The organism is Bacillus cereus group sp. MG1 (genome assembly GCF_040460035.1).
Lineage (GTDB): Bacteria > Bacillota > Bacilli > Bacillales > Bacillaceae_G > Bacillus_A > Bacillus_A cereus.
In genome coordinates this window covers 3,285,001-3,342,671 of sequence record NZ_JARVGY010000001.1, presented here as the reverse complement: position 1 = coordinate 3,342,671, position 57,671 = coordinate 3,285,001, and the positions used below count along the sequence as shown (strand labels likewise).

The following is a 57,671-nucleotide window of genomic DNA, read 5'->3' as shown; positions in this document are numbered from 1 at the left end:
TCTCCAAATATAACACTCCATGTGTACATTTATATTTATTTTCGTTTACATACTATTGTTATTCATAATCCATTTTAGCTAATAAGCAAACGAAAGAGAACTAGGTGGATTAATGTTTACTTAAAAATATTAAATTACATTTCGAACAAAAAGGAGCTGAATTTCCTCTTCTAATTTTTGTATCACATTTTGGACAATATACATATCATTCCTCTACCTTTTGTCGTTCTATCATGTGTAAAGATACTATTTTCATACTGCACATAATTCCAATTAAGATAAGGCTAAAAATGAGTAGCACAACGCTCTTCCTCCCTTAACTACTTACCTATATTTTACCATTAAATAAAGATAATTTTATACTTATAATCCTATCTTTTCCTTCATACTGGAAGAAACTTTCTTTACTTCTATTTACTCATCAGTGTGATTCTTTTTTGTCTATATAAATAAAGAATACCTGTAACAATAAAAACAATCACGCCAAAATACAAGCCATATTCTATCGCAATCGCTACAATACTTTCAATGTGTTGTCCAAATAAAGCACCGAGCACAAAGTAAACGAGTGTCCAAACAAATCCTGTCGTATAAGAATACAAAGCATACGTCTTAAATGGCATGTTATTCATTCCAACTAAATACGGTACGATATGTCTTACAACTGGTATGAAGTAACTTGTGACTAACGCATAATGACCATACTTCTCTACCATTTGTTGAGATTTCAAAAGATATTTCGCCTTTTTCTTTTTCATTAGCTTATCAAGTACTTTCGTACCAAATATTTTCCCTAATATATAACCTAAAGAAAGCCCAGATACAACACCTAAATATGTTAATAAAAATGCAGGAATGACACTTAATATCCCTAGTGAAGATACAAAGCCACCACTCATTACGATCATTTCGTCTGGAATTGGCATACCAATAATACCTAACCATAAACAGAAAAATAATGCCCAATAACCGTATTGTTCAATATAAGATAATAATTCATGTAATTCCATTATGCATATGCTCTCCTTAGCTCTTTTTTACAGCTAAAGACATACGCTGGTGGGAAATTGAGCCACACTTTCTCTAGCGTAATTTCAGGAAAGAAGTGCTGTATAAATCCTTTTTTCACAAGTGAATATTGAAATGTAATAAATTCACCATTCTCATGTATCCCTTCCATTACATTGTTTAAAATACGCTTTGAAACTTCTTCTGGTAAAGAGGTAAAAGGTAATCCCGATAAAACGTAATCCACGCATTCTATATTGAGATCTTCTATATACTTTTTTATATTTTCGGCTGAACCGTGTACAACAATGACGTTCTGCTCATCTTTAAATTTTCTCTTTAGTTCCTTGCAAAACACTTCATTAATTTCAATAAGAAGAAATATTGTTTCCTTCTTCTTTCTCTTCATAATTTCTTTCGTAAAGACTCCCGTACCAGGACCTAACTCTACAATGCATTTCGCTTTATTAAAATCAATTACATCTACCATTTTCTTTGCTAATATTTTTGAACTTGGCGCAATTGCACCAGTATGTTTCGGATGTTTAATAAATTCATGTAAGAATGTTATGAGTTGCATATAAACCTCTCCTCATTCGTTCAATAGTTTTTAACTTGTTTCTAAGTATAACTATTATTTCTTAACAAAAATTGAGGAGATTTCTTAAGATTTTATGAAGAATAAAAAAACAGCTATCGCCTCTAGCGATAGCTGTCCCTTATTACTTCGCACTCACGATCTTATAATAAGAACGAACTGTTAAGAAGTAATATCCAATATAAATCGCGCCGTATACTCCGATACTAATTAGAAGCGGAATCATAATTTCAAATGGTAATATATTTGATAAACCTTTTAGTGCAAATAGGCTGTGTAAAATACCAATTACTAACGGAATAGCAAAGATAAAGCTCACTTGTTTTGCGATAGCTCTCTTCATCTCTTGCTTCGTTACACCAATTTTATGAAGAACAACGTAGCGATCACGGTCAGCACTTGCTTCTGTTAATTGTTTAAAGTAAATGATTGAGCCTGTTGCTAATAGGAATACTAATCCTAAGAATAACCCAATAAACATCATTAAGCCTGTTGTTTCAAGCCCCATTTGGAATCCTGTATAGAAATCGTTAAATGGTTTTAAAACTTCTGATTCTCCAGCTGGCATAATGCTTGCTAATTTTGCTGTTAACTCTTTACTATTTCGCTCACCTTTTACATCAATATTTTTTACAGTACGCGTTTCATTTACTTGTTTCACTTGCTCATATGTTTTATCAGGAACGATTACAAATAGTTCATTTAAATTTGTAAGGCTTCTATTATTTACACCTTTAATTTTTAATTCTTTTGACTCGTTTCCAACAGGGAATACAGCTGTATTTCCTGTATAAAGAGGACCAAAATCAAGTTTCTCAATATATAAGCTATCATATACGAAAGCTTCATTCGCACTTAAATTTACAGGTTCTACATCTAAATGTTTCACAAGTGTATTAAAGCTTGATTGAGAAATAAGCTGGTACTGATTCGTAACATTATAGTGTGTGTTCAGAACTTGATCAGCTCTTTCACCTTTAAATGTTCCCTTCACAGGAATCATTTCAACTTCTGATTCATATGTGACTGGGTGATTATTCTTCTCTCCAGCAAGTATTTCATTTACTTTTTTATCTAATGCTGCATCTTTTTTCTCATAGGAATAACTATACGGCGCAGCAACTTTTGATTGCGTAAATGTGTTGTAATACATCGTAACTGACGTACCAACCGCTGTTAATGTTACCGCACTTAAAATAGCGATTGTCGCCAGTGATTTCGCATTTCCTTTAATACGATATAGTAACTGTGATGTCGTTACCATATTCATACCATTATAAAATGCTGACTTATTATTTCTTGCACGTTTCAATACAAATACTGTGAAGAACATGAACAGTAAATAAGTCCCTGCTACTGTCGCTAATAAAATATATAATGCAACGACCATAAAGTCTGCATACATAACTGCTTTCATGTACATTAATGCTAAAAAATAACCTGAACCGATTAAGAAAACTGAAATTAATGCCATAATGACAGATCCTTTTGGCATTGCTTCTCCTTCACGTTCTGCACGGAAAAGTTCAATTAACTTAAAGCGATAAATTAAACGATATCCTTGAAGTGATGTATATAAAATAATCACAAAGAAAATAATTGCTGTATCAATAATGGCAGCCATCGGTACTTCAAAATGAACGTTTAAATTTAATCCCATCATATTTACTAATAACTCAAGGAATAATTTTGAAAGGACACTACCGATCGCAATCCCAATTACTAATGACATTAATCCCATTAACATATTTTCATAAAAGAGCATTTTACCAATTTGTCTTTTACGGATACCTAATAACGAATATAAGCCAACTTCTTTTTTACGTTTACGTGTAAAGAATCCGTTCGAATATATAATGAACACTGCTACGAAAATGATAAGCATCACACTTGAAACTTGGAACGCTCCGCTAATTTTTTTTGAAGCTTCTGCTGCTTTTTCCATTTGTGAATTATATTGCAGTGCTTTAAATGTAAAATAAATAACGATACTAAAAATCATAGATGCAAAATATACAAAGTAGTCTTTAAAGTTCCGCTGTATGTTGCGGAGGGCAATGCTAGATAAGGTCATCAGCCATACCTCCAGAAATAGAAGACATTACGTCAACAATTTTTTGGAAGAACTGTTTACGCGTCGATTCACCGCGATGTAATTCTTTATATAGTTCACCATCTTTAATGAAAATAACTCGTTTACAATAACTTGCTGCAAACGCATCGTGCGTTACCATTAAAATTGTTGAGTTATCATATTCATTTAACGACTTCATACTTTCAAGTAAATCTGTTGCAGATTTAGAATCAAGTGCTCCAGTTGGCTCGTCTCCGAAAATCATACTTGGATTCGTAACAATTGCACGCGATGCTGCACAGCGCTGCTTCTGTCCACCAGATACTTGATATGGGAACTGACTTAAAATATGATCAATACCGAATTTCTTTGAGATTTCAAGAACGCGGCGATCAATCTCACTCGCTTTCACCTTTGATAACGCAAGTGGTAAAGCGATATTCTCTTTCACCGTTAACGTATCTAATAAGTTATAATCTTGGAAAATGAAACCTAAATGATCACGGCGGAATAACGCTAACTTATCATCATTCATCTTTACAATATCTTTTCCATCAATTAAAATTTCACCGTTCGTCGCATTATCAATTGTAGAAAGAACATTTAGTAAAGTCGTCTTACCAGAACCAGAAGGTCCCATAATTCCAACGAACTCACCTTCTTTTACTTGTAAGTTAATACCTTTTAACGCTGCAAATTTATTCCCACCCGTGTCGTACACTTTTTCAATATTTTTTGCTTCTAACACTGTTTTCATCTCGACATCCCTCATTTCTTCTATTCTCTATTTTCAACTATATACACTCTCTACTCTTGCCACTATCGATGTTTCTTACACAAACATGACAGTTATGTAAGACGCATAAGTAAAGATATAAAAATTTAACCTACTGAACAAAAGTACTTTGTTACTATAACATTGGGATATCATACCATCCATTCATTCTCCTTACAGGAACATTACAATTTTGTAAGGTTAAAAATGTCCCCTACAAAGTTGTGCACGAAATGTCGGATGGAGCTATTTCGTTCCTGCTATTCTATGTACAGAGGAGGTCATAATATGGATTCACTTAAAAATATGAATACTGCAATGCGCTATATTGAAGATAACCTTACGAATGAAATTGATTTTAAAGAAGTTGCGAGGCTAGCTCTCTGTTCTGAGTATCACTTTAAAAGAATGTTTTCGTTTTTAGCAGGTATATCACTGTCTGATTATATTCGCTGTAGACGTCTTACTCTCGCTGCCTTTGAACTAAAAAATAGCGATGCAAAAGTCATTGATGTCGCTATAAAATATGGGTACAACTCACCAGATTCATTCGCTCGTGCATTTCAAAACTTGCACGGTATAACACCTTCTGAAGCCCGAAATAGTAGCCATTCTTTGAAGGCTTATTCACCAATGACCTTCCAATTATCCATTCAAGGAGGAAATGAAATGAACTATCGAATTGAAGAAAAAGAGCCATTTCGAATTATAGGTATTACAAAACGAGTACCAATCGTTTTTAACGGTGTAAATGAAGAAATTGCTTCTATGTGGAAAAGTTTAAACCCAGATTCTATTCAAACATTAAAGTCCCTTTCAAACATTGAACCTACTGGAATCATTAGTGCTTCTACTAACTTTTCTGAAGGAAGAATGGAGGAAAAGGGAGAACTCGATCACTACATTGGAGTAGCCACAACAAAGGATTGTCCAGAGCAGTTTAAACAGCTTGAAGTTACTGCTTCAACATGGGCTATATTCGAAGCTGTCGGTCCATTTCCTGATGCATTACAAAATGTATGGGGACGTATTTACTCTGAATGGTTCCCTTCTTCGAACTATGAACTAGCGGAAGGACCGGAGATATTGTGGAATAAACAGAAAGATATATCTTCTCCAAACTTTAAAAGTGAAATTTGGATACCGGTTTTGAAGAAGTGATAAAAAACAAAGCTGCTCTTCCCTAAAAGGAAAAGCAGCTTTATTTACATTTTCAACTCTTCTTTATAAATACTATATGACTTTATTGTTGATACGATAATGCATATTAATATGATTCCAATCCCTATAAAAATATTAAATGGATCTGGAAGCAAAGCCCCGGCATATATACAAAGTGAACCTATTACAAATACCCTCGAAGCAAATCTATGTGTTTTCCTCCAAACTACAGGATTTTCTAATGTCCAGTCCATTCGAATGCCTACTAACCCGTTTGGCTTCGTTTGTTGCATGTAATTACCTAGTACAAGAAACAATGTTCCAAGTCCAAAATTAAATGCAATTGAGCCCGATGCAATATAATTAGACGCTGCTAATAGCGCAAATAAGTTACAGCCGAATCCTATCAAAAGAATAGCATAACGGATTGCGGAAAGGACTTTAGCATGCTGTTTATACTTATCTTTCGTTACGTCAATATACCCAAGAGCTAGCCATATCAAATACAGCAACATCATGCTTCCTATTGAAACAGAACTTGCTTCTACTTTAGAAAAATATCCATCTACTACTCCTGCTGCATTATAATGGCGTGGAATTTGTTCTGGTAAATGTGGCCATACAATATACCATCCAATTACAATGCCAATAATTAAACTCCATGGTAATACGTGTCTTTTCATCCTCTCTCCCCCATAATTTTTTATTAAGCCCCTATTTCTTTTTTATAAGCAATATATGAATATCCCATTGTTAATCCTACTGCACCGGTAATAATGCCAATGATTAGGAAACCTTTCCACGCTGCCGGAGCAAAAATACTTAAAATCATAATAACTCCTAATACAACAAACACCTTCCCACTAAAACGGTGTGTCTTTCTCCATACTTCCTCGTTACTTAATGTCCACGGTGTTTTTATACCTACAAAGTAATTTGGTTTACATTGTGGTAAATAGTTTCCGATGATTATAAATAAAAGACCAACAAGAATATATGGTGTACTCTTCATTGGAATGTCATAACCTAATCCAGCTCCAATTCCAATGATACTTACTAAAAATAATAGGAATAATACGCTATAATTTATTACATTATACCCTTTAGAAAATTTCTCATAATTCTCATGCTTAGGATCTATCTTAGGCAATAAAGTCAATAAAGCATATATAAAAACCATAACTGCAACATCCAAAATCATCATGCCCATTTTTGACATACGCCCATCTACCTCACCAGACACATTCCAATGACTCGGAACCTCTCCCGGTAAATGCGGCCACGCGATGCACCATGCAATAATCGTTAAAGCTATTAATAGTAACGGAAATATATGCTTTCTCATTTCCCCTCTTCCCCCTTATTCGTAAATGTAAACACCCAAGTCAACAAATCTTGAAAGACCGTTGTGTTTAAAGAGTACACAACGAATTGCCCTTTCTTTTCATCTTGAATAAGTTCAGCATTTTTAAGTGCGTTTAAGTGGTGTGAAATACTTGGTTTTGTCATATTGAAATGTTCAGCGATCTCACCAGCGGTTAGATCACCTTCTTTTAATAAGTCTAAAATTTTTCGCCTTGTTGGATCTGCTAATGCTTTGAATGCTTGATTCAATGTCTTTCTTCCTTTCGATAATTAGACATTTAGATACTTATCTAAATGTTAAAATGATTTCAGTTGATTGTCAATTATATACGAGGCCCTTTTTACTTTTCTCACTTTTAACCTATACTGTTTACTAGCTTATCTTTCAACATAATGAAAAGACTTGAAACACATGATACACTATAGCTACAATTGTTTTTCTGAGGAGGAATATACATATGTATAAAATTTTAATCGTTGAAGACGATCCAAATATTTCATCATTACTGCAATCTCACATTCAGAAGTACGGTTATGAAGCTGTTGTTGCAGAGAATTTCGATGATATTATGGAATCGTTTAACGCTGTGAAACCACATCTTGTTTTACTTGATGTAAACTTACCGAAATTCGATGGTTTCTACTGGTGCCGTCAAATTCGTCATGAATCTACTTGTCCAATTATTTTCATTTCAGCGCGTGCTGGTGAGATGGAACAAATTATGGCAATTGAAAGCGGTGCGGATGATTACATTACAAAACCATTCCACTACGACGTTGTAATGGCAAAAATTAAAGGACAATTACGCCGTATTTACGGTGATTATGCACCAAATATTTCTGAACGTATCGTTGAAGTAGAAGGTTTAAAACTATTCCCAGAACGTCCTGAAATTCACTTCGGATCTGAACAAGTTCTTTTAACGAAAAAAGAAGCTATTTTAGCTGAAATGTTATTATCTAAATTCCCTCGTACAGCAAGCCGTGAAGATTTATTAGCTGCGCTTTGGGATGACGAAAGCTTCGTTGAAGAAAATACATTAAACGTAAACATTACGCGTCTTCGTAAAAAGTTTAATGAGCTTGGTATTGAGAACTCTATTGAAACAGTACGTGGACTTGGATATCGCTTTAACGCAACTTGGAGTGAATAAGCATGAAGCTATTTTTACGTGATCATTTTGCATTTTTCCTACTGTACGTTTTAAACTTCGGTATCATTTTCGTTCTTTATGATGCAGTAGATGGATTTCAAAACAATAAATTTTATTTCGTCGTTTTAAGTTTATATTTATTTATTTGTTTCCTCGCTTACCGTTACGTTCGCAATCGTAGAATGTACCATAGATTAAGCGAGCAACCAGAAAAAATGGAAGATGCGTTTATTGAAAGAGCAACTGCTCCGATGCCTCACGGTGTCAATGAACTCGTGCGTACGCAGTACCGCCTCTTCCAAAAAGAACTACAATCGTATGAAGTAAAACAACAAGAACATCAATTATTCATTAACCACTGGGTACATCAAATGAAGACACCTGTTTCTGTTATGCAGCTTATGGTGCTAGAAATGGAAGACGAGCATTTAATTCCAAAGTTTAAAAAAGAATTAGAGCGTCTAAACCAAGGGCTTGATATGGCTTTATACATGGCTAGGTTAAATAACTTCCATGAAGATTTCCATGTTGAGACGATTTCATTAAAAGATACGGTAACAAAAAATATTAACGGATTAAAAGAACTATTCATTCGTAATGGTGTCTTCCCTGTTTTAGAAGTCCATTCTGATTTAAAAGTTGCTTCTGATGCGAAATGGCTAAAATTTATCATCTATCAGTTAATGACAAATGCTGTTCGTTACTCTGGTGAGCGCGGAAAGAAAGTTTTCTTATCTGCTTACCGAAACGGAAAGGATATTATTTTAGAAGTTCGTGATGAAGGTGTTGGTATTCCGCAAGAAGATATTCGAAGAGTATTTGAACCATTTTACACTGGGAAAAACGGTCGCGCATTCGGAGAATCTACTGGTATGGGGCTTTATATTGTAAGTAAAATTTGTGATTATTTAGGTCACTCTGTCAAACTAGATTCTGAAGTTGGTAAAGGAACGACGATTAAAATCATCTTCCACAACGCTGCAAATAATCAAGCAGAACATACGGAGAAGGTGACCGAAGCATGATCGTAACATATGCAAGCAAAATGTATGAGAACACACTCTCATACATTTTTTGCAATACAACTACTTCTATATCTTCTAGCCGGAGGTATAATCTATGACATTTTGGCAATTTGCATTTAAAAACGTCACGCGCAACTCGAGAGCTTATTTTGCTTACTTTGTAAGTAGTTCCTTTTCCATTGCTGTGTTCTTTTCGTTTGCTGTTTACTTATTCCATCCGAAATTACAAAACTTTGACATGACCTCTGAAATTTCAGGATTAATGATATTTTCAGAAGTAGTAATTGTATTTTTCTCTTTCTTCTTTTTACTATATTCCATTGGTACTTTTTTTAAAGTTAGAAAAAAACAATTTGGTGTTTTGACCATTTTAGGAATATCAAGAAAACAATTACATCGTCTTGTTTTTATGGAGAATATGTTAATCGGGATTTTATCTATCTTTTTCGGCATGCAGTTTGGAGTTGTTTTTTCTCAATTTTTTTTATTAGTAACAGCCAAACTTACGCATGTTCCAGGAATATATTTATACGGTCCTACTAACGCGTTTATTTTAACAACCATTGTTTTCCTTAGTCTTTTTATCATTGTATCTGCATTCACACCAATGCTTATTCGTACAAAAAAAGCGGTACACCTTTTAAAAACAAATGGTGGAAAACAAAAAGAAAGAAAACCATCCATACTTGTTTCATTATTTGGTGCGATTTGTTTATTTGGTGGTTATGCGTTAGCTGGAAATCCTAAATATTTCGTATCAGTAAGCCCGCAAATCGGTGTTATATATATGGTTTCGAGTATTTTCGTTATCCCAATGCTTGTTACAATAGGAACATATTTTTTCTTTTCTCAAATTAGTTTCTTACTGATTTATATTTTAAAGAAAAGAAGAAGATTTTATATGAAACGGATTAATATGCTTCGGATTTCAGATTTAGCAAACCGTATTCGGACGAATATTAATATGCTTTTTATTGTAGCGATGCTCTCTACAATTGCTTTCACAATGATCACGTTCCTATATGGATTCGGGAAATTTATTAAGCTAGAGGTGAATAGAACTTCCCCTTTCCCAATTTCTTATTTCTCGTATGATGCGAACCCTTTTGTTACAGAGCATTTAAATTGGCTTGAGCAACAATTACAAAAAGAGCATTTCCCTTATCAAAAAATAAAAGCTGATATATATGAAACACCACTAAAAGAAGATAAAGATATAGCTATTTATAATGACGTATACGCAATTAAGCAAAGTGACTATAACAAACTTGCGAATTCTTTACGAATGAAACAACTATTTATGGATGATAACGAAGCATATGTGTTAACAGGGACATCTTATATCACCATATTCAACGAATTTGAGCAAAGCTACAATAGAGATTACATTACACTCTCTAGTACAAATACGAAATTAAGAGTTAAAGGCTATGAGCATGTAAACGCAATCCCATCTGACTTTTCATATCAAACGATAGTGTTGCCTGATGTTATCGTAAATAACTTACCTAACACCGTAAAACATATATCAGCATACAATTACAAAATTCAAAACTGGGAACAGACATATGAAATTGCTGATAATTTTATAGAAAAGGTACAAAAAGATCGAAATAAATACCAGTATGAAGGGCCTCTTATTCGTTCCTTTGAATCAGCAGGATCGTTATACAAAATAACATCAGGTAGTGCCGCGTACTTCCTAATCGGGACATTTTTAGGAGTTATTTTCTTCATTGGAGCTGGTAGCGTTCTTTACTTTAGAATGTATACGGATTTGACGAACGAACAAGAGAAATATATAACGATTTCTAAAATCGGTGTAACAGATACAGAGATGAAACGATCTGCAACCATTCAACTTAGTATTTTATTTTTCATTCCGTACATTATGGCATCCATTCATACAATGTTCGCAACAAAAATGCTACAAGATGTAATTGGTTTATCTCTGTTCAAAGAAGTTTCAGCCGTTCTTATTATTTTTGGATTCGTTGAAATCGTATTTTTCTTATTCATTCGTTCACTTTATATGCAAAAATTATCACATTACACGAGTGGACAAAATATTTAAAACAAACTTGATGAAAAGAGTATCTCTCATACTCTTTTCATCTTCACCCTATTAGGAGGTTTAGGTGAATGACATTTTGGCAGTTTGCATTTAAAAACGTCACAAGAAACGCCAGAGCTTATTTCGCCTATTTTGTAAGCAGTGCGTTCTCCATCGCAATCTTTTTCTCATTTGCAGTTTATTTATTTCATCCTAAATTGCATATGACAGACGTGAATTTTTCTCTGAACATATTAATGACAATTTCAGAAGTTGTCATTGTGTTCTTTTCATTTTTCTTTTTACTGTATTCAATCGGGACGTTTTTAAAAGTACGAAAAAAACAGTTCGGGATTTTAACAGTGCTTGGCATATCTCAAAAACAATTAAAGCGACTCATATTTATAGAAAATATGTTAATTGGTGCTCTTTCTATATTTTTTGGCATTCAACTTGGACTTGTCTTTTCACAGTTCTTTTTGTTAGTTACCGCCAAAATTACACACGTACCTGGTTTATATTTATATCCGCCTACAAGTGCTATCGTTTTAACTATCATCATCTTTCTCGGCCTCTTCATTCTCGTATCATCTTTTACACCGATGCTCATTCGCACGAGAAAAGCCGTACGTCTTTTAAAAGAAGGAAAACAACAAAAAGAAAGAAAAGCATCCGTGCTCATCTCTCTATTTGGTGCGACCTGTTTAATATGTGGATATGCGTTAGCTGATGAACATTTAAACTGGTTAGAGCAGAAATTTAATGAAGAGCACTTTACTTATACAAAATTTAAAACGGATATATATGAAGTATCTTCGGCTGAAGATAACACGCAGCTCTATTATGCCATTAAACAAAGTGACTATAATGTACTTGCTAAGGCTTTAAATTGGGAAACGCTCACGGTCAATAAGAATGAATCTTATATTCTTATGAAAGACTTAGATGATCAAGTTATTGGAACGCTTCATAATAAAGACAACAAAAATACTCTTACACTTACTCAAAACAATTTACAACTACAAGTGAAAGAATATAAAAGTTATAACCCATTCCCAAATCGCTTAATATACCAATTGCTCATACTATCTGATGAAAATGTAGAAGCATTATCCAACGTTTCAAAACAAATGAGTGTATATAGCTTTAAAGTTACAGATTGGGAAAAAGCACATAATATCGGTTCATCGTTTATAACAAAAATCCATAACGATAATGCAGCAATTCAAGCAGAGCATCCACCTTTCCATGCAAGTGAAGCGAGCGATTCTCTATATAAGACAAAACTAAATGTCGCTTCGTTCTTCTTAATTGGTACTTTCCTAGGAGTTATTTTCTTTATCGGTGCTGGCAGTGTTCTTTACTTCCGGATGTATACAGATTTAACAAATGAGCAAGAAAAATATATAACGATTACGAAAATCGGCTTAACTGAGACTGAAATGAAACGTTCAGCGACAATTCAGCTTGCGATTCTTTTCTTCGTACCTTACATTATGGCATCAATCCATACGATGTTTGCGACAAAGATGCTACAAGAAATATTACATCTCTCGTTCTTCGCTGAAATTACAGTCGTACTGTTGATTTTTGGAACAGTTGAAATTTTATTTTTCCTTTTAATTCGTTCCTTTTATATGCAAAAATTATCACAACACATTAAGTTTTAAAAAGTAGAAAGGTGATTACTATGGAAGAAGTATTACACATAAAAAACGTCTCAAAAGTATATGAGGGGAAAGTCCCTCATACTGCTTTAAAAAATATAAATTTACACGTGGATAAAGGGGAATTCGTTGCCATTATGGGACCATCTGGTAGCGGAAAATCTACATTTTTAAACGTTATCTCTACAATCGATTCTCCGACTTCTGGTGATGTCGTGATTAACGGAAAAAAACCGCACACATTTCGTAGAGAGAAGTTAGCTATTTTCCGAAGACAAGAGTTAGGATTTGTTTTCCAAAACTTTAACCTACTAGATACACTAACAATCGGTGAAAATATCGTACTACCTTTAACATTAGATAATGTTCCATTAAAAGAAATGGATGAAAAGCTTGATAACATTTCAAAAAAGCTTGGAATTGATCATATTTTGGACAAGCGTATTTTTGAAGTTTCTGGGGGACAAGCACAGCGTACCGCAGTAGCACGTGCTGTTATTCATCACCCTTCTCTCTTACTAGCCGATGAACCGACAGGAAACTTAGATTCAAAAGCGGCAATTGACGTAATGGAGTTATTTACGAAATTAAATAAAGAAGAAGATGCAACGATTTTAATGGTTACGCACGATCCGTTTGCAGCAAGTTATTGTAACCGTGTTATTTTCATTAAAGATGGAGAGCTTTACAATGAACTACACCGCGGATTATATCGCGAGAAATTTTATCAAGAAATATTAGATGTTCTAGCGTTATTAGGAGGAAGACGTGGATGACATTTTGGCAATTCGCATTTAAAAATGTCTCACGTAATTCGAAAGCATATTTCGCCTACTTTGTAAGTAGTGCTTTTTCTATCATGGTTTTCTTTTCATTTACTGTATACGCGTATCATCCGCGCTTACAGAGTGTACAAAGCTTTCAAGAACGTGATCCTCTAATGAACTTAGCTAGTACAGCACAACTTGTGATCGTTATGTTCTCGTTCTTCTTTCTCTTATATTCAATTGGAACATTTTTAAATGTTCGGAAGCAGCAATTCGGGATACTCACTATTCTTGGTATCTCACAGAGACAATTAAAAAGATTGTTATTTACCGAAAACATGATAATTGGGATATTATCTATCTTTATCGGCATTCAAGGTGGACTTGTATTTTCTAACTTTTTCTTATTAGTCACTTCGAAATTAACAAGTGCGAAAGGTCTCTATTTATATTGGCCAACAGAAGCGATTATCGTTACAACCGTAACGTTTATCATTTTATTTTTAATCGTTTCTACATTTACACCAATGTTTATTCGTACTCGAAAGACAGCCCACCTCATTAAAGGGAACAAGAAAATGCCAGCTGAAAAAAGACCATCTATACTCATCTCTTTATTCGCTTTAATTTGTTTAGGGCTATGCTATTATATCGCTGGTTATCCGCGAGGCTACGTAACGGAAAAAAATGTGCAAAATGGATCTGTCTTTTTTATTATGTTATCTATTTTACCGCTCGTAATAGTCGGGACATATTTATTCTTTTCACAAACATTCCTTCTTTTCATCTATATTTTAAAGAAGCGCAGAAAGTTTTATTTGAAACAAATAAATATGTTATGGATTTCAGATTTAGTTTCTCGTACACGCAGTAATATTAATGTACTCTTTATTGTTTCTATGCTATCTGCACTTGCATTTACGATTATTATTGGATTATTCGCCGCTAATAACAATACGAAGGCATCAGTATTAGAGCGATATCCCGTTCCCTTCACGTATACATCAGAAGGTGACAATTCCCTTGAACAAAAGCATATTTCTACAATTGAAACGGAGCTTACAACTAATAATTTTCTTTACAAAAAATATAAGTTTACAGTATTAAAAGATACAGCTTCCAAAGAAGATATTATGCTTATGAAGATGAGTGATTATAACGCAATTGCTAAACAATTGAAAAGACCGGAAATAACAATCGATTCTACAGAAGTTTATATTATTTCTCGGCACTCACCAGAACTTCTCGATCTCGTATCTAATCCATTTGCAAAGCAAAATACGATTACACTCGGGTCTAATAAAAAAGAATTTCATATTAAAGGGTTTATTAATAAGGGAATCGAACCATCCTTTGCATTCCCACATTTAGCTGTCGTACAAGATTATGTATTTGATAATATGATTCCTCATATTGAAACAACTGTAATCTATAACTACTTCGTAGAAAACTGGGAAAATGCAATCGTTCCAACCAAAAATATGTTACGTGTTATTAGTGGCGATGCGCGTGAGTTCTACGAAAAGCATACAGAAGAGAACGCTCAAGTTCCTTTCTTCATACATACGGCTACGGATGAACTCATTTACGGTAAAGGAAATGCAGTTGCTCAATTCTTTATTTGGGCATTTCTCGGCTTTATTTTCTTTATCGGTGCGGCTAGTGTTCTATACTTCCGTATGTATAATGACTTAACAACTGAAAGACAAAAGTATATTACGATTACAAAGCTTGGCTTAACTGAATCAGAAATGTTTCGCTCTGCAACGATTCAATTAGGAATTTTATTTTTCGTTCCTTACATCGTTGCTGGTGTTCACACATTATTTGCGGTTAAGTTTTTACAAAGCATGTTTTCTTTCTCCTTACTAAAAGAGACATGTATCGTACTCACCTTTTTCGGGATTATCGAGATCATTTTCTTCTTCTTAATCCGTTCTCTGTACATTAATAAATTATCACAGCATATAAAAATATGAATAAAATGGCCTTGTGCGTATTGCACAAGGCCATTTTCAATAGTTTTTAATAATTAGCAGCAATATCCGCCGTAGCCACCATATCCGTAGCCGCCGTAACCTCCATAACCACAACCGCCGCCTCCGCCGAAGCAGCTAGCACCGATGATAATTAATAAAATAAACAATACGATTAGAAGCGCAAAACCGCCTCCGCAACCATGTCTGCGGTTACAATCATCATGTCTGTGTTCACACTTTTCGCTCATTACCCTATTCCTCCTTTAGTATCATTCATAACAAGTTCCTCTTGTTCTAAATGAGGGGATTCCATTTATAGTATGTTTTCAGGGCGAATAGGAAGCTTGGCTTTCTTAAAAACGGGCTTGTTTCAGAAAATGAGCCTTATCAAGATGTAGGTATAAAACATTTGACATACTAATAATTTCTTACTAATATTTAATTGAACGATCAATCAATTTTTTGATTATACATTCAAATTATATAAATCAGGAGTTGAATAGCGTGACTGATTCTTTTATTGCAGAGGCTAGGCGTGAACAAATTATTCTTGCATGTATTGATACATTAGAAGAGGTTGGATATAACAACTTGAGCTTAACGAAGGTGGCAAAAAAGGCTAAGATTAGTACCGGACTTATTTCTTATCATTTTAATGATAAGCTTTACCTTATGAACCGTACATTACAATTTTTAGTTGCCAAACAACATGAATTTATTAGTAATCGAGTACTATTAGCTCAATCTGAAATAAATAAACTAGAGGCTTTTATTGAAGCACACTTGGCTTATCAAGAAACTCATTACAAAAATAATATTGCCTTAATTGAGATTGTCTTTAATGCAAGAAATGAAGAGAACATTCCTTATTACAGAATCGAAGACGACGAAGAGGATGCTCTTAGAACGATGTTATTAGATATTTTGAAGACTGGACAACAAAATGGCGTGTTTTCTAACTCTTTTCAAACCGACACATTAGCTTCATTTATTTTAGGAGCAATCGAAGAAAGAATGTTGAAGGCAAATTCATCTATATCCATAGAAAATTACTCAGATGAGCTCATAAAAATGGTGAAAAAACTCACTATTTAAAACATGCCCTGGTTAAAAAATATATATAAGAAAGGATGAACTACACATGAAAAAGGCATCTGTCATTGGATTAGGTTTTTTAGAAAAGTTACTTGCTATAGTAAGTCCAATCCTTTTAGGCGTTATTGGATATTTTTCACATAAATTAATAGAGATTATAAAAAAGATTCCTCTCTTTTCTGATTCAAAAATTATAGAACTTTTAAATTTTATTAATCCCTTCTGGCTTCCTATTATCCTCATGCTAATTGGTGTTATTGCAGGAATTTTATTTTCTTTAATTATTTATAGTGAAGCTTTAAAAATGAACATTACTTCGGAAAGCATTCACGTGAATAAGGACGATCAAAAGAAACAAATCACCAGATCAAATGTAAAAGCCGTTTTTGTAGATAAGCGTCAAGTGGTTATCATTGATCAAGAAGACCGAGAATGGTTACGTGAAACATCTGACATTACCCCAAGCAAAATTAAAGATACTTTCTTAATGCACGACTTCCCCTGGGTGGAACAAGATCCTTATAAACATGAGTATAGCTTATGGAAATTAGAGGATGCGCGATTTAATAAAAGCATAAATACTATTTTGTATGAAAGACGAAATGCCCTTCGAGAAGGAAACTCGAAAAAAAAGAAGCATTTACGCAAAGATTTGAATGAGCTAGGAGTCTTTGTCAAAGACGATGGAGAAAATCAGTATGTCCGTTCTATTAAATAATAGGACAATAGAAAAAAGATATAAAAAGCACCTTGCCCTGTATATTTGTAAGTAACTACGATTAAAAAATAGCAAAACCCACAGAGAAATTGAATTTCTCCTGTGGGTTTTATTAATTAAAATGGGCTTTTCTCCCTAAAGAAACATATTCAACAAAAGAGCAAAACCAAATGCAATAAATGATAACAATGTCTCGAGTACCGTCCACGTTTTAAATGTTTCCTTCACCGTCAAACCTAAATACTCTTTTACAAGCCAGAACCCTGCATCATTTACGTGAGAAAACATTAATGATCCTGCACCGGTTGCAATAACTAGCAACTCTAAATTCACACCAGACATGTGCTGAATAACTGGTGAAACAATCCCTGCTGCTGTCGTTAATGCTACTGTAGCTGAACCTGTTGCAATTCGAATTAAACCAGCTACCATGAAAGCTAATACAATTGGTGATAACGAAATATGTTCTGCCATTTGTGCAATAGCTGTTCCAACGCCGCTTTCAATTAATATTTGTTTAAATCCACCGCCTGCACCAATTATTAAAATAATAGAACCGACAGGCAATAAACTTTCATCTGTTAATTTTTTAATCATCTTTTTATTAATACCTTGTTTGATACCAAGTAAATAAAATGCTGCGAAACATGAAATAAGTAAGGCGATTACTGGACTCCCTATAAACACAAAAAATTCAGTCATTTTTTTCGGTAATGAAATATATGGTGCAACTACTGATAAAATCATCAATACAACTGGTAATAAAATAATAAAGAATGAAACTTTACGACTTGGCAAATCAGTTGATACTGTCGTAACTCGAACAAGCTCCGGTTCATTTTCAGGTATAATCCTCTTATGTACCCACTTTGCAAATATTGGGCCTGCGATAATGGCTGTTGGTAACGCGATAATTAATGAATATAAAAGTACCTTTCCTAAGTTCGAGTTATAAATACCGATTGCTGTCATCGCCCCTGGATGTGGTGGTACGAGCCCGTGAACAATAGATAATCCTGCAATGACAGGTAACGCAATTAATAATATATTTTGCTTCGTCGTTTTTCGAATTGAAATAACGAGTGGTAATAAAATGACAATCCCCACTTCAAAAAATACGGGAATCCCTATAACAAACCCTGCAAATAACATAGCCCAAGGTAATTTTTTTACACCGAAAAATCGAATAAAGAAATCTGCAACTTGCATGCCTGCCCCTGAATCGGACATCATTTTTCCTAAAATTGTTCCAAGTGCTAAAATACCAACTAAATGCCCTAGTACACTACCAACACCAGTTTCATAGGCAGCCACTATTTTCGTTACATTCAGTCCAGACATAATAGCTAAAAATAAACTCGCAACTGTTAAACTAATAAATGCATGCCATTTCCACCATGATACCCCTAAAATAACAATTGTGATCGCAAGTAACGTGACGATTAATAAGTATATATCCATCTCTCATTCCCCTTACTTTTATCCCGATTGGTGTGAGCTAATAATTAGTGGATGATGCCCTCCTCCACTAATTAAAGTTTTACTTTATAAAAAAAGAGGGAACATTGGTCATCTCCCTGTCAAGTAGACAGAAATAAAAAGAGTATTATGCCACGGCCTTTTCCCGATATTCTATCGGGGAAAGGCCGTGAAGTTTTTCTTGGAATCTTTCTGTATTATAAAATTGAATATATTCTTGAATTGCTCGGTAGGCCATTTCATATGTTTTTGGGCACACTAAATACAACTTCTCTGTTTTTAAATGTGAGAAGAATGATTCGATACACGCATTATCAAAACAGTTTCCACGTCTAGAATGACTACCGACAAATCCTAATTTCTCTAACTGTTTTGCGTAGGATTTAGATGTATATTGAAACCCTTGATCTGAATGGAAAAGGGGCTTAGTAGTTAATGACTTCCCTTCTAATTGACGTAATGTAGTTAAAACCAAATCTAAATCATTTCTTGAAGATAGCTTCCAGGCAACAATTTCATTGTTGTATAAATCTAACACAGCCGACAAATAGGCAAATTGTTCTCCGATTCGTACATAAGTAATATCTGTTACGAATTTTTGATTTTGCTTTTCAGCTTGAAACTCTCGATTCAAATGATTTTTAAATACCACAGATGTTTTTCTTCCATAAAACGGACGTTTTTTTCGAATGATAGATTGAATACCCAGCTCTCTCATAAGACGACGAACACGTTTATGATTCATTACCATTCCTTCTCGAGCCAAAGCACGAGTCATACGTTTATACCCATAGTAAGGGTGCTGACGATGAATAGATAAAATATGTTCTTTATGCCACATATCCCTTTTCTGACGTAAACGCTGCACGTTATGATATTTCCGCCATTTATAGTAGCCAGCCTTAGAAACTTCCGCGATTTGAAGCAACCATCGGAGTGGATAGGCTTGGCGTAATGAATCGATAAGAGAAAATCGTTCTTTCTTTAGGACCATTCCTTCCCGTGTAGATTTGGATTGCGCTTTTTTAAATACTCAACCTGTGCCTTCAAATAAGCATTTTCTTCTTCTAGACTATTAAAATTCTTTCGATTCCAGACACCACGTTGATCATCAAAGGACTCCCCTTGTTGCGCACGTTTTACCCACTCAATAATCTGGGCATCGCTCTTCACACCGAGTTGTTCACGAATTTCTCGCAATGATTTTCTCTCTTCTAATCGAAGACGAACTGCTTCTCGCTTTAGTTCTTCTGTATATTTTTGAAATGATTGTCCTTTTCTTGCCATAAAAAAATCCCCTCCAGATAAAACAGTATTGAGTCCATCATATCAGATGGACTCTTTTTTTACTGTCTACCTATAGGGGATAATACCACATCCCCTCTTTTTTATACGTCATAATTCACTACATAATGCTGCATTTCTGTATTGTAGTAGCCTTCGCTATATTCAATTACTTCGCCAACTTCATCATAAGAATAGCGCATACGTTTTAATAACGCTGTCCCCTCTTTTTCACCTAGCGCTTCTGCAACGAAACTAGGCGCGAGTCCAACAGCGAATTCATCTCTGAAGTTTTCTAAGTGAATGCCTCGGTCTTCAACTAAATCATAAAGCGATTGCAAGTCAAAGTCCGATAAATCTGTACTTGCCATTCCTGCTGAGAAATAGTGCGTATAATGAATGTAAGGTGCATCATTTAACGTATATAAACGTTCAATACGAAAACTCTCCTTGCCGAATAATCGAAATGGCACCGTTCCTTCTTCATTATGAACGATTTCTGCTTTTAGCAATTTCTTTTGTACTTTATATCCTTCTTCCACTAACACTTCTGTAAATTTCTTACCTTTTGACAACTTTGTCGCAGAAGTACTACGGATAACTTTCGTTCCTTTACCGCTTTTCTTTTCTAAATATCCTTCTTGAGCGAGTTCTTTAATTGCATTACGCACTGTAATTTTGCTCACTTTGAACTCTTCTTCTAACTGCGGTTCAGAAGGAATATTCGTATGAATCGCATATACACCATGCAATATTCGATCACGAATAATATTTTTTATTTGTAAATATAATGGTCCTTTTTTCCTCGTTACGTTCACCGTTACACCCACTACCTTTCTACATCACCTACTGATGCCGTCATTGCCCGAAGTATATCCTTCTCTGATGACATGGGCGTATCACCGACGATTGTATGTGCAAGCATTCCAGCTGCTGACGCAAATGAAACAGCTTTCTCTGGTGCAAACTCTTCTATCTCGCCATGAATAATCCCGCTCGTATAAGCATCTCCAGCACCTATTCTATCATATACAGAAAACGCAAGTGTTTTTGCAAAAGTGAACGCACCATCTTTACATATAAACCCGCGTAGCGAGTGTGTATTATCACTATTAATAGAGCGATGTGTACCAGCGATTGTAGCGATATGATATGTTTCAGCAACCTTTGGAATAAGATCAACAAGTTGCGCCTCTCGCTCTGTCTCTTCTGTTTTCATTCCAAGAACGAACATTGCATCTTTTTCGTTCATCATAACGATATCAGCAAGTCCCAGCATTTCTTCATAATGCGGTTTTGCCTGTTCATATCCGTCTTCTCCCCAAAGTGATGGACGATAATTACAATCAAAAACGACGGTTCCTCCGTTTTCTTTAACTGCTCTCGCTAAAGACTTCATATGATGGCGCACCGTATCATTCATCGCAAGTGTAATACCGCAAAAATGAACGATATCAATTTCCTTAGCAATTTCTTCAAATTGGTACATCTCTTCAGACGCCGTATTGAAGCTACTTTCTAGTCGATTCGAATACGTAACGCGGCTTGCACGTGCACCGAATCCATTTTCTAAAAAATACATACCTACATATTTACCGCCTCTTGAAACAAGAGAAGTTTGAATCCCTAACTTTTGAATGTAAGATACAGCTGCCTCTCCAACCGAATTTTCCGGTAAAGTTGAAATAAGAAGCCCTTCATGCCCTAAGTGAGAAAGTGCCGCTGCAACGTTCACACCTGTACCTGAAAATGAGTAATTTAACGTGTTAGCTTGCGACAACAATTCATATCCAGGTACTTGCATGCGCATCATTACTTCGCCAAACGCTGCAATTTTCTTACGCATATTGATCAACTAGCTTCTTCACGACTGCTAATAATTCACGAACATCTTCTACTTTCGTGTTACCAGTTTCTTTATCAATAATAGAAGAGTACACGTGCGGGATAACTTGCTCTACGTTTGCTTCAAGCGCAATACGTACAATTGTTTCGAAGTTTTCTTTATCAATTCCGCCTGTTGGCTCTAATGCAAATCCTTCTTCTGCACAAGCCTTCGCAACTGCGCGATATTCTTCCTCATGAGCTAAACCTTTCATTGGGAAGTATTTCAATGAATTTCCGCCCATATCACGTACAAGTGCAATTGCTGTTTTAATTGGAACGATTGCTTTTTCTTCTCCAGCTGCGCTAATTGGACCAGTAGAAATATTTACGTAACCCACTTTTCCTGTTGGGGATACTAAACTATTAATCCAGCTATCTTTTTCGCCAAGATTTGCACGTGTCGCTCCAACTGAAGGGAACACTTGGTTAATATGGCTGCCAGGATAATGCTTCGCAATTTCAGCTACAACTGCCGCTTGGCGATTATCTCCTGCTCCTAGTCCGATTGATACAGCGTCATCAATTTCTTTTCCGTATGCTTTCATTGCTGTAACGGCTTCTTCTACTGTTGGGTAGTCTTTTGATAATACCCCCACTACTACATACCCTTCTGCTGCTTCAAAAATATCTTTCGCATTTCGGGTATTGTTCGCTAATACATTTAATGCTACGCGGCCTTTATAAAAACGTTTTTGAATATTTGTCATTTTAGTTTCCCCCTACAATTTCTCTCAATTTTTCTTCAATTACATGTATGTCATCACCTTGAAGTGGACGTGGATCAATATCAAAGAATCCTTGTCTTACTCCGTAATCACGTGTATAGATTGCGATTTCCCCTTCGCGTAATGATGTCACAACGTCTTTTGCCGATTTATTTAACTCTTTTTCGCTAATATGAATACGTGCTCTAAAGATTGCTCTTCCAGCTTCATCTTGAACGATCGTTACATTTACACCTTTTAATTCTTTTAGCGGCATAAGTACTTGTAGCAATTCTTTTTCTTGCTCACTTTTATCTTCTTTTACGCCGTACTCATCAAGCGCTTGAAGTAAGGCGAAAGTTGTTTCTTTCCCAACTTTCATACTTCTTCCGATGCAATGTAATTGCACTTTCAGCCATTCGATATATTTTCGTTTACCGCCAACAATACCAGAAGTAGGTCCTTCAATTGCCTTTGAACCACTATAAATGGCAAGGTCTGAATACTTCACATATTTTTGAATGTCTTCTTCAGCTGCCGCATCAACGATAAGTGGTACGTTATTTCGCTGCGCTACTTCCCATGCTTCTTCAACAGAAATCATATTTTTTTGCACTGCATGATGTGATTTCACATACAGAATCGCTGCTGTATTTTCACCAATTGCATCTTCAATATGCTCTGCTTTCCCTTCATTTGCGTAACCCACTTCAACAAGCTTACCGCCGCCTAAATAAATCATCGTTTCAACTGGAGCACCGTATTGAACGTTATGACCTTTTAACATAATTACTTCGTTTTTCGCGATTACTTCTTGATGAAGTCTTTCACTTTTACGGCGATTTCCTTCCGTCACGATACCAGCGATAGAAAGCGCAATGCCACTCGATGCTGAGTTCACAACGACCGCTGCCTCTGAATCTAGAATTCTCGCAATATGGTCTCCCGCTTTATCTACTAAATCAGCAATTTCCACATAATTTTGTCCACCATGTTTCATCGCATCCATAACTGTATCTGTAGGAGCGGATACACCTAAAATACTCATTCTACCGCTCGCATTAATTACTCTTTTTAATCCGTACTTAGCATTCAATGAATGACCCATTGATTACAACCCCTTTCGTATCAATCCTTCTTTCAGCAATGTGCTGATCCCCTTCTGAATCAATTAACGTAACCTTCTCATCTTTCACTGTAAATAAAGTTAAGTTTGCAATATCTCCTTCTTGAATGCGGCCAAGCTCTGGTTTTTTCAGCCACTCTGCTGCATTTTTCGTAACCGCGTCAATTACTTCTTCTAGCGGATAACCTAAGTAAAGGAATTTCGAAAGAACGTGAGCCATACTATACACGGGACCGTGTATACGATTCTTCCGGTAAATATCTGTACTAATTGTATTAAAAGCAATACCGTGATGCTTCGCCGCCTCTGCTACTTTAAAAGAAAAACTAGCATTACCGTGACCAACATCTAAATGAACACCACGATTCACTGCATCTAGTAATACAGGTAGCGGTTTGCCTTCTTCATCGAATAAATTATTTTCTTTCCCGTTTAAGTAATGTGTAATGACATCATCTTTTTCTAAAAGAGGTACAACTTCCTCAATGCGAGGAGGCGCTGAACCGATATGTACCATAATTGGTAATGATGTTTCACGAGATAAAGAGCGTGCAACATGAAGCGGTTCAATTCCGCTATCACAAACGACACTTTTACTCATTCTCGCCTTTAACCCAACGATTACATCTTTATACTTTTCTACTGCTTCTATTACTTTCTCTTTATCTATCCATTCCATATTGGATAATTCATCGATTCGTTTCAAACCGATACGAGAAATATTTAAAAAGGCAAATAAATTCGTTTTTACCTGCTCTCTACTTTTTACTAAATCTGCAATACGATCAGCACCGCAGCTACCCGCATCAACAATTGTCGTTACCCCTTGCTTAACGCCAATTTCATCCACCTCATCGCCATACGGATCAAACTCCGGAAAAGCATGAACATGTAAATCAATCCAACCACTCGATACGTAAGTACCAGAGTAATCAAGAACCTTTCCACCCTCGCCAGCACCAGCTTTCGTCACCTGTGCGATTTTATTATTTTCAATTACAATGTCAATCTCTTCCCCGTTCACACGTTTTACATTACGTAGTACGAATCGTTCTGTCATTGTACTTCCACCCTTTTCTATAAGAAGCCATAAGAATACGCTTACATTAAAGTTTCATTTTATATGTCTTTCACACGTTTAGCGTAACACAAAAAAAGGGAGAAGTAAATATAACGTTATAATGTTTGAAAGTGAATAAAAAGATGCTCCTCCAAAATGGTAATAGTATAGGAAATTATATCAACGATTTTTCAATTATATCTATCATAACTTACAATATATCAACGATTCGACAAGGAATATCGATTTACCGACAAAAAAACTTCAATTCCTTTCTTATATAAGAAAAGGCTGTCCCAAATGGCACAGCCTTTTTTCTCTATTCCTGAACCGTCACAATAACCCCATCCATATTGTTCCCGGAAATTTCATACTGCTTGTTTGCTGGAACGTTCACTTTCGTATTCTCAGAAACTTTATAATAAGAAACAGTATATTTCTTACCTTCTACTTCAGTTGAAACCTCTTTTTCCTCTTTTAAAAACTCTAAATATTCCTCTAGTGTGAAATTCTTTTTTTGCATAATTGCGCTATGAGGTAGGCCAACATAACGGATATGCCATGGCTCATATTGAATTCCAGTAATGTTACTTTTATTTTTCGGATAACGTAATACAAAGCCATGCTTCCATACGTTCTCTTCGATCCATTTTCCTTCAGGCGCTTTCTCCATCTTCTTTTGCGTTGATCCAACGTCTAGTGATAATCCTAAATTATGTTCACTATATCCTGCTGGAAGCGCGTAATCAGATCCCATTTCTTTATATAATTTACTTTGTTCTTTAAAATCTCGATACCCACTACTCATTAAGAAATGCTGTACGCCATCTTTTCCAGCCGCATCGACAACGTTCAAAAACTTTTTTACAACATACTTTGATAAACGAAGATTTCTATCAAATATTACGTAGCCTCTTACTAATTCACTATTATGATTTACATTTATAATATCAGACCTAATACTATCTTTTTTTACTGGATAATCCCTATTAACTAATAATAAATCACCCTTATAAATTTGTTCCTTCGTAATCTCTTTCCTCTCGGTATTTGCCGCCTTTACTAGCTCATCTTTTCCGACAATTTTAACATCGATTTCCTTTTGAAATAACGGTGATATATAAAAGCCTACACATACTGTGCATGCTATAAAAAAAGAAATAAATACCCACTTTTTCATTTCTAGTTCCTCCTTAACGTAACTTACGTATAGAATAGAAAAAACTATTAAAATAAAAAGTGGGGTAAAGTTTAAATTTTTATTAAATTGTTAAGTTCTCGTCTTTTGGCAATCGCACTTCAAACATTGTTCTAACTACATTACTTTCAGCAGAAATTGTACCGTTATGCTGCTCAACAATATTTTTCGCAATAAACAGTCCAAGGCCTGTCCCGCCACGGTTCTCAGTTCTCGATTTATCACCTGTATAAAACATATCAAAAAGATACGGTAAATCTTCTTCTGGAATGCTGTCTCCATAATTCATAACTTGTACGACAACTTCTCCATTATCGATATACCCATTCAGATCAACAAATTGCCCATCATATCCGTATCGAACGGCATTTGTTAACAAGTTTTCAAATACTCTAGCTAACAATTTTCCATCACCGTTAATTGGCAAATGAGGATCAATATTCAACCTAGCTTGTAAATGATGTTTCTCTAATAAAGGATACAATTCCTCATCTAACTGTATAAGTAGTTCACTTATATCAATCGGCTTTTTATCTAGCTTTAGCATGCCATAATTCATACGTGTAATTTCAAATAACTCATCAATTAAACTTTCGAGCCTTTGCGATTTCGTATATGCAATTGTGGAGAAATGTTTAATTTGTTCTTTTGTTAAATTCTCATCTTTAAGAATTAAATCTAAATACCCTAACACGGATGTTAATGGAGTTCTTAAATCATGAGCTAAGTTTACAACGAGCTGATCTTTACTACTTTCAGCAAAGTCTCCTCTTTCCACCGCTTCTTTTAACTTTTCACTCGCAACATTTATTTCACGTGCGATATCTCCAAACTCATCGTTTGATGAAACTTGAACTTTATTCGTAAAGTTACCGTTCGCAAGATGATGAATCCCGTTAGAAATCTCACTAAAATACTTTAAATACGGTTTTGTCAAAAAGAAGAAAAAGATAATAGATAACGGAATAAAGAAAATTAAAAAGAAGTTAATGTCTCCAACTTCCCTTACCACTGACCTAAATTGCGCTAAAGGCTCTTCATAGCGAACCATCGTTTTATAATACAGCTGCAATCCTTTATAAATTATATAAGTTACAGTTGCTGCAAGCACCATACTTAACGCAAATAAGGCAATCATTTTAAATCGAAAACTTTTCATCATATTAGCCATTGAAAGTATACCCTACTCCCCACACTGTTTTTATTAGCTTATCTTTTCTTTTATCTTCCCCAAGCTTTTTCCGCAACGTACGAATATGTACCATAACTGTATTTCCGCCTTCATAATAATCATCTGCCCATACTTGCTGAAAAATATTTTCCACATTATACACTTTCTTCGGATGGCTCGCTAATAAATATAAAATATCAAACTCTTTCGGCGTTAACTCAATTTGCTCTCCATAGACGTTCACTGTTCTTTGCTCAGGATCAATAATAACTCCGCCTACCTCTAAAGCAGATTTATTCCCCGCTACTTTCGGCTGATTTAATGTAAGAAACCTACGTAATTGTGCATTTACACGCGCAACTAATTCAATCGGTGTAAAAGGTTTCGTCATATAATCATCTGCACCTAATACAAGACCTGTCACCTTATCAAAATCAGACGTTTTCGCACTTAAGAAAATGATTGGCATATGGTGCTTCGCGCGAATTTGACGCGTCACTTCATACCCATCCATTTTCGGCATCATAATATCTAAAACCACTAAGTCGATTGGCTGCGTTTCAATAATATGAACAGCCTCTTCCCCGTCTGCTGCCTTCACGACGTGGTACCCTTCTTTTTCTAAATGTATCTCAATTAAATCAGCAATTTCTGCCTCATCATCCACTATTAAAATTGAAATGCGCTTCATTTTACTCCCCCTTTTATACGCTCGATTGTAAACTAGTCTATCCAATTTGTACAATACGAAAAGGTTACCCGTTAGAGTAACCTTTGTAAATAAAATTATATCAGCGATTTTCCAAATATATCGACCATAACTTGAATTATATCGGCGATTTCTCAATTATATCGACCGTAACTCGCATTATATCAGCGATTATTGAAATATATCGACTTACCGACAATTAACAACGAAATTCGCCCGCTACTTTAAAGACTCAAGTTACCGCTCCAAAACAATTCGCTGTTTCGTGATCTCCGCCAACCTTCCGCGGTCTACTTCATACTCAGCTTCAACACTTTGCGGCACCATAACTTTTCCGCCCTTAAGCGTCACTTCCGGCGAAATAATATCCTGCTCCCAATGTCTGCTAGAAGCAGATATATCGCCTGGAATCGTAAAGTTCGGCAATGAGGCAAGCGCAACATTTTGTGCTCTTGAAATCCCCATCTCCACCATACCGCCGCACCAAACGGGTATGTTGTGCTCCATGCAATAATTATGGATTTGAACCGATTCTGTTAATCCGCCCACTCGCCCTGGTTTAACGTTCACAATTTGGCAGCTACCAAGGGTAATCGCAACGCGTGCATCTTCTAAACTATGAATACTTTCATCTAAACAAATCGGCGTTTCAATTTTCTTTTGCAACTCCGCGTGATCAAGAAAATCATAATCGGCTAACGGTTGTTCAATCATCATTAATTGGAATTCATCTAGTCGTTTCAGCCTCTCCGTATCCCCTAATGTATATGCTGAATTTGCATCTGCCATTAGCGGGATATGCGGAAACTCTTTTCGAATCTCTTTCAATAATTCGTAATCATGCTCTGGCTTTATTTTCACTTTAAAACGCTCGTATCCTTCTTCTGCGTACTTCTCGATTTGTTTTAACATAACCGGAATCGTATTGATCCCAATTACAACGCCGACTTCAATTTCAGACTTCGTTCCGCCAAGCACTGTCGCTAACGATTTCTTTTGACACTTCGCATATAAATCCCAAACAGCCCCTTCAATTCCGGCCTTTGCCATTCGGTTTCTTTTTATATGTTGAAATAGACCCGGTACCTCATTCGGATGAGAAATTTCAGCCTTTAATAAATCAGGTATTAAAAAGTCTTGCAGTACATGCAGCGCCGTCTTCACCGTTTCTTCCGTATACCACGGTTCAGAGAACGCAACGACTTCGCCAAATCCAATGTACCCATCTTCATCTTCTAATTCAATAACGATACTCTCACGCTTTTCGTAAGTCCCGTAGCTTGCAGCAAACGGGATTACGAGTGGCATTTCTGTTATATGAAGTGTCGCTTTTTTTATTTCCACCTACATCTGCTACTAAAAATATAGACAAATGTATATTCTTAGAGTATTCCTGCTTCTACGTGCCCTGCCTCGCTAATCACTTGCTACTACAGTTTGCTGTGACACTCCACAGGCGTAAATTCCGATGTAGCCCACCGTACATATATACAATCTATTTACGTTAGTATTGTATATTTTTTTGCTTGTAAAAGGTTGATAGATGCATTTAAATCTCTATCCATTACATTTCCACAATCACATGTATATACTCGGTCAGACAGCTTTAAATCCGACTTTTTTTGACCGCAACATGAACATATTTTAGAAGATGGATAGAATCTGTCCACTTGCCGTAGTTCAATTCCATATTCCCTACATTTCGTTGATAACCATGTTTTAAAAGCATAAAAACATGGTTGCGCTACAGCTTTAGATAGATGTTTGTTCTTCATCATACCTTTCACATTCAAATCTTCTACTGTAATAAACATTGGCTTGGTTTTCACCACATCATTTACAATAGACTTTACATACGCTAATCGAATATTTGCTAGCCTAGCATGTAGCTGTTGCACCCTAAGAATATTTTTGTTTATATTCGCTCTTTTATTAGTAACAGGTTGTTCACCTCTCTTTCTTATATTTTCAAATTTGCGTGATAAAGAGCGTTGTTCACGTTTTAACCGTTTTTCTATCTTTTTTACTTGTACTGTTTTATTTATATTTTTGTGAGTTTTTCCATCGCTACGTACAGCGAAGTCTTTAATTCCCAAATCAATTCCTATACCTACTGCATTGAGAATTGAATTTGGTTTTACCTCTTTCACTTCACAGAGTATAGACACATAGTATCTTCCTGCTCTTTGATATACTGTACCACTTTTTACAGTTGTATTTTTTGAAATATATCCATACTCTTTTAACCTTATCCAACCAATTGTAGGGACTTTTACTCTATGTCTTTCTACTGTCCAATCTGTTTTGTTGTTTTTCGGAAAGTAGCACTTCACATCTTGCTTCTTCTTTTTTTATATCGTGGAAACTTAGATAAACCTTTAAAAAATCGCTTAAAAGCTTTATCTCCATTCATAATCGCTTGTTTTACCGCTTTGCTCGACACTTCTTTAATCCACTGGTCACACTCTTTTGTATGAATGTTGTTTAACCATTTAGAAAAGTCATAGCCACTAAGAAATTTCCCATCCGACTCATATGCCTCTTTATTTTTAGAGATATACAGGTTATATACATATCGACACACCCCAATAGTTTGACGGATTTTACTAACTTGTTCAGTTGTCGGTTTGATTTCTATTAAATATGCTCTTTTCATAAATCTTCATCCTCCGACATTTTCTTTTTGTATTTTCTCAACCCATATATTCTACCGCTAAATACATGAATGATAGATATTAAATCCTGCACAAGTTCTTCTTGAGGAGATAGTTTTTCATTGTTAACAATCATAATTTCCACTCCCATTTTACGAAGAAACTTTTCAAACCACTCATATCCAAAACGTACAAATCTATCTTTGTGTGCAATGATGATAGTCGAAATATTTCTTTCCATACAACTGTCAATCAGGTTATTCCACTGTTTTCTTTTGTAGTTTAATCCGCTACCAATATCTTTGATAACTTCATCTACAATCATCCCTCGTGCATTTGCGAATGTTTTTAAAAACTCAACCTGATTTTCTAAATCATCTTTCTGACCTGGATTTGATACTCTTGTGTAAATAACTACTTTGCCTACTTTATTTTCTTCTTGAATACCCATATATTCCTTATACTGTTCTTCTGTATAGTATCATCTTCCTTTTTGGTTTCGGTAAGCAGTTAAAACACCTTGATTGTCCCACCTTTGCAATGTCTTAACAGAGACATTAAGCATTTCTGAAAATTCTTTTGGTTTATATTGTTTCATAATTACTTTTTATTATATATGCCTACTTTTGTCTATGTTTTTGTTTACTGTTTCTTTCTCCTCCACTAATTCTCTTAACTCTCGTCTTAACAATTTTTTCGAAGCGTTACGTGGTAATTCCTCTAAGAAACATGCTTTCTTCGGCACTTTATATTTCGCTAATTTCTCCTCGCAAAAGTGAAGAATTTCTTCTTCTGTTACCGCCCCGCTTTTCACAACAAAAGCAGCGGGTACTTGTCCCCATTTATCATCAGTCATACCTACAACACCAGCTTCCGCTATCGCTGGATGGGACAGCAACACTTCTTCAATTTGAGCCGGATATATATTCTCTCCGCCAGAAATAATTAAATCACTGCGGCGATCTAATACGTATAAAAATCCTTCTTCATCTAAATAACCGAGGTCGCCAGTATGAAGCCATCCGTTTTGAATTGTCTCACGCGTCGCATCTTCACGGTTAAAATAACCGCCTGTTACGTTCGGCCCTTTTACTACAATTTCGCCTTCCGCATGTGGCGGCACTACTACGCCGTCTTTTTCAATACGAAGTTGGCACTGAAATAGTGGCTTTCCAGCTGATCCTACTTTCGTTAACATGTAATCTGCGGACAACGTACAAATTTGCGAAGACGTTTCTGTCATACCGTACGTTTGATACACAGGAATTCCTTTATCTACACATGTTTCGAGTAACGGTTTTGGCGCTGGTCCTCCGCCAAGTAACATACATCGTAAAGAAGAAGGATATGTTTCTTCTCCAAGTCTCTCTAATAAATCAGTTAACATTTTTGATACGACTGAAATAATCGTTACGCCTCTCGTTTGAAGTGCTGTATGAATAAAATCAGCATCATATTTCGGAACGAGTAAAATGCGCATGCCGTACATAATATTTTTCATTAGAAGAGATAACCCGCCAACATGGAACATCGGCATACACGCTAACCAGCAATCATCATCACGAAGTCCTAAATTAAGCGAAGAGCCAACCGCGCTGGCCCAGTGATTTCCATATGTTAAAATAACGCCTTTCGGTTTCCCTGTCGTCCCTGACGTATAAATAATCGTCATCGCTTCTTCTAAAGAGAATTCTTCTTGTATAGAGGCTTCCTCTTTTGGTCCATTCATCACTTCGGCGAATGAATAGACAGGAACATCTTTAGCATCAAATTCTTGATCGGTCACTAAACAAATAACTTCAGCATCATCCATTTGCCAAAGTAGCTCTTCTCTTGAAAGACGCGTATTTAAAAGCACAGCTACTGCTCCTACGTACGATAGGGCGTGAATAACTGTAATCATCTCCATACCATTTTTCATCAGAACAGCCACCTTTTCCCCTCGCTTCACTCCTACATGCGTGAGGTGTTCACAAACAGATACTACCTTTTCATGCAGCTGCATAAAAGTAACTTCCTTTTCCTCTATTTCAATTGCAGTACGATCTGGTGTTAAAAATGCACGTTGCTTTAACCAATTTGGCATCGTCTCCATCATACATTCTCCTTTCATGAAAGAAAGAGACTTGATGTGACATCAAGTCTCTTAGTTGTTTTGTTTCCGGTTTGATCATTTGGTTGCGACTCACTTTGTGGGCGAGCCGCTTCCGTCTAAGAACCTTAGTCAACGGGGCTAAACAGTCGGCTCCGCTTTTGATTTGATCAAGGGAAACGAGGGAATTGACCGAAGTCCGGACTGCGTTTTTCTTTGAATGCGTCGCGACCTTCTTTTGCTTCGTCAGTTGTGTAGTACAATAACGTTGCATCTCCAGCTAGTTGTTGAATACCAGCTAGACCGTCTGTGTCTGCGTTGAATGCAGCTTTTAGGAAACGAAGTGCCATTGGGCTGTTTGCTAAGATCTCTTGTGCCCATTGTACTGTTTCTGCTTCAAGTTGTTCTAATGGTACTACTGTATTTACTAAGCCCATATCAAGCGCTTCCCCAGCACTGTATTGACGGCATAGGTACCAAATTTCGCGAGCTTTCTTGTGGCCTACCATACGAGCTAAGTAACCAGCTCCGTATCCACCGTCAAAGCTTCCTACTTTAGGACCTGTTTGTCCGAATACAGCGTTGTCTGCAGCGATTGTTAAGTCACATACGATATGAAGTACGTGTCCTCCACCGATTGCATAACCTGCTACCATTGCGATAACTGGTTTAGGAATTGCACGAATTAGACGTTGTAAGTCTAATACGTTTAGACGTGGGATTTGGTCGTCACCTACATATCCACCATGACCACGAACTTTTTGGTCGCCGCCAGAACAGAATGCACGTCCACCTTCACCTGTTAAAATGATAACGCCAACATTTGCATCATCACGAGCTTGTGCAAAAGCGTCGATTAACTCCATTACCGTTTTTGGACGGAATGCGTTATGTACTTCAGGACGGTTAATCGAAATTTTTGCGATACCATTGTATGTTGAATAAATAATATCTTCGTAATTGCCTTCTTTTACCCATTCAATAGCCATTACAACTACCTCCTTGTATATTTCTGATCTCATCTATAAGTGTAACTTCATTCTTAACTGAAAAAAGCATCACTGCATAGTTTTTAGAAATCCCTTTACTATTGTATCAAACTTTTCCGGTTGTTCCACATGAATTGCATGGCCAGCACCATCAATTTTGACAAATTTCGCGTCAGAGACGCATTTTTCGATGTTTTTTAATATGCGAAAGAACTTTTCATCATGCTCTCCGTTCATTAAAAGAACAGGCATTTTCAAGTTGTGTAGCTCATCCCACCATGAAGGCTGAGCCCCTGTTCCCATGCCGCGCAAGCTATTTGCAAGTCCTTTTGGATTGTTAGCAAGTCGTTCTTTTCGCACCGCTTCTTGTACGTTTTTTGCTAAACGTTTTTGCGTTTCAAACAGCGGAATATTTTCCCACATCGATACAAAACTTTCTATGCCTTCTCGCTCAATTTTATCGGCAAGTCGCTCATCTTTTTCACAGCGTTCTTTTCGCTCATCTTCACTTTTGAGTCCAGCTGTACAATTTTCTAATAAAAGAGAACGTACATATTCTGGATATAGACACGCCATCGTAATCGCCAGTCTACCGCCCATTGAATAGCCAAGTATATGTGCTTTTTCAATATGAAGGTAATCTAATAGTTCTTTCATTTGCAATGCCACATTTCGAATGTCATAATGCGCAACATCTTCAGGACTCTCGGTCTTTCCGTGTCCAACAAGATCCACTACAATAACTTGAAACTGCCCACTCCATGAAGAGATAAAAGAACGCCACGTTTCCATGCTTCCCGTAAAACCATGAAGAAGTAGAAGTGGTTCCCCGCTTCCGACTACTTCATATTCATACGATACACCTTGCAGCGTTACTTTCATTTTGATTCACCTTGCAATGATGTAGTAATTACGTCCTGTGTTTTTGCCCATAACGTACGGTGCAACGTTAAGTTTTCATCACGGTTCGTACAAATTTCTACAACGTGTAAACCTTCTGTCGTTGCTCCCTTTTGTACTTCCTCCCGGAATTGCTCCCAACCATTTACACGGCTAAATGAACCACCGTACATTTTAACAACATGCTCATAGTCAAGCCCAATCGGCGTTCCAAATAACGATTCGAAGTGTTCCTTTTTCTCATATTGTGGTAAGAATGAGAAAATACCCCCACCATCATTATTTACAACGACAATCGTTATATTTAATTCATGTAATTTTGCAGCTAATAGTCCATTTAAATCGTGATAGAATGATAAGTCACCGATGACTAATACGAGCGGATCGCAAATCATGCTCGCTCCTAAAGCTGTCGAAATGATGCCATCAATCCCATTTACACCGCGGTTTGCCATCACTTGAATATTTTTATCTGATGTGAAGAAGAATGAATCTGTATCACGAATTGGCATACTATTACTCGCAAATAACGTTGCTCCTTCTGGTAATACGCGTACAATATCTGTAATGACTTTTCCTTCAAATGCAGTTTCATATGTTTCCATTTCACGAAGCGTTTCCTTCGTTTTTTCGTTTATATGTTGCCACATTTGGGACCAATCATTCTTTTTCATAACTGGCATTTTTTCTATTAATGTACTGCAAAATGCAATATCACTTGCCTGTACAACTTCTGTCGCAACAAGAGCTGGATCTCTCCATTGTCCAGATTCGTCAACAACGATATGAACAGCTTTCGTTTGTTTTTTAATGAACTGCGTTAATGCTTTCGAAACAGGCATACCACCAAAACGAATTAAAACGTCCGGCTTCCACGTCTCTTTTAACAATTCATTTCGTAAAAATGTATCATAACAGTCGATTACCATCGTTTTATCGTGGTGTCCGCTACGAATATTAGAAAGTGGGTCTGCTAATATTGGGTATCCCGTTTTTTCAGCTAGTTGCGTTGCAAACGTTGCGATTTCTGAATGACTATCATCTCCACAAATAATAAGCCCCTTTTCCATATGTGAAAGGCGCCCTACAAGAGAATCTACATATTCACTCGGCATCACCACGTTCCCTTGCTGAACTACTTCTGTATATTCCCCGCGTCCTTTATCCCATAAACTTTCTAATGAAAAGTCCGGGATAAGCGGTTCACGAACTGGAAAATTAAGATGAACAGGTCCTTGCGGCGCTAAACAAGCACTTGCTATCATGCGCTGCGTTGTCATGCGAGCGTAGTGGTACATCGCTTCACTCGCTTCTGGAAGTGCCATCTCTGTAAATTGCTTCACAAACGTACCGTATAAATTAAATTGATTCATCGCTTGTGGTGCACCGACATCTCTTAATTCATGCGGTCTATCTGCTGTTAAGACGATAAGCGGCACTCGTGAATGGAAAGCTTCACATACAGCTGGATAGTAGTTCGCTGCTGCCGTTCCTGACGTACATAATAATGCAACCGGACGTTTTTTCGCTTTTGCGATACCGAGCGCAAAAAATCCTGCAGATCTTTCATCTACATGTAAATATGTGTTCATTCCTTCGTGTTGTTCCATTAGTAGAGCAATCGGCGTTGACCGTGAGCCTGGACTAATGACAACATCACATACATTTAGACGCGTCAGTTCATCCACGAACGCGCCTAAATAATATGATAATGCTTCTATATGATTGTTCATTTCATTAATTCCTCCAAAGCACCAAGCATCGGTCTAAACTTCAAACTTGTCTCTTCATATTCAAGTTGCGGTACTGAATCAATTACAATCCCGCAACCGGCAAATAAGGATGCTTTCTCGCCATTTAATAATCCGCAGCGAAGTGCAACCGCAAATTCACCATTTCCTTCATCATCTATCCAGCCAATCGGTGCACCATATAATCCTCTGTCTAACAATTCAACATCACGAATCAGTTTCATCGCTTCCAAACGAGGTGTCCCGCCAAGAGCTGGTGTTGGATGTAATTCTTCTACCATCGTTAAAAGACTCGCAGTGCCTTTTGCCTCTACAGGCGTATATAAATGAATTAAGTTTTTCGTTGTTAATAGACCTGGACTCTCCGGAATATTAACGTATTCGCAGTGCTCATTTAATACCGACCTGATCATGTTCACAACATAACCGTGTTCAGCTAAATTCTTTTCATCATGAAGAAGCGCATTACTATTTCGCTTACTTTCTTCTATAGATTGACCATGACCAGTTGAACCAGCAAGACACATCGAAGTAAACTTCTCATCTTCTTTACGAATTAACCTCTCTGGCGTCGCTCCTAAGAAGCATGCTCCTTTATAATCAAAAGAAAATACGTAACAATCCGGTTGCCCAATGCGAAGTGCTTCTAAAACAAGAGCAGAATCAATATGATGATCCATTTCTACTTTTAGCTCCCTCGCTAATACAACCTTCTGCACGTTACCCTGCTTCATCTCATCTTGCACTTTCTTAATGGCTTTCATCCAGCCTTTCGGATCCACTTCCACTTTAGAAGTAACTGTTAATTTCAATCCTTCTAATGCACATTTACTCTCCCCAAAAATTTTCTCTTCTAAAGAAACAATTTCGTTATAAAGAGTTTCTGCACAATCTGTTGCTGAAACGAATGTATTCATCGTTAACCATGCTTTTTCATTTTTTACAGTTAATAAAAATGCTGGTAGTGAAAATGTCGTATCATCGAATTCTTTCCATAAGTCCGTTTTCTCTTTTTCTTGGTCAAATGAAAATCCACCAAATAAAAGAGGACCTGTTCCAAATTCATATTTTTCTCTTTGTACAAATGCTTTCTCTTTTACTTTATCCCACTCGTCACGAGCCGCTTGAAAGCGTTTGTGAGAAGAATTTGCTATAGTGAAAACAGAGCCAATTCCAGCAAATATTACATGCTGAGCTGGATCTGCAAAATAACATCTATTTTCCAATGCAATCCTTTTTCCTGCTGCATAAAACAGAAGCGGATCCATCCAGTCTATTTGTTTTACAAAACTAACCAATATTTTTTCATCAGTTGCATGCTTAATGGCTGCACTAAGAACTTCTTGCAAGCCTTTTTGTTTCGTTTGAATCACAATTGTCTCCCCCCTATGGGCGAAAAATAGTCATAATTACGCTTGATTTTAAGATACACCTCAAACGAAAGGCCTGTCAACGTTTAGCATTTCTGAGAAATTCACCTTCTCTTCCTAGAAAATAAACGTTGACACTAAATGATGCTTTTTCTACACTTAGTTGTGTACAATATGTGACCAAAGGAGGATTCAACATGGAAATGAACGTCGAAACGAATTCCTCTCCTACGGCGCCAAAACCAAGCAAGCAAACAGGCTGGCGCATTTGGTGGAGTTTACTACGTCCCCATACATTAACAGCAGCTTTCGTTCCTGTTTTCATCGGAACAGCCTATGCAATGCAGGTCGGAGGTATAAATCAAATCCATCTCCCTCTTTTCCTTATAATGCTTCTTGCTTGTCTTCTCATTCAGGCAGCAACAAACATGTTTAATGAATACTTTGATTATAAAAGAGGACTCGATCACGAAGGTTCAGTTGGTATCGGCGGCGCTATCGTTCGCGATGGCATTCAGCCAAAAACAGTGCTTAACTTAGCATTTGGATTTTTCGGCATCGCAATACTATTAGGTGTTTATATTTGTATGAATTCTAGCTGGTGGCTTGCTGCAATCGGTCTTGTTTGTATGGCCGTTGCTTACCTTTACACGGGTGGCCCACTTCCCATTGCCTATACACCATTTGGAGAGTTAACAGCCGGATTATTTATGGGTGTTATCATTATTGGAATTTCATTCTTTATTCAAACTGGAACTGTAACATCAGAAGTCATTTTACTATCTATTCCAAGCTCCATTTTAATTGGTGCCATTTTACTAGCTAATAATATTCGTGACTTAGATGGCGATAAAGAAAACGGTCGTAAAACGTTAGCAATTCTCGTTGGACGTGAAAGAGCGGTTGGTGTACTTGCTTCTATGTTCATCGTTTCCTACATTTGGACAATTGCTTTAATTATCGTGGGCATCGTATCACCATGGATGCTTATCGTATTTTTAAGTGCACCGAAAGCATTTAAAGCGACGAAAGGCTTTATCGGCAAAAGCATTCCAATGGAAATGGTACCTGCGATGATTGCAACAGCAAAAACAAATACGATCTTCGGTCTCCTCATGGGAATCGGATTATTACTTGGATACTTTCTATAAAAGGAGCTGCTTATGCGGCTCCTTTTTCATATCTGAAATTCATCTCATAATTCCTACTCGCAACGCTCATACTATGTAAAGAAACTGAATTGTAGGAAGGTGGACGACTATGTTAACTCCACAACAAATAAATCAATTTAAATCCGTTTTAGAAAAACAAAAACACGAACTAGAGCAAACGATACAAACACACGAAAATGAAGATCGTGCATCTGAACGTGAGTCTGTTGGAGAATTATCTAGCTATGATAACCATCCAGCTGATATGGCAACAGAGCTATATGAACGTGAAAAAGACTTCGGGCTTATTGAACTTTGGCATAAACAGCTAGCGGATACGAAACATGCCTTGCAAAAAATAGAAGCGGGTACGTACGGCATTTGCGAAGTGTCTGGCGAAGAAATTCCATTTGAAAGATTAGAAGCAATGCCGACTGCTACAACATGCATCCAGCACGCGACAAATAAGCTAAATATGAATACACGACCAGTCGAAGAAGAAGTGTTATCTCCTTCTTTCCACAAACATGATGAAGATCGTTCTGTTGAATATGATGCAGAAGATGCATGGCAAGATGTTGCTAATTACGGAACATCTGAAACACCATCTGATTTAGAAAGACAAGATTCGAAAAACTATAATGGCATGTACGTAAATAGTGAAGAAAACGTAGGCTACGTAGAGGATTTCGAAAACTTTATTGGTACAGATATGTATGGAAAAAATCCGCAAGTTTTCGCTACGGAAGAACATGAAGAATATGAGCAAATGCTTGATGACTTTGAAGAGCGTACCTTTAAGGGCGAATTATCTTCAAATGAGTCGAGTTCCAAAGAATAAAAAAAAAGCATTCCGAAAATCGGAATGCTTTTTATCGCTAGCTAATTAGTTTTTTGTAACGTTAGCAGCTTGTGGTCCACGGTTACCTTCAACGATTTCGAAAGAAACTTCTTGACCTTCTTCTAAAGTTTTGAATCCGTCACCTTGGATAGCTGAGAAGTGAACGAATACATCGTCTCCACCTTCAACTTCGATGAAACCGAAACCTTTTTCGCTGTTGAACCATTTAACTTTACCTGTTTGCATGTCATGTACCTCCTAAATAAAAATGAAACTATGAATCCACATGAAAAGGTGGATATAAAGGACATGAATGTATAACAAGCTTACAGCCTTTAATTCAACGTGCTTTATTTCCGTACCACATTATGTAGCTCAATAGTGATTTCACTATATCACGCTATATCCAAAACGTCAAATGAGAACACTTTCATTCCACCATTTTTTTATAATTTTAATATAATGTTGAATTTCCATATTCATATTTTAGCCCGGTATTTGCGGACAGCTTGATTGGCGGGAGCTGATAATCAGTTTTGGTTTGTTCCACTTTATTTGAAAATTAACAAAACTAAAGTATTCTAATCCTATTAAATTCTGTACAATATAAGTATCTATTACATACGAGGTGAAAAAAATGCAAGCACATGAAATCGAGTATAAATTATACGGCGATGATATGCAGTTTGTTGAAATTGAGTTAGATCCAGAAGAAAGCGTTATCGCAGAAGCTGGCGCAATGATGATGATGGAAGATTACATCGAAATGGAAACAATCTTCGGTGATGGTTCTGGCCCATCTGGAGGTTTATTCGGAAAATTAATGGGCGCTGGTAAGCGTCTCGTTACAGGCGAAAGCATGTTTATGACTGTATTTACAAATACAGGTCACGGTAAGCGTCACGTATCCTTTGCTGCTCCTTATCCGGGTAAAATTATTCCTGTAGATTTAACAGAATATCAAGGAAAAGTAGTTTGTCAAAAAGATGCATTTCTTTGTGCTGCAAAAGGCGTTTCTATCGGAATCGAGTTTACGAAAAAAATCGGAACTGGTTTCTTCGGCGGTGAAGGTTTCATCATGCAGAAACTTGAAGGTGACGGTCTTGCTTTCATGCACGCAGGTGGAACTGTATATAAACGTGAATTAAAACCTGGTGAGAAACTTCGCATTGATACAGGTTGTCTCGTTGCTATGACAAAAGACATTAACTATGATGTCGAGTTCGTTGGAAAAGTAAAAACAGCTCTATTTGGCGGCGAAGGTTTATTCTTCGCAACGTTAGAAGGACCTGGAACAGTTTGGATTCAGTCCTTAACACTTAGCCGATTAGCAGCACGCCTTACAAGCCCAGCAGCGCAAAGTACTGGCGAAGGTAGTGTATTAGGTGGCCTTGGTCGTTTATTAGATGGGAAAGAGTAAACTGTGCCCTTATGTGGGCATGGCCATCAACTAATAAAATAATAAAATTAAAACACCCTTGCTTGCAGTAATAAAGTGAAAGGGTGTTTTAATTTACGTCTACAAACGAGAAAAAGCAGTTAAAATAAAGTAATAAGGTTTACTTCAGGAAAATAAGGTATATTATATTTGTTGAGTAGATTCTCTTTAGAGACAAGAAAAGTAGGTGAACAAAGTGGGAAAATATCAATTGGATTCCAAAAGTCAGGTAGCTGTGGCAAAGTTCCATGAAAAACAGAAGCCTGCCAAATTTGATAAAAAGCAGCAACTTGAAAAATTGCGTACGGAGTATTTGAAAAAGAAGCAAAAACAAACAGATAAATAATATGTTTTATTTTCCGAATTTTTTCTGTATGTAACGCAAACAAACACAAGAAAATAGGTAAGTTATTCATCATTCAAATATATACAGGCTATTTTTTCAAACCTCTTACTTATGCAACTAACGCATGCGTCAGTTCATTAAGAATAACTAAAAAAGTCGATTCCTTGAGATGAAAAAGAGTAAACAGTGCCCTTATCAGGCACTGTTTTATTTTGCCATTATAATTTCCTCCACTGATTTAGGTAAGCGATACAAGCTATTCCCCACCTCCAAAAGAATGAATCAAGTTCCTCACCGCATATATTAAACTATACCTTTTCTTAAGGAGGGCTACCTTAATGCGTACTCCTTTATCCTTTGATAAAGAAACTGCCATACTGTTAGCTTCTTGTTGTGAGTTAACGTATGAACAATATAAACAAAATGGTATTTTCGAAATACCAGATGGTTTTCAATATGTACAAGGTTTTCAAGGAAAGGCCATTCAAACAACAGAATGGTTCGGATTTATATTAGAATCTGAGGATACAATTATCGTTGCCTTCAGAGGCACTCAAACAGATCCAGATTGGATTATTGATTCTCTCGTCAATCAAAAACCTTATCCTTATGCTTTAAATGGCGGAAATGTCCATAACGGTTTTCTCTCTATTTATGAGTCTTGTCGTGATTCTATTATGGATATGCTCGTATCATTGCCAGCACATAAAAAACTGCTAGCTACTGGGCATAGTCTAGGTGGCGCGCTTGCCACATTACACATATTAGATGCACGTATAAATACTGCCTTCGCACAGTATGGACTTTATACATTCGCTTCTCCAAAAGTAGGAGATATCGCTTTTCGAAATTATTATAAACTACAAGTAGCTAGTAGCTTTCGTTTCGTCAACTTATTCGATGTCGTCCCACTTCTCCCTCCCCGAAACATAAATTTTAATGATCATGATTGGGAGTATGCACACGTCCATCACAACATGACATTTACAAAAAACACAAAATCCATTACAAATAATCATTCCATTACAACATACAAAACATGTCTGACTTCTCATTTTTAACCAGTAAACAATTGGAAATAAAATATTCGTATACTATAATAATCTATGAAGTTATTTTTGGATGAGGGGACCTTACATGTTAAAATTTATCTTCGCATTTTTCCTTATTGTAATTTTTACGGTTACAGGTTTCTTTACATTTTCATACTTTGCGACAGGAGAGTATGATGGGGCAGGTATCATATATACCACTGTTCCATTTCTTTCTTAAGCAAAATAAATAAAACGAGCTTAATTTTATTAAGCACGTTTTATTTATTAATATCCATTTCTGTTGGTAAATCGATAATATATCTCCCAATATAGCAACCTCTTTAAAACTGTTTAACTGCATTACCAATACCCCAAATTTCATTACTGTACTGCAAAATCGTTCGATCGCTCGCAAAATGACCAGACTGTGCAATATTTAAAATCGACATTTCTAGCCACTTCGTTCGGTTCTCATAAGCTCTACCGACAGCTTCTTGTCTTTCAGCATATGGACCAAAATCTCGCAGAACGAAATATTCATCATTTTGAATAACGAGAGAATCGTAAATTGCTTCAAATTCGGCTCCCGACTGTGCAAAGAAACCATTCGTTAACTGATCTACTACCTTTTTAATGTGCCCATTGTGGTGATAATAATCACTTGCACGATATCCACCATTTTGATAGTAATGAAGAACCTCTTCGGCTGTTAAACCGAAAATGAAACAGTTATCATCACCGACCCGGTCTTTTATTTCAACGTTAGCACCGTCTAGCGTTCCGAGTGTAATCGCACCATTCATCATAAATTTCATATTACCTGTTCCCGATGCTTCTTTACTCGCCGTTGAAATTTGTTCACTTACATCCGCTGCCGGGAATATATCTTCTGCTAAAGAAACTCGATAGTTTTCTAGAAAGATAACTTTCATATATTGACTGACATACGGGTCATTATTTACTTTTCTTGCGAGTTCATTTATTAATTTAATAATTTTTTTCGCGTAATAATAGCCAGGTGATGCTTTCGCTCCAAAAATAAAAGTACGCGGATAAAATGTAAAACTAGCATCCTCTTTCAAACGGTTATACAAATATAAAATATGAAGAACATTTAATAATTGTCGTTTGTAAGCATGTAATCTTTTCACTTGCACATCAAAAATAGAATTTGGATCAATGGTAATCCCCATTGTATTATGAATACGCTCCGCTAAAATCTCTTTACGCTCTTGTTTTACCTCTGCAAATTTCTCTTGGAAACTCGCATCATATTGAACTAATTGTAGCTCTTGAAGCTTAATCGGTTCTTTCTTCCACTCTGTTCCAATCGCCTCTGAAATGAGATTTGTTAACTGTGGATTTGCTTTCATAAGCCAGCGCCTATGAGCAATTCCATTCGTCTTATTATTAAACTTATCTGGATAAAATTCATAAAACAATCGCATTTCCCGCTGCTTTAATATTTCCGTATGAATTTTCGCTACACCGTTTACGCTATGGCTACCGACAATCGCTAAATGAGCCATTTTCACAAGGTCATGTGCAATAATCGCCATTGCTTCAATACGATCCCACTCATACGGATACTGTTCCCACAGTTCATGACAGAAACGTTCATTAATCTCTTCAATAATCATATAAATTCTCGGTAATAACGGTTTAAAAATGTGAATTGGCCACTTTTCGAGCGCTTCTGATAACGTCGTATGATTCGTATAAGAAATCGTCTGCGTCGTTATGTGCCAAGCTTCTTCCCATGCTAACTTTTCTTCGTCTAGTAAAATACGCATCAGTTCCGGAATTGCTAAAACCGGATGTGTATCGTTAATGTGGATCGCAATTTTTTCATGTAGTTGACGAAGGTCACCATATCTTTCTCTATGCATTCGAACGATATTTTGCAAACTTGCTGATACGAGGAAATACTGTTGTTTTAAACGAAGTATTTTTCCCTCATCATGCGTATCATCTGGATATAAAAACTCCGATACAGCCTCTGTTTCACGCTTATATTTCAAAATATCTTTGCAGTTTTGCGGGAAAGGAACTGGTTCAGCATTCCAAAGTCTAAGTGTATTTACAGTACTCGTCTCATAGCCAACTACCGGCACATCATATGGCACGGCCATAATGACTTCTGCATTTGTATGCCTAAACTCTAAACGCCCGTCAATTTCTAGCGGTTCAACATTGCCGAAATAACTTACTTCTACAGCTTGATCATGCCTTCTTACTTCCCATACGTTTTCATGAAGAAGCCACTGTTCTGGAAATTCGACTTGATAACCATCAACAATTTTCTGATCAAACAAACCATGTTTATAACGAATTCCACAGCCGTGTCCTGGCAAGTTTAAAGATGCAAGTGAATCGAGAAAACAGGCTGCTAAGCGTCCAAGCCCACCATTACCAAGGCCTGCATCTGCTTCCACTTCTTCTAACTCTTGTAACGAAATCCCTAGTTCAGATAACCCTTGCTCGCATACATCTCTAATACCTAAATTCAAGATGTTACTTCCAAGCAAACGTCCAAGCAAAAACTCAATAGACAAGTAATACATTTGCTTTTGCTCTCCGGATCGATAACTCTCATTCGTTGCAATCCATTGACTATTCATATACTCACGTACCATATGGCCGAGTGTATTATATTGATCACGAGTTGTAGAATCTTTAAAACTTTTACCATACATCGTCTCTAACTTTTCTAGAAAAGTTGATTTAAAACTTTCAACATGAGTAAACATTTTTTCACCACCTACATGTTATTCCATGAGACTTTTATACAATTCCTTATAAGCAAGAGCCGATTGCTCCCAGCTATAATCTTCAGTCATCGCTTGTTTTACAAGCTGCTCCCATACCGGTTTATCGTGATAGAATTCAATTGCACGATGAATCGTATGCAGCATGTCATGTGCATTAAAATTCGTGAAACTAAAACCATTTCCTTCTCCAGTTTCTTCATCATAAGAATGTACCGTATCGTTTAATCCACCTGTTTCTCTTACAATTGGAATCGTACCGTATGCTAATGCGATAAGTTGTCCAAGTCCACACGGTTCAAACAGCGATGGCATTAAGAATAAATCACTTCCTGCATACACTTGATGAGCTAATTCTTCATTAAATCCGATATAAACTTTTACCTTCTCCGGATACTCATATGCCATCCATTCAAAGAATTGCTCATATTCCGAATCACCTGATCCTAAAATAATACATTGTACATCTTCTTCCATTATTTCGCGGAATACAGTACGTACTAAATCAAGACCTTTTTGCTTCGTTAATCTCGTTACCATTGAAATAATTGGTGTATCCTCTTTTTCTGGCAAACCAAAATAACGCTGCAAGGCGCGTTTATTTTCACTCTTTTCATATAATGACTCTGCATCATACTGAGCCTTAATATACGAATCCGTTTCTGGATTATATACGCTCGTATCAATACCATTTACAATGCCGCTAAGCTTATCATTATATTTTCGCAGTAATCCATCTAACTTCTCACCGAAAAATTCATATTGAATTTCTTCTTTATATGTCGGGCTCACCGCTGTAATTTGATCCGAAGCGATAATACCGCCCTTCATAAAGTTCACATTCCCATAAAACTCTAACTGCTCACTGTGGAAATATTCATCACCAAGTTCTAACAAGTCGTACATTACTTCAGGAGGAAATACACCTTGGAACTGTAAGTTATGAATTGTATATACCGTTTTAATACGCTCATATAACGGGTTATCTTGATACTTTTCACGAAGTAAGAAATTAACCATAGCCGTATGCCAATCGTGGCTATGAAGAACATCCACTTCAAAATCAAGGTGCGGAATACACTCTAACACCGCTTTTGAGAAATAAGAAAAACGCTCTCCGTCATCATAATGACCATACAGAGAATCTCTCTTAAAATAATATTCATTATCTATTAAGTAATACGTAATTCCGTCTTGCTCACCTTTTAAAATTCCACAATATTGATTTCTCCACCCAAGCGGGACGTTAATTACTTTATGTAACGTACATCCATCTCTTAACTTTTGCGGAATGAGGCTATAATTCGGAAGTATAATACGAACGTCCACTCCTAATTTTTTCAGCTCTTTTGGGAGCGCACCCGCTACATCAGCTAATCCTCCCGATTTCACAAACGGTACACATTCTGATACTGCAAATAAAATATTCACTTGTTGTCCCACTGCGCGAAAAGTTTTTATTACTCCTCTTGCAGCTTCCTCCCTTCGAGTTTTCATTTGAATTAAAACTTTAATCAGTGGAGGAAAAAGCCCCCACTGATTCTTTTAAGAATAACTATTAATCGTACTGTTTTGTACGCTTCCTTTTTCTACAACATACGGCCCATCGGCGTTTCCTTTTAATACGACACCGTCACCAATTTTCACATCTTTATCAATAATAACACCATCTATTATACAGTTATCTCCAATTTGGCTCTTTTGCATAATAATACTGTTACGAATAATTGAACCTTTTCCAATTTTAACTGAACGAGAAACAACACTGTTTTCGACTTCCCCTTCAATAATACTACCGTTTGCAATCATTGTATTTTTCACGACTGCACCCTTTAAATAACGAGTTGGTGGCTCATCTTTTACTTTCGTAAAGATCGGTGCTTCTTTCTTAAATAATTGCTTCCAAATAGCAGGTTGCAAAATTTCTAAGCTATGTTTATAGTAACTTTCAATCGAGTCAATAATTGCTACATATCCAGTATGTTCATATGTAGCAATGTGTAATGATTTCCCGCGCTTTTCTCTCACTACATCAAATAAACTGTATTGTTCCAGATCTTTATATGACTCAAATAAGTCTAACAATAATTGTTTCTTTAACACATATGTTTGAAGTGAAACCCCTTCATGGCAAACTTCCGTAATATCAGCTGCCGTATGTATATGTCGCTCTAACACCGCTTGAAAATTTAATGCTGTTACGAGATGGCTATTCGTAATAACAACGTACTCTTCTCTGCTTCTTAGAAAATAATCAATATGTCTTCTAAAGTGTGCAAAAGACCCAAATTCATCTTGGTCACATTGGCAGTTTGGCGGGAATAAAAATAGTCCGTCTCGTTTTCTATCTAAATCCCACTGTTTTCCTGAACCAACATGGTCCATTAACGAACGATTTTTATGGCTTGTAAAAACTGCCACACTATGAATACTAGAATTCACCATATTTGAAAGCATGAAATCAATGAGTCGATAACGGCCCCCAAACGGTAACGCCGCTAGTGAACGATGCCCTGTTACTTTCTTTAAGGAAGGAAAACTTCCCGTTGCATTAATAATTCCTAACATTTTTTCTCCCATTCATTTCATCCCCCTTTTCTATTTCCCTTCAGCAATTAATACTACATCGTCAACATTCTTTTCTGGACGAATGATTGTTCCATCCTCGATAACCATTTCTGATCCAACAATCGCTCTTTCAATCACAACATTTTTACCAATCTTAGCCCCTGGCATAACGACAGAATCAATCACCATACTTCCTTCTTCCACCGTCACTCCTTGGAATAACACAGAATGCTTCACGTCCCCTTCAATGACGCACCCTTCGTTAATAAGCGATTCTTCTACTTTCGCCTTTTCAGCAATATATTGAGGCGGTTCGTTTGGATTGACAGAGTAAATACGCCAATTACGATCGTTTAAATTCAGTGATGTTTCATCGCGAAGCAAATCCATATTCGCTTCCCATAAGCTCTTCACCGTTCCAACATCTTTCCAATATCCTTCAAACGGATACGCCATTAGCTTCTTCCCTTCATCCAATAAAAGGGGAAGTACGTCTTTTCCAAAATCGTTACTAGATTCAGGGTTTCTTGCATCCATCTCTAAATACTCTTTCAAAATTGACCAATTAAAAATATAGATTCCCATTGATGCAAGATTACTTCTTGGAAATTGTGGTTTCTCTTCAAACTCAACAATCTCCATTTCTTCATTTGTATTCATAATGCCAAAGCGACTCGCTTCATCCCAAGGTACTTCAATAACAGAAATGGATACGTCCGATTCTTTCTGAATATGGTAATCTAGCATCTTACTGTAATCCATTTTATAAATATGGTCGCCTGATAAAATGAGAACATACTCCGGTTCATACTGACTTAAATAGTTTAAGTTTTGATAAATGGCACTTGCCGTACCTGTATACCACTTAACCCCTGAAGACTCCGCATAAGGAGGTAAGACTGTGACCCCACCGTTTACTCGGTCTAAATCCCACGCATTTCCGATTCCGATATAATTATGAAGTTCGAGTGGTTGATATTGCGTTAAAATCCCAACCGTTTCAATACCAGAATTCGCACAGTTACTTAGCGTAAAATCAATAATGCGATATTTACCACCAAATGGAACAGCTGGCTTGGCTAAATTCTTTGTTAATGCACTTAAACGACTACCTTTTCCCCCTGCTAGTAACATTGCTACGCACTTTTGTTTTTGAGCCATCTTGTTTTTTGCTCCCCTTTCTCGTCTTCACTGGTCGTAATATGGATACGCCAAATGGTGGAATTGTAATCTCTACATGTGCTGCTTGATTATGGTACGGTTCTAGAATCGTCTTAAGACGTTTCTTATTCACTTGTCCCGAACCGCCATATTGCTGTGCATCACTGTTTAAAATCTCGTTATAATACTCGAAATCTGGTACACCTACTTTATAGTTTTCATATGTAGCTTTCGTAAAATTACATACGATAACTAACGCATCTTCTTGTTTATCCCCTTGGCGGATAAACGAGAAAATACTTTGCTCGTTATTATTAGCATCAATCCACTGAAAACCTTCAGGCGAATGATCAAGCTGCCAAAGTGGTTTTGAGCGCTTATACAATGCTATGAGCTCTTTAAAGTAATCATGCATATAACGATGCATTTCAAAATCATGTAAATTCCAATCTAAATCTTCAAGGTCTTTCCACTCATCAAACTGCCCGAATTCTCCTCCCATGAAAAGTAATTTCTTTCCTGGGTGAGTAAAGAAATATCCATATAATAAACGAAGCTGAGCAAACTTATCCCAGTAATCACCTGGCATTTTATTTAATAACGACTTTTTCCCATGAACGACTTCATCATGAGAAAGGGGTAATATGAAGTTTTCAGAGTAAGCATATAGTAAAGAGAACGTCATTTTCTCATGAATATATTTTCTGTACTCTGGCGCACACTCCATATATTTCAGCACGTCATTCATCCAGCCCATATTCCATTTGTAATTGAATCCAAGCCCACCTTCATACGTTGGTGCTGTTACAAGTGGCCAAGCTGTTGAATCCTCTGCCGTCATAAGAAAATCTTCATCCTCTGCAAACACTGCTTCATTTAACTCCCTTAAAAATGACACAGCGTACTCATTACTTTGCTCTTGTCCTTCTTTATTCCAGTACAACATGTTCGCAACTGCATCTACTCTGAAACCATCAATATGGAAATATCTCATCCAAAATAACGCATTTGAAATTAAGAAATTACGTACCTCTCTCTTTCCTAAATCAAAATTGACAGTTCCCCATACTAGATTTTCTTGTACATCTTTATCTTTATATTCATAGGTCGGTGTGCCATCAAACAAATATAAACCGTGAGCATCTTTACAAAAATGCCCCGGTACCCAATCTAAAATGACACCGATTCCATATTTATGACATTCGTCGACAAAATACATTAAATCATGCGGTGTACCAAATCTACTCGTCGCTGCATAATATCCCGTTCCTTGATATCCCCAAGAACGATCATATGGATGCTCAACAAGCGGCATAATTTCAATATGTGTAAATTGATGTTCCACCACATACGGAATGAGTTCTTCTGCCATTTCCCTGTAAGAATATAGTGTTCCATCTTCTTTCTTTTTCCAAGAACCAAAATGTAATTCATAAACTGTCATCGCTTCTTTATAAATCGGTTTTTTCTTTTTCTTACGATTCCAGTTTTTATCATTCCATTCATATCCTTTTATATCAAAAACTACAGATGCCGTATTCGGTCTTACTTCTGCATATATAGCATACGGATCTGCCTTTAAAATGACGTCACCAGCCAACGTTTCAATCGCATATTTATATATTTCTCCTTCTTCAATATGCGGTATAAATAAGGACCAAATCCCTTCTTCTGTCACTTGTAGCATCTTATGTTGCTCATAATCCCACTCATTAAAATCTCCAACAACACTCATTGCTTTCGCATGAGGAGCCCAGACTGTAAATCGTACCCCTTGAATCTCATCTTCCGTCACAACATGTGCGCCAAAGATGTTATAACTTTCATAGTACTTTTCTGTATGAAACTCATCTCGTTTCACTTCTTCACAATTTATTACACTCAATATGCTCACCTCACTTAGATGACAGAATTTTTTATACTTTAACTATTTCTGCGAAAAACTGCAATATCCTTGTTAATTTATAAAAAACATTCGTTTTTTTCTTAAAAATGTTAGTTTTTCTTCACATTTCCGTGTAAAATATCGAATTTTGACGAATATTCATTGAAAACGCTTTATTATTCTTCTATATTTTTACCAATTATTTTTTCTCAACCTTTATTTTATTATGTTTATCCTATTTTTCATGCTATTTTCCACTCAAAATCAAAACAAAATAATCTGTCATAAAAAAATGTTTCTCAATATTTTTTGTCACAATGTTATTGAAATGCGAAATTTAATCCTGCTTTTGAAAAGCTACTTTCCGAAAAAGGAGTAACTGCAAAAGTAAATGAACCGAAATTAGAGGCAGGTTCTGTTACAGTTGGCGGCGCTATCGATGACAAAAACTTTGCTGGATTAGATGGTGATTTCCCGTTCATTGATGTAACTTTCAAAGTAGAAAATGATGAATTTTATGAAGCAAACGCTCAATTAGAGTCACCAATTTTTGTTTACTGGAAACAAGGTGAATCAGAACCAAATAGAATGCGTGTACTTCAAGATCAAACATTCTCAGTTATGTCCTTAAACTCACTAGTAGAAGGAAATATTAAACCTGGTGCGTTCTTAAATGAACGCGAATATTTAGATGAAAAGTTCGATTATACAAAGCTTGGCGTAAAAGTATATGCGACTGATTCTTACCGTCATAAGTTTGAAGGCTCACTAGATAAATACGGATACTTCAAACTAAATGGACTTCCAGTTAATAAACGCGACTATAACTTATATGTAGAGGTGACAGGACATTTAACAAACCGCCTAACAACGAAACTTGGTACTGAAAAAGACGGTAAGCTGCTTGGCCAATATTATTATGCAAGACCTGACGAAAACCTTGCCGGCGATGTAAATGCTGATAAAGTAATCGATATTAAAGATGCTGAAATTATCGCTAGCAACTATGGTAAAAAAGGACTAACTGTAAAAGACGGAGACCTTAATAAAGATGGTATTGTCGACGAAAAAGATATTCGCTTCGTTGAAAGGAACTTCTTGAAAAAAGGTCCAGATGCATCTAAATCACAAACACCTGTAGAAAAATCCAAAAGCGGTACACTGGCAGATATTTTAAAGAAATTAGGATTAACACCTAAAAAATAATAAAATGAAACTTTAATCAGTGGGTTTTTACTGCCCGGCAAATAGCGGAATAATAAAGAGCACTCTACGTAAAATAGAGTGCTCTTTTCTATAAACGACCCTTATCCAGCAAAAGGGGTATATTGGGGATATACAAGGGAAACCGGAAAAGGAATTTATATTAAATTATATAAGTTCAGAGGTAAGAAGCAGTTTCCCACCTCTGAATTATTTAGCAATTATTATAGTACTGGTGCCATTGTTTCTTTTAATACTTTTACAGAATGAGCGAACTTCACTTTTTCCTCTTCATTTAGCTCAAGTTCTACGATTTCACGTACACCTTCGCGGTTAATTACAGCTGGAACACCTACGTAAGCATCTTTCTCGCCGTATTGACCTTCAAGGTATGCAGATACAGTTAATACGCTGTTCTCGTTGTTTAAGATTGCTTTAGTTACACGAAGTAGTGACATACCGATTCCGTAGTAAGTTGCACCTTTACGCTCGATGATATGGTAAGCTGCATCACGTACGTTTTCGAAGATTTTGTCTAAGTCTTCTTGTTTGTACTGTTCGTTGTTAGCTAAGATTGTTTCTAATTTTTGTACACCGATAGTAGCGTGGCTCCATACTGGAAGTTCAGTGTCACCGTGTTCACCAACGATGTAAGCATGAACGTTACGTGGATCTACATCTAAGTAGTCACCTAACATGTAACGGAAACGAGCAGAGTCTAAAGTAGTACCAGAACCGATTACGCGCTCTTTCGGTAAACCAGATTCTTTCCAAGTTACGTAAGTTAAAATATCAACTGGATTAGTTGCGATTAAGAAGATTCCATCGAATCCGCTATCCATAATGCCGCGAACGATTTGTTTAAAGATCTTTGTATTTTTCTCAACTAAGTCTAAACGAGTTTCACCTGGCTTTTGTGGTAACCCAGCAGTGATAACAACTAAATCTGCATCTTTACAATCTGCATAGCTACCGCTCCAAACTTTTGTTGGTGATGGAGAGAATGGTACCGCATGGCTTAAGTCCATTGCTTCCCCTTCTGCTTTTGCTTCATTAACATCTACTAATACGAATTCTTCAGCTACACCTTGGTTAATCATTGAGTAAGCGTAACTACAACCTACAGCTCCTGTTCCTACTAATACTACACGATTGATACCTTTTTTCATGGTAATTTCCCCTCTCTATTGTTCACATATATTTTTTTATGATTGTTTAAGTAATTAATTAAAATACTAATTTAATGTTGTTTAACTTCTTTACATTCATATTGTAGCACGTATTATTGTGAATTACTTCACAAATTATGACCTATTTGTGAACTTTTTCACATAGAGTGTAAAGTTATTGGAATAGGTGTGGAATCCATTTCAATGGAGGCGTTTTCTTTAGATTGTGAAAGGGTTTTTCTTGTGGTTTTCATCGGTAAGTGAAATTATATCGGCGATTTTTAGAATATATCGACCGTAACTCCAAATATATCAGCGATTATTAAAATTTATCGATCGTAACTCAAATTATATCAGCGATTTTTGCAATATATCGATTTACCGACAAAACTCGACAATACTGACAACATAAAAAAGCTGTCTTCAGTAGATCACACCTGTTGAGAGAAAGCAGCTTCTTCTATATATTATTTATTTTCATCCGTTTCTCCAAGTGTAGGAGGCTACAGCCATACAGCTGGGGTAAAAGTTCAACTTGAGGTATCATTTTAGATAGATAATTCCTTCATATCCATACAGGTCCAAATAAATAACATGATTGTATTTACCGCTCTATATACCCAACTGCAACAGCCCATACTTCATATTTCTTCTATGCATAAAAAAGCAGACTATCCAAAGTTCACTTTTATACAACAAAAAAGAGATAGCAGATTATGCTATCTCTTTTAGTATGACCCGTACGGGATTCGAACCCGTGTTACCGCCGTGAAAGGGCGGTGTCTTAACCACTTGACCAACGGGCCAGTTCTGGCAGAGAAGAAGGGATTCGAACCCTCGCACCGCGTTCGCGATCTACTCCCTTAGCAGGGGAGCCCCTTGAGCCACTTGGGTACTTCTCTATAAATATGGCTCCGCAGGTAGGACTCGAACCTACGACCGATCGGTTAACAGCCGATAGCTCTACCACTGAGCTACTGCGGAACAATTATGGTGGGCCTAAATGGACTCGAACCATCGACCTCACGCTTATCAGGCGTGCGCTCTAACCAGCTGAGCTATAGGCCCATAATTAAAAAGCGGGTGAAGAGAATCGAACTCTCGACCAGAGCTTGGAAGGCTCTTGTTTTACCACTAAACTACACCCGCATTAAATTGTAAATGGTGAGCCATGAAGGACTCGAACCTTCGACCCTCTGATTAAAAGTCAGATGCTCTACCAACTGAGCTAATGGCTCATTTTGAAAGTGGTGCCGACTAGAGGACTTGAACCCCCAACCTACTGATTACAAGTCAGTTGCTCTACCAATTGAGCTAAGTCGGCTCGTGATTTCAAAATGGTGGCTCGGGACGGAATCGAACCGCCGACACGAGGATTTTCAGTCCTCTGCTCTACCGACTGAGCTACCGAGCCTTTATGTAAAAAATGGCGGTCCCGACCGGGGTCGAACCGGCGATCTCCTGCGTGACAGGCAGGCATGTTAACCACTACACCACGGGACCATTTGGTTGCGGGGACAGGATTTGAACCTGCGACCTTCGGGTTATGAGCCCGACGAGCTACCGTGCTGCTCCACCCCGCGATGATAAAATATTCACTTTAGAAAAAATGGAGGAGGTAGAGGGATTCGAACCCCCGCGCGACTCTCGCCGCCTGTCGGTTTTCAAGACCGATCCCTTCAGCCGAACTTGGGTATACCTCCGAGATATATACGTCTAATGGTGGACCTTGTAGGACTCGAACCTACGACCGGACGGTTATGAGCCGTCTGCTCTAACCAGCTGAGCTAAAGGTCCTTTATGGTAGCGGCGGAGGGGATCGAACCCCCGACCTCACGGGTATGAACCGTACGCTCTAGCCAGCTGAGCTACACCGCCATAAATGATATTAATATAAGTGGAGCCTAGCGGGATCGAACCGCTGACCTCCTGCGTGCAAGGCAGGCGCTCTCCCAGCTGAGCTAAGGCCCCATGTTTTTAGGAATATCGGGAAGACAGGATTTGAACCTGCGACCCCCTGGTCCCAAACCAGGTGCTCTACCAAGCTGAGCCACTTCCCGTTAATAAAAGCGCGCCCGAGAGGAGTCGAACCCCTAACCTCTTGATCCGTAGTCAAACGCTCTATCCAATTGAGCTACGGGCGCATATGGTGCCGAGGGCGGGGGTCGAACCCGCACGGTGGTCACCCACCGCAGGATTTTAAGTCCTGTGCGTCTGCCTGTTCCGCCACCCCGGCATGTCATATTGAAAATTGGAGCGGAAGACGGGATTCGAACCCGCGACCCCAACCTTGGCAAGGTTGTATTCTACCACTGAACTACTTCCGCAAGACATGTATGAGTTATTTAATTAAAAGTGCGGGTGAAGGGAGTCGAACCCCCACGCCAAAGGCGCCAGATCCTAAGTCTGGTGCGTCTGCCAATTCCGCCACACCCGCATATTAATTTATTTAAGAAAAATGGGGCGACTGATGGGAATCGAACCCACGAATGCCGGAGCCACAATCCGGTGCGTTAACCACTTCGCCACAACCGCCATGATTTCTGGTGCCGACTAGAGGACTTGAACCCCCAACCTACTGATTACAAGTCAGTTGCTCTACCAATTGAGCTAAGTCGGCTAAATGGTGGATGATGACGGGATCGAACCGCCGACCCCCTGCTTGTAAGGCAGGTGCTCTCCCAGCTGAGCTAATCCTCCATTTGCCTGGCAACGTCCTACTCTCACAGGGACAAGGTCCCAACTACCATCGGCGCTAGAGAGCTTAACTTCCGTGTTCGGTATGGGAACGGGTGTGACCTCTCTGCCATCATTACCAGACTGTATTCATTTAAGACAAGAATTATTGTAACTCATTCACTTTTGAAAGTCAACAAGTTTTTTATATTCTTTCAAAACTAGATAACATTGCTTCATATTATATGGTTAAGTCCTCGATCTATTAGTATTCGTCAGCTCCACATGTCACCATGCTTCCACCTCGAACCTATCAACCTGATCATCTTTCAGGGATCTTACTAGCTTACGCTATGGGAAATCTCATCTTGAGGGGGGCTTCATGCTTAGATGCTTTCAGCACTTATCCCTTCCGCACATAGCTACCCAGCTATGCCCTTGGCAGAACAACTGGTACACCAGCGGTGCGTCCATCCCGGTCCTCTCGTACTAAGGACAGCTCCTCTCAAATTTCCTACGCCCACGACGGATAGGGACCGAACTGTCTCACGACGTTCTGAACCCAGCTCGCGTACCGCTTTAATGGGCGAACAGCCCAACCCTTGGGACCGACTACAGCCCCAGGATGCGATGAGCCGACATCGAGGTGCCAAACCTCCCCGTCGATGTGGACTCTTGGGGGAGATAAGCCTGTTATCCCCGGGGTAGCTTTTATCCGTTGAGCGATGGCCCTTCCATGCGGAACCACCGGATCACTAAGCCCGACTTTCGTCCCTGCTCGACTTGTAGGTCTCGCAGTCAAGCTCCCTTATGCCTTTGCACTCTACGAATGATTTCCAACCATTCTGAGGGAACCTTTGGGCGCCTCCGTTACACTTTAGGAGGCGACCGCCCCAGTCAAACTGCCCACCTGACACTGTCTCCCGGGTCGATAAGACCCGTAGGTTAGAATTTCAATACAGTCAGGGCGGTATCCCACCAGCGCCTCCACCGAAGCTAGCGCTCCGGTTTCAATGGCTCCCGCCTATCCTGTACAAACTGTACCAAAATTCAATATCAGGCTACAGTAAAGCTCCACGGGGTCTTTCCGTCCTGTCGCGGGTAACCTGCATCTTCACAGGTACTATAATTTCACCGAGTCTCTGGTTGAGACAGTGCCCAAATCGTTACACCTTTCGTGCGGGTCGGAACTTACCCGACAAGGAATTTCGCTACCTTAGGACCGTTATAGTTACGGCCGCCGTTTACTGGGGCTTCAGTTCAGAGCTTCGCTTACGCTAACCCCTCTCCTTAACCTTCCAGCACCGGGCAGGTGTCACCCCCTATACTTCGCCTTACGGCTTCGCAGAGAGCTGTGTTTTTGCTAAACAGTCGCTTGGGCCTATTCACTGCGGCTTTCCGTTAAGAAAGCACCCCTTCTCCCGAAGTTACGGGGTCATTTTGCCGAGTTCCTTAACCAGAGTTCTCTCGCACACCTTAGGATTCTCTCCTCGCCTACCTGTGTCGGTTTGCGGTACAGGCACCTTTTATCTCGCTAGAAGCTTTTCTTGGCAGCGGGGAATCAAAGACTTCGCTCCATAAGGAGCTTCCCCATCACAGCTCAGCCTTTATGATAAGC

Annotated in this window: 46 protein-coding genes, 22 tRNA genes, 2 rRNA genes and 4 pseudogenes (1 of these 74 running past the window's edge); 16 read left to right on the top strand and 58 right to left on the bottom strand. The window is 37.3% G+C overall.

Going from position 1 to position 57,671, the window contains the following annotated elements; translation table 11 throughout:
* Positions 1-109 precede the first annotated feature (109 nt).
* From QCI79_RS17525 to QCI79_RS17505, 5 genes and pseudogenes are all read right to left on the bottom strand, one after another.
* Positions 110-301: pseudogene (locus QCI79_RS17525) on the bottom strand (hypothetical protein).
* 109 nt (positions 302-410) lie between these two features.
* Positions 411-1,010, bottom strand: a complete 600-nt coding sequence (locus tag QCI79_RS17520; protein ID WP_000418920.1) for a DedA family protein — start codon at positions 1,008-1,010, stop codon at positions 411-413.
* On the bottom strand, positions 1,010-1,588 hold the full coding sequence (locus QCI79_RS17515; protein ID WP_001176053.1) for a class I SAM-dependent methyltransferase: 579 nt from the start codon (positions 1,586-1,588) through the stop codon (positions 1,010-1,012). Before QCI79_RS17515 ends, QCI79_RS17520 begins: the two co-directional genes overlap by 1 nt.
* A gap of 142 nt (positions 1,589-1,730) precedes the next feature.
* Positions 1,731-3,680 carry an ABC transporter permease gene (locus tag QCI79_RS17510; protein WP_000176154.1) on the bottom strand — a complete coding sequence of 650 codons (1,950 nt, stop codon included), beginning with the start codon at positions 3,678-3,680 and terminating at the stop codon, positions 1,731-1,733.
* Complete coding sequence (locus QCI79_RS17505) at positions 3,667-4,437, bottom strand: ABC transporter ATP-binding protein (RefSeq protein WP_000859655.1); 771 nt, start codon at positions 4,435-4,437, stop codon at positions 3,667-3,669. The genes QCI79_RS17510 and QCI79_RS17505 overlap by 14 nt, the downstream gene beginning before the upstream one ends.
* 306 nt (positions 4,438-4,743) lie before the next feature.
* Between QCI79_RS17505 and QCI79_RS17500 the strand changes: the two genes are divergently transcribed.
* Positions 4,744-5,616 (top strand): AraC family transcriptional regulator, encoded by an 873-nt coding sequence (locus tag QCI79_RS17500; protein WP_000377728.1) that lies wholly within the window; start codon positions 4,744-4,746, stop codon positions 5,614-5,616.
* Positions 5,617-5,660: 44 nt separating this feature from the next.
* Here QCI79_RS17500 and QCI79_RS17495 read toward each other — a convergent pair whose 3' ends face one another.
* The 3 genes from QCI79_RS17495 to QCI79_RS17485 are packed head-to-tail and all read right to left on the bottom strand — an operon-like array spanning position 5,661 to position 7,230.
* Positions 5,661-6,299, bottom strand: coding sequence for an SdpI family protein (locus QCI79_RS17495; RefSeq protein ID WP_000820678.1), 639 nt, complete (start codon positions 6,297-6,299; stop codon positions 5,661-5,663).
* 23 nt (positions 6,300-6,322) lie between these two features.
* Positions 6,323-6,961 carry an SdpI family protein gene (locus QCI79_RS17490; RefSeq protein ID WP_001225508.1) on the bottom strand — a complete coding sequence of 213 codons (639 nt, stop codon included), beginning with the start codon at positions 6,959-6,961 and terminating at the stop codon, positions 6,323-6,325.
* Positions 6,958-7,230 (bottom strand): autorepressor SdpR family transcription factor, encoded by a 273-nt coding sequence (locus QCI79_RS17485; RefSeq protein WP_001070526.1) that lies wholly within the window; start codon positions 7,228-7,230, stop codon positions 6,958-6,960. Before QCI79_RS17485 ends, QCI79_RS17490 begins: the two co-directional genes overlap by 4 nt.
* A 209-nt stretch (positions 7,231-7,439) precedes the next feature.
* Here QCI79_RS17485 and QCI79_RS17480 point away from each other — a divergent pair, with 209 nt between their 5' ends.
* From QCI79_RS17480 to QCI79_RS17450, 6 genes are all read left to right on the top strand, one after another.
* On the top strand, positions 7,440-8,135 hold the full coding sequence (locus QCI79_RS17480; RefSeq protein ID WP_000276738.1) for a response regulator transcription factor: 696 nt from the start codon (positions 7,440-7,442) through the stop codon (positions 8,133-8,135).
* 2 nt (positions 8,136-8,137) lie between these two features.
* Positions 8,138-9,160: a sensor histidine kinase gene (locus QCI79_RS17475; RefSeq protein ID WP_000765341.1), complete on the top strand. Its 1,023-nt coding sequence runs from the start codon at positions 8,138-8,140 to the stop codon at positions 9,158-9,160.
* A 94-nt stretch (positions 9,161-9,254) separates the two neighbouring features.
* Entirely contained in the window at positions 9,255-11,234 is a 1,980-nt protein-coding gene (locus QCI79_RS35030) for an FtsX-like permease family protein (protein ID WP_021728771.1), read from the top strand.
* 68 nt (positions 11,235-11,302) lie between these two features.
* Positions 11,303-12,883 carry an FtsX-like permease family protein gene (locus QCI79_RS17460; RefSeq protein ID WP_021728770.1) on the top strand — a complete coding sequence of 527 codons (1,581 nt, stop codon included), beginning with the start codon at positions 11,303-11,305 and terminating at the stop codon, positions 12,881-12,883.
* A 20-nt stretch (positions 12,884-12,903) separates the two neighbouring features.
* Positions 12,904-13,656: an ABC transporter ATP-binding protein gene (locus tag QCI79_RS17455; protein WP_000393250.1), complete on the top strand. Its 753-nt coding sequence runs from the start codon at positions 12,904-12,906 to the stop codon at positions 13,654-13,656.
* Positions 13,653-15,626 (top strand): FtsX-like permease family protein, encoded by a 1,974-nt coding sequence (locus QCI79_RS17450; protein ID WP_000144954.1) that lies wholly within the window; start codon positions 13,653-13,655, stop codon positions 15,624-15,626. Before QCI79_RS17455 ends, QCI79_RS17450 begins: the two co-directional genes overlap by 4 nt.
* 53 nt (positions 15,627-15,679) lie before the next feature.
* Here the strand turns inward: QCI79_RS17450 and QCI79_RS17445 are convergent, their stop codons facing one another.
* Entirely contained in the window at positions 15,680-15,874 is a 195-nt protein-coding gene (locus QCI79_RS17445) for a YjcZ family sporulation protein (protein WP_001290395.1), read from the bottom strand.
* 256 nt (positions 15,875-16,130) lie between these two features.
* On the opposite strand from QCI79_RS17445, the gene QCI79_RS17440 reads away from it, so the two are divergent.
* Together QCI79_RS17440 and QCI79_RS17435 are read left to right on the top strand one after the other, a co-directional pair.
* Positions 16,131-16,721 carry a TetR/AcrR family transcriptional regulator gene (locus tag QCI79_RS17440; RefSeq protein WP_000132246.1) on the top strand — a complete coding sequence of 197 codons (591 nt, stop codon included), beginning with the start codon at positions 16,131-16,133 and terminating at the stop codon, positions 16,719-16,721.
* Between the two features lie 46 nt (positions 16,722-16,767).
* Positions 16,768-17,439, top strand: coding sequence for a YqeB family protein (locus QCI79_RS17435; RefSeq protein ID WP_021728769.1), 672 nt, complete (start codon positions 16,768-16,770; stop codon positions 17,437-17,439).
* 135 nt (positions 17,440-17,574) lie between these two features.
* On the opposite strand, the gene gntP is transcribed toward QCI79_RS17435, so the two are convergent.
* From gntP to QCI79_RS17345, 18 genes and pseudogenes are all read right to left on the bottom strand, one after another.
* A complete protein-coding gene (gene gntP, locus QCI79_RS17430; protein ID WP_021728768.1) occupies positions 17,575-18,900 on the bottom strand; it encodes a gluconate permease GntP in 1,326 nt (441 codons plus the stop codon).
* 145 nt (positions 18,901-19,045) lie between these two features.
* A protein-coding gene (locus QCI79_RS17425; protein WP_087874946.1) for an IS3-like element ISBth8 family transposase occupies positions 19,046-20,205 on the bottom strand; the annotation gives its coding sequence in 2 pieces (ribosomal slippage) (positions 19,046-19,947 and positions 19,947-20,205; 1,161 coding nt in all).
* A 101-nt stretch (positions 20,206-20,306) separates the two neighbouring features.
* Positions 20,307-21,032: a GntR family transcriptional regulator gene (locus QCI79_RS17420; protein WP_021727730.1), complete on the bottom strand. Its 726-nt coding sequence runs from the start codon at positions 21,030-21,032 to the stop codon at positions 20,307-20,309.
* Positions 21,032-22,048, bottom strand: coding sequence for a sugar kinase (locus QCI79_RS17415; protein WP_001227523.1), 1,017 nt, complete (start codon positions 22,046-22,048; stop codon positions 21,032-21,034). The genes QCI79_RS17420 and QCI79_RS17415 overlap by 1 nt, the downstream gene beginning before the upstream one ends.
* A complete protein-coding gene (gene dagF / locus QCI79_RS17410; protein ID WP_000181937.1) occupies positions 22,041-22,796 on the bottom strand; it encodes a 2-dehydro-3-deoxy-phosphogluconate aldolase in 756 nt (251 codons plus the stop codon). Before dagF ends, QCI79_RS17415 begins: the two co-directional genes overlap by 8 nt.
* Before the next feature lies 1 nt (position 22,797).
* Positions 22,798-23,901, bottom strand: a complete 1,104-nt coding sequence (locus QCI79_RS17405; RefSeq protein ID WP_071699975.1) for a DgaE family pyridoxal phosphate-dependent ammonia lyase — start codon at positions 23,899-23,901, stop codon at positions 22,798-22,800.
* Positions 23,879-24,979: an amidohydrolase/deacetylase family metallohydrolase gene (locus tag QCI79_RS17400; RefSeq protein WP_000139960.1), complete on the bottom strand. Its 1,101-nt coding sequence runs from the start codon at positions 24,977-24,979 to the stop codon at positions 23,879-23,881. Before QCI79_RS17400 ends, QCI79_RS17405 begins: the two co-directional genes overlap by 23 nt.
* A gap of 319 nt (positions 24,980-25,298) precedes the next feature.
* Positions 25,299-26,159 carry a D-Ala-D-Ala carboxypeptidase VanY gene (locus QCI79_RS17395; RefSeq protein ID WP_000759395.1) on the bottom strand — a complete coding sequence of 287 codons (861 nt, stop codon included), beginning with the start codon at positions 26,157-26,159 and terminating at the stop codon, positions 25,299-25,301.
* An 82-nt stretch (positions 26,160-26,241) separates the two neighbouring features.
* Positions 26,242-27,348, bottom strand: a complete 1,107-nt coding sequence (locus QCI79_RS17390) for a HAMP domain-containing sensor histidine kinase (protein ID WP_000002610.1) — start codon at positions 27,346-27,348, stop codon at positions 26,242-26,244.
* Positions 27,341-28,039: a response regulator transcription factor gene (locus QCI79_RS17385; protein WP_000822518.1), complete on the bottom strand. Its 699-nt coding sequence runs from the start codon at positions 28,037-28,039 to the stop codon at positions 27,341-27,343. The genes QCI79_RS17390 and QCI79_RS17385 overlap by 8 nt, the downstream gene beginning before the upstream one ends.
* A 255-nt stretch (positions 28,040-28,294) precedes the next feature.
* Positions 28,295-29,401, bottom strand: coding sequence for an o-succinylbenzoate synthase (menC, locus tag QCI79_RS17380; protein ID WP_000403265.1), 1,107 nt, complete (start codon positions 29,399-29,401; stop codon positions 28,295-28,297).
* Between the two features lie 155 nt (positions 29,402-29,556).
* Positions 29,557-30,713: pseudogene (locus QCI79_RS17375) on the bottom strand (RNA-guided endonuclease InsQ/TnpB family protein).
* A pseudogene (locus QCI79_RS17370) lies at positions 30,710-31,309 on the bottom strand (IS607 family transposase). Before QCI79_RS17370 ends, QCI79_RS17375 begins: the two co-directional pseudogenes overlap by 4 nt.
* A gap of 12 nt (positions 31,310-31,321) precedes the next feature.
* The gene (locus tag QCI79_RS17365) at positions 31,322-32,806 is read right to left on the bottom strand and encodes an o-succinylbenzoate--CoA ligase (RefSeq protein ID WP_000449561.1); all 1,485 of its coding nucleotides are present in this window, start codon (positions 32,804-32,806) and stop codon (positions 31,322-31,324) included.
* Positions 32,807-32,973: 167 nt separating this feature from the next.
* Complete coding sequence (menB, locus tag QCI79_RS17360) at positions 32,974-33,792, bottom strand: 1,4-dihydroxy-2-naphthoyl-CoA synthase (RefSeq protein ID WP_000963884.1); 819 nt, start codon at positions 33,790-33,792, stop codon at positions 32,974-32,976.
* A 69-nt stretch (positions 33,793-33,861) separates the two neighbouring features.
* Positions 33,862-34,674 (bottom strand): 2-succinyl-6-hydroxy-2,4-cyclohexadiene-1-carboxylate synthase, encoded by an 813-nt coding sequence (menH, locus tag QCI79_RS17355; protein ID WP_000869215.1) that lies wholly within the window; start codon positions 34,672-34,674, stop codon positions 33,862-33,864.
* Complete coding sequence (gene menD / locus QCI79_RS17350) at positions 34,671-36,425, bottom strand: 2-succinyl-5-enolpyruvyl-6-hydroxy-3-cyclohexene-1-carboxylic-acid synthase (RefSeq protein ID WP_001059214.1); 1,755 nt, start codon at positions 36,423-36,425, stop codon at positions 34,671-34,673. The genes menH and menD overlap by 4 nt, the downstream gene beginning before the upstream one ends.
* Positions 36,422-37,816, bottom strand: coding sequence for an isochorismate synthase (locus tag QCI79_RS17345; protein WP_000616748.1), 1,395 nt, complete (start codon positions 37,814-37,816; stop codon positions 36,422-36,424). The genes menD and QCI79_RS17345 overlap by 4 nt, the downstream gene beginning before the upstream one ends.
* A 194-nt stretch (positions 37,817-38,010) precedes the next feature.
* On the opposite strand from QCI79_RS17345, the gene QCI79_RS17340 reads away from it, so the two are divergent.
* Both QCI79_RS17340 and QCI79_RS17335 read left to right on the top strand, forming a co-directional pair.
* Complete coding sequence (locus tag QCI79_RS17340; protein ID WP_000425740.1) at positions 38,011-38,964, top strand: 1,4-dihydroxy-2-naphthoate polyprenyltransferase; 954 nt, start codon at positions 38,011-38,013, stop codon at positions 38,962-38,964.
* A 109-nt stretch (positions 38,965-39,073) separates the two neighbouring features.
* Complete coding sequence (locus QCI79_RS17335) at positions 39,074-39,805, top strand: yteA family sporulation protein (protein WP_000957364.1); 732 nt, start codon at positions 39,074-39,076, stop codon at positions 39,803-39,805.
* 45 nt (positions 39,806-39,850) lie between these two features.
* Here QCI79_RS17335 and cspD read toward each other — a convergent pair whose 3' ends face one another.
* Positions 39,851-40,051, bottom strand: a complete 201-nt coding sequence (gene cspD, locus QCI79_RS17330) for a cold-shock protein CspD (protein WP_001193054.1) — start codon at positions 40,049-40,051, stop codon at positions 39,851-39,853.
* A gap of 391 nt (positions 40,052-40,442) precedes the next feature.
* Here cspD and QCI79_RS17325 point away from each other — a divergent pair, with 391 nt between their 5' ends.
* From QCI79_RS17325 to QCI79_RS17310, 4 genes are all read left to right on the top strand, one after another.
* The gene (locus QCI79_RS17325; RefSeq protein WP_001147834.1) at positions 40,443-41,225 is read left to right on the top strand and encodes a TIGR00266 family protein; all 783 of its coding nucleotides are present in this window, start codon (positions 40,443-40,445) and stop codon (positions 41,223-41,225) included.
* A gap of 214 nt (positions 41,226-41,439) precedes the next feature.
* Positions 41,440-41,589 (top strand): hypothetical protein, encoded by a 150-nt coding sequence (locus QCI79_RS17320; protein ID WP_000521639.1) that lies wholly within the window; start codon positions 41,440-41,442, stop codon positions 41,587-41,589.
* 338 nt (positions 41,590-41,927) lie between these two features.
* Complete coding sequence (locus QCI79_RS17315; RefSeq protein ID WP_001260134.1) at positions 41,928-42,650, top strand: lipase family protein; 723 nt, start codon at positions 41,928-41,930, stop codon at positions 42,648-42,650.
* Between the two features lie 76 nt (positions 42,651-42,726).
* Positions 42,727-42,861 carry a hypothetical protein gene (locus QCI79_RS17310; RefSeq protein ID WP_000911065.1) on the top strand — a complete coding sequence of 45 codons (135 nt, stop codon included), beginning with the start codon at positions 42,727-42,729 and terminating at the stop codon, positions 42,859-42,861.
* Between the two features lie 103 nt (positions 42,862-42,964).
* Here the strand turns inward: QCI79_RS17310 and glgP are convergent, their stop codons facing one another.
* The 5 genes from glgP to glgB form a co-directional block, all read right to left on the bottom strand.
* Positions 42,965-45,373: a glycogen phosphorylase gene (gene glgP, locus QCI79_RS17305; protein WP_000494096.1), complete on the bottom strand. Its 2,409-nt coding sequence runs from the start codon at positions 45,371-45,373 to the stop codon at positions 42,965-42,967.
* 18 nt (positions 45,374-45,391) lie between these two features.
* Entirely contained in the window at positions 45,392-46,822 is a 1,431-nt protein-coding gene (gene glgA / locus QCI79_RS17300; RefSeq protein ID WP_023901191.1) for a glycogen synthase GlgA, read from the bottom strand.
* A gap of 114 nt (positions 46,823-46,936) precedes the next feature.
* Positions 46,937-47,971, bottom strand: coding sequence for a glucose-1-phosphate adenylyltransferase subunit GlgD (gene glgD / locus QCI79_RS17295; RefSeq protein ID WP_000504161.1), 1,035 nt, complete (start codon positions 47,969-47,971; stop codon positions 46,937-46,939).
* Between the two features lie 18 nt (positions 47,972-47,989).
* A complete protein-coding gene (gene glgC, locus QCI79_RS17290) occupies positions 47,990-49,120 on the bottom strand; it encodes a glucose-1-phosphate adenylyltransferase (protein ID WP_000057606.1) in 1,131 nt (376 codons plus the stop codon).
* Entirely contained in the window at positions 49,068-51,005 is a 1,938-nt protein-coding gene (gene glgB / locus QCI79_RS17285) for a 1,4-alpha-glucan branching protein GlgB (protein ID WP_000111398.1), read from the bottom strand. The genes glgC and glgB overlap by 53 nt, the downstream gene beginning before the upstream one ends.
* 327 nt (positions 51,006-51,332) lie before the next feature.
* Between glgB and QCI79_RS17280 the strand changes: the two are divergent.
* Positions 51,333-52,211, top strand: a pseudogene (locus QCI79_RS17280) (dockerin type I domain-containing protein); the annotation flags it as partial.
* Between the two features lie 221 nt (positions 52,212-52,432).
* Here QCI79_RS17280 and QCI79_RS17275 read toward each other — a convergent pair.
* The 25 genes from QCI79_RS17275 to QCI79_RS17155 all read right to left on the bottom strand — a co-directional run.
* On the bottom strand, positions 52,433-53,377 hold the full coding sequence (locus tag QCI79_RS17275; protein ID WP_000715340.1) for an L-lactate dehydrogenase: 945 nt from the start codon (positions 53,375-53,377) through the stop codon (positions 52,433-52,435).
* Positions 53,378-54,111: 734 nt separating this feature from the next.
* Positions 54,112-54,183: transfer RNA gene (locus tag QCI79_RS17270), tRNA-Glu, on the bottom strand.
* A gap of 5 nt (positions 54,184-54,188) precedes the next feature.
* A tRNA-Ser gene (locus QCI79_RS17265) sits at positions 54,189-54,279 on the bottom strand.
* A 7-nt stretch (positions 54,280-54,286) separates the two neighbouring features.
* A tRNA-Asn gene (locus QCI79_RS17260) sits at positions 54,287-54,361 on the bottom strand.
* A gap of 7 nt (positions 54,362-54,368) precedes the next feature.
* Positions 54,369-54,445, bottom strand: a tRNA-Ile gene (locus QCI79_RS17255).
* Between the two features lie 10 nt (positions 54,446-54,455).
* Positions 54,456-54,526 (bottom strand) — tRNA-Gly (locus tag QCI79_RS17250).
* Between the two features lie 13 nt (positions 54,527-54,539).
* Positions 54,540-54,615 (bottom strand) — tRNA-Lys (locus QCI79_RS17245).
* A gap of 10 nt (positions 54,616-54,625) precedes the next feature.
* A tRNA-Thr gene (locus QCI79_RS17240) sits at positions 54,626-54,701 on the bottom strand.
* A 14-nt stretch (positions 54,702-54,715) separates the two neighbouring features.
* Positions 54,716-54,791, bottom strand: a tRNA-Phe gene (locus QCI79_RS17235).
* Positions 54,792-54,804: 13 nt separating this feature from the next.
* Positions 54,805-54,880, bottom strand: a tRNA-Asp gene (locus QCI79_RS17230).
* Positions 54,881-54,883: 3 nt separating this feature from the next.
* Positions 54,884-54,960, bottom strand: a tRNA-Met gene (locus tag QCI79_RS17225).
* Between the two features lie 27 nt (positions 54,961-54,987).
* Positions 54,988-55,080: transfer RNA gene (locus QCI79_RS17220), tRNA-Ser, on the bottom strand.
* Positions 55,081-55,097: 17 nt separating this feature from the next.
* Positions 55,098-55,174, bottom strand: a tRNA-Ile gene (locus QCI79_RS17215).
* A 4-nt stretch (positions 55,175-55,178) separates the two neighbouring features.
* Positions 55,179-55,255, bottom strand: a tRNA-Met gene (locus tag QCI79_RS17210).
* 20 nt (positions 55,256-55,275) lie between these two features.
* Positions 55,276-55,348, bottom strand: a tRNA-Ala gene (locus QCI79_RS17205).
* A 15-nt stretch (positions 55,349-55,363) separates the two neighbouring features.
* Positions 55,364-55,437, bottom strand: a tRNA-Pro gene (locus QCI79_RS17200).
* Positions 55,438-55,447: 10 nt separating this feature from the next.
* Positions 55,448-55,521, bottom strand: a tRNA-Arg gene (locus tag QCI79_RS17195).
* Positions 55,522-55,524: 3 nt separating this feature from the next.
* Positions 55,525-55,613: transfer RNA gene (locus tag QCI79_RS17190), tRNA-Leu, on the bottom strand.
* A gap of 16 nt (positions 55,614-55,629) precedes the next feature.
* A tRNA-Gly gene (locus tag QCI79_RS17185) sits at positions 55,630-55,704 on the bottom strand.
* 29 nt (positions 55,705-55,733) lie between these two features.
* Positions 55,734-55,814: transfer RNA gene (locus tag QCI79_RS17180), tRNA-Leu, on the bottom strand.
* 22 nt (positions 55,815-55,836) lie between these two features.
* A tRNA-His gene (locus tag QCI79_RS17175) sits at positions 55,837-55,912 on the bottom strand.
* Between the two features lie 9 nt (positions 55,913-55,921).
* A tRNA-Thr gene (locus tag QCI79_RS17170) sits at positions 55,922-55,997 on the bottom strand.
* Between the two features lie 4 nt (positions 55,998-56,001).
* Positions 56,002-56,077, bottom strand: a tRNA-Val gene (locus QCI79_RS17165).
* 4 nt (positions 56,078-56,081) lie between these two features.
* Positions 56,082-56,197, bottom strand: a 5S ribosomal RNA gene (rrf, locus tag QCI79_RS17160).
* Positions 56,198-56,298: 101 nt separating this feature from the next.
* Positions 56,299-57,671, bottom strand: a 23S ribosomal RNA gene (locus tag QCI79_RS17155) (it continues 1,549 nt past the right edge of the window).

Excerpts from the sequence above, each read along its gene's own strand:
- QCI79_RS17520 (WP_000418920.1), bottom strand. The coding sequence starts at position 1,010 with ATGGAATTACATGAATTATTATCTTATATTGAACAATACGGTTATTGG.
- QCI79_RS17515 (WP_001176053.1), bottom strand. The coding sequence starts at position 1,588 with ATGCAACTCATAACATTCTTACATGAATTTATTAAACATCCGAAACAT.
- QCI79_RS17510 (WP_000176154.1), bottom strand. The coding sequence starts at position 3,680 with ATGACCTTATCTAGCATTGCCCTCCGCAACATACAGCGGAACTTTAAA.
- QCI79_RS17505 (WP_000859655.1), bottom strand. The coding sequence starts at position 4,437 with ATGAAAACAGTGTTAGAAGCAAAAAATATTGAAAAAGTGTACGACACG.
- QCI79_RS17500 (WP_000377728.1), top strand. The coding sequence starts at position 4,744 with ATGGATTCACTTAAAAATATGAATACTGCAATGCGCTATATTGAAGAT.
- QCI79_RS17495 (WP_000820678.1), bottom strand. The coding sequence starts at position 6,299 with ATGAAAAGACACGTATTACCATGGAGTTTAATTATTGGCATTGTAATT.
- QCI79_RS17490 (WP_001225508.1), bottom strand. The coding sequence starts at position 6,961 with ATGAGAAAGCATATATTTCCGTTACTATTAATAGCTTTAACGATTATT.
- QCI79_RS17480 (WP_000276738.1), top strand. The coding sequence starts at position 7,440 with ATGTATAAAATTTTAATCGTTGAAGACGATCCAAATATTTCATCATTA.
- QCI79_RS17475 (WP_000765341.1), top strand. The coding sequence starts at position 8,138 with ATGAAGCTATTTTTACGTGATCATTTTGCATTTTTCCTACTGTACGTT.
- QCI79_RS35030 (WP_021728771.1), top strand. The coding sequence starts at position 9,255 with ATGACATTTTGGCAATTTGCATTTAAAAACGTCACGCGCAACTCGAGA.
- QCI79_RS17460 (WP_021728770.1), top strand. The coding sequence starts at position 11,303 with ATGACATTTTGGCAGTTTGCATTTAAAAACGTCACAAGAAACGCCAGA.
- QCI79_RS17455 (WP_000393250.1), top strand. The coding sequence starts at position 12,904 with ATGGAAGAAGTATTACACATAAAAAACGTCTCAAAAGTATATGAGGGG.
- QCI79_RS17450 (WP_000144954.1), top strand. The coding sequence starts at position 13,653 with ATGACATTTTGGCAATTCGCATTTAAAAATGTCTCACGTAATTCGAAA.
- QCI79_RS17445 (WP_001290395.1), bottom strand. The coding sequence starts at position 15,874 with ATGAGCGAAAAGTGTGAACACAGACATGATGATTGTAACCGCAGACAT.
- QCI79_RS17435 (WP_021728769.1), top strand. The coding sequence starts at position 16,768 with ATGAAAAAGGCATCTGTCATTGGATTAGGTTTTTTAGAAAAGTTACTT.
- gntP (WP_021728768.1), bottom strand. The coding sequence starts at position 18,900 with ATGGATATATACTTATTAATCGTCACGTTACTTGCGATCACAATTGTT.
- QCI79_RS17415 (WP_001227523.1), bottom strand. The coding sequence starts at position 22,048 with ATGCGTAAGAAAATTGCAGCGTTTGGCGAAGTAATGATGCGCATGCAA.
- dagF (WP_000181937.1), bottom strand. The coding sequence starts at position 22,796 with ATGACAAATATTCAAAAACGTTTTTATAAAGGCCGCGTAGCATTAAAT.
- QCI79_RS17405 (WP_071699975.1), bottom strand. The coding sequence starts at position 23,901 with ATGGGTCATTCATTGAATGCTAAGTACGGATTAAAAAGAGTAATTAAT.
- QCI79_RS17400 (WP_000139960.1), bottom strand. The coding sequence starts at position 24,979 with ATGACAGAACGATTCGTACTACGTAATGTAAAACGTGTGAACGGGGAA.
- QCI79_RS17395 (WP_000759395.1), bottom strand. The coding sequence starts at position 26,159 with ATGAAAAAGTGGGTATTTATTTCTTTTTTTATAGCATGCACAGTATGT.
- QCI79_RS17390 (WP_000002610.1), bottom strand. The coding sequence starts at position 27,348 with ATGGCTAATATGATGAAAAGTTTTCGATTTAAAATGATTGCCTTATTT.
- QCI79_RS17385 (WP_000822518.1), bottom strand. The coding sequence starts at position 28,039 with ATGAAGCGCATTTCAATTTTAATAGTGGATGATGAGGCAGAAATTGCT.
- QCI79_RS17365 (WP_000449561.1), bottom strand. The coding sequence starts at position 32,806 with ATGGAGACGATGCCAAATTGGTTAAAGCAACGTGCATTTTTAACACCA.
- menB (WP_000963884.1), bottom strand. The coding sequence starts at position 33,792 with ATGGCTATTGAATGGGTAAAAGAAGGCAATTACGAAGATATTATTTAT.
- menH (WP_000869215.1), bottom strand. The coding sequence starts at position 34,674 with ATGAAAGTAACGCTGCAAGGTGTATCGTATGAATATGAAGTAGTCGGA.
- menD (WP_001059214.1), bottom strand. The coding sequence starts at position 36,425 with ATGAACAATCATATAGAAGCATTATCATATTATTTAGGCGCGTTCGTG.
- QCI79_RS17340 (WP_000425740.1), top strand. The coding sequence starts at position 38,011 with ATGGAAATGAACGTCGAAACGAATTCCTCTCCTACGGCGCCAAAACCA.
- QCI79_RS17335 (WP_000957364.1), top strand. The coding sequence starts at position 39,074 with ATGTTAACTCCACAACAAATAAATCAATTTAAATCCGTTTTAGAAAAA.
- cspD (WP_001193054.1), bottom strand. The coding sequence starts at position 40,051 with ATGCAAACAGGTAAAGTTAAATGGTTCAACAGCGAAAAAGGTTTCGGT.
- QCI79_RS17325 (WP_001147834.1), top strand. The coding sequence starts at position 40,443 with ATGCAAGCACATGAAATCGAGTATAAATTATACGGCGATGATATGCAG.
- QCI79_RS17315 (WP_001260134.1), top strand. The coding sequence starts at position 41,928 with ATGCGTACTCCTTTATCCTTTGATAAAGAAACTGCCATACTGTTAGCT.
- QCI79_RS17310 (WP_000911065.1), top strand. The coding sequence starts at position 42,727 with ATGTTAAAATTTATCTTCGCATTTTTCCTTATTGTAATTTTTACGGTT.
- glgP (WP_000494096.1), bottom strand. The coding sequence starts at position 45,373 with ATGTTTACTCATGTTGAAAGTTTTAAATCAACTTTTCTAGAAAAGTTA.
- glgD (WP_000504161.1), bottom strand. The coding sequence starts at position 47,971 with ATGGGAGAAAAAATGTTAGGAATTATTAATGCAACGGGAAGTTTTCCT.
- glgC (WP_000057606.1), bottom strand. The coding sequence starts at position 49,120 with ATGGCTCAAAAACAAAAGTGCGTAGCAATGTTACTAGCAGGGGGAAAA.
- QCI79_RS17275 (WP_000715340.1), bottom strand. The coding sequence starts at position 53,377 with ATGAAAAAAGGTATCAATCGTGTAGTATTAGTAGGAACAGGAGCTGTA.